General features: G+C 45.5%; 57 protein-coding genes and 1 tRNA gene (2 of these 58 only partly in view). 40 read left to right on the top strand and 18 right to left on the bottom strand.

Annotation, left to right across the window (positions count from 1 at the left end):
• The 6 genes from H595_RS0104975 to H595_RS0104950 all read left to right on the top strand — a co-directional run.
• A protein-coding gene (locus H595_RS0104975) for an alpha/beta hydrolase (RefSeq protein WP_027670209.1) crosses the window boundary here: on the top strand, positions 1-539 show its 3' portion. Its footprint begins 208 nt before the window's first position; only the last 539 of its 747 coding nucleotides appear in the window; its start codon lies off the left edge, out of view; it ends in the stop codon at positions 537-539.
• 102 nt (positions 540-641) lie between these two features.
• Positions 642-1,658: a S41 family peptidase gene (locus H595_RS0104970; protein WP_027670208.1), complete on the top strand. Its 1,017-nt coding sequence runs from the start codon at positions 642-644 to the stop codon at positions 1,656-1,658.
• 180 nt (positions 1,659-1,838) lie between these two features.
• The gene (locus H595_RS0104965; RefSeq protein WP_027670207.1) at positions 1,839-2,108 is read left to right on the top strand and encodes a hypothetical protein; all 270 of its coding nucleotides are present in this window, start codon (positions 1,839-1,841) and stop codon (positions 2,106-2,108) included.
• Between the two features lie 50 nt (positions 2,109-2,158).
• The gene (locus tag H595_RS0104960) at positions 2,159-2,635 is read left to right on the top strand and encodes a GNAT family N-acetyltransferase (protein ID WP_240474827.1); all 477 of its coding nucleotides are present in this window, start codon (positions 2,159-2,161) and stop codon (positions 2,633-2,635) included.
• Between the two features lie 141 nt (positions 2,636-2,776).
• Positions 2,777-3,343, top strand: coding sequence for a sugar O-acetyltransferase (locus H595_RS0104955; RefSeq protein WP_027670205.1), 567 nt, complete (start codon positions 2,777-2,779; stop codon positions 3,341-3,343).
• Between the two features lie 102 nt (positions 3,344-3,445).
• Complete coding sequence (locus tag H595_RS0104950; RefSeq protein WP_027670204.1) at positions 3,446-3,763, top strand: hypothetical protein; 318 nt, start codon at positions 3,446-3,448, stop codon at positions 3,761-3,763.
• 4 nt (positions 3,764-3,767) lie between these two features.
• On the opposite strand, the gene H595_RS0104945 is transcribed toward H595_RS0104950, so the two are convergent.
• The 5 genes from H595_RS0104945 to H595_RS0104925 all read right to left on the bottom strand — a co-directional run bounded on the left by H595_RS0104945 (position 3,768) and on the right by H595_RS0104925 (position 8,968).
• Entirely contained in the window at positions 3,768-4,430 is a 663-nt protein-coding gene (locus tag H595_RS0104945; RefSeq protein WP_027670203.1) for an exonuclease domain-containing protein, read from the bottom strand.
• Positions 4,431-6,257, bottom strand: a complete 1,827-nt coding sequence (locus tag H595_RS0104940) for a DUF294 nucleotidyltransferase-like domain-containing protein (RefSeq protein WP_027670202.1) — start codon at positions 6,255-6,257, stop codon at positions 4,431-4,433. It abuts the gene before it with no gap.
• 42 nt (positions 6,258-6,299) lie between these two features.
• Positions 6,300-6,818, bottom strand: coding sequence for a hypothetical protein (locus H595_RS0104935; RefSeq protein ID WP_027670201.1), 519 nt, complete (start codon positions 6,816-6,818; stop codon positions 6,300-6,302).
• A gap of 94 nt (positions 6,819-6,912) precedes the next feature.
• Positions 6,913-8,697, bottom strand: coding sequence for a sodium:solute symporter family protein (locus H595_RS0104930; RefSeq protein ID WP_027670200.1), 1,785 nt, complete (start codon positions 8,695-8,697; stop codon positions 6,913-6,915).
• Between the two features lie 7 nt (positions 8,698-8,704).
• Positions 8,705-8,968, bottom strand: coding sequence for a DUF4212 domain-containing protein (locus H595_RS0104925; protein ID WP_027670199.1), 264 nt, complete (start codon positions 8,966-8,968; stop codon positions 8,705-8,707).
• 162 nt (positions 8,969-9,130) lie between these two features.
• Between H595_RS0104925 and H595_RS0104920 the strand changes: the two genes are divergently transcribed.
• Complete coding sequence (locus H595_RS0104920; RefSeq protein WP_027670198.1) at positions 9,131-12,682, top strand: PAS domain-containing hybrid sensor histidine kinase/response regulator; 3,552 nt, start codon at positions 9,131-9,133, stop codon at positions 12,680-12,682.
• 46 nt (positions 12,683-12,728) lie between these two features.
• On the opposite strand, the gene H595_RS0104915 is transcribed toward H595_RS0104920, so the two are convergent.
• Together H595_RS0104915 and acs are read right to left on the bottom strand one after the other, a co-directional pair.
• Entirely contained in the window at positions 12,729-13,406 is a 678-nt protein-coding gene (locus tag H595_RS0104915) for a LuxR C-terminal-related transcriptional regulator (protein ID WP_027670197.1), read from the bottom strand.
• A gap of 119 nt (positions 13,407-13,525) precedes the next feature.
• Positions 13,526-15,490 carry an acetate--CoA ligase gene (acs, locus tag H595_RS0104910; RefSeq protein ID WP_027670196.1) on the bottom strand — a complete coding sequence of 655 codons (1,965 nt, stop codon included), beginning with the start codon at positions 15,488-15,490 and terminating at the stop codon, positions 13,526-13,528.
• Positions 15,491-15,744: 254 nt separating this feature from the next.
• Between acs and H595_RS0104905 the strand changes: the two genes are divergently transcribed.
• Positions 15,745-16,902 (top strand): DcaP family trimeric outer membrane transporter, encoded by a 1,158-nt coding sequence (locus H595_RS0104905; protein ID WP_027670195.1) that lies wholly within the window; start codon positions 15,745-15,747, stop codon positions 16,900-16,902.
• 99 nt (positions 16,903-17,001) lie between these two features.
• Here H595_RS0104905 and rne read toward each other — a convergent pair whose 3' ends face one another.
• The gene (gene rne, locus H595_RS0104900) at positions 17,002-20,178 is read right to left on the bottom strand and encodes a ribonuclease E (protein ID WP_027670194.1); all 3,177 of its coding nucleotides are present in this window, start codon (positions 20,176-20,178) and stop codon (positions 17,002-17,004) included.
• A gap of 499 nt (positions 20,179-20,677) precedes the next feature.
• Here rne and rluC point away from each other — a divergent pair, with 499 nt between their 5' ends.
• Entirely contained in the window at positions 20,678-21,631 is a 954-nt protein-coding gene (gene rluC, locus H595_RS0104890) for a 23S rRNA pseudouridine(955/2504/2580) synthase RluC (protein ID WP_027670192.1), read from the top strand.
• A 4-nt stretch (positions 21,632-21,635) separates the two neighbouring features.
• Positions 21,636-22,295 carry an HAD family hydrolase gene (locus H595_RS0104885; RefSeq protein ID WP_027670191.1) on the top strand — a complete coding sequence of 220 codons (660 nt, stop codon included), beginning with the start codon at positions 21,636-21,638 and terminating at the stop codon, positions 22,293-22,295.
• 12 nt (positions 22,296-22,307) lie between these two features.
• Here the strand turns inward: H595_RS0104885 and H595_RS0104880 are convergent, their stop codons facing one another.
• Positions 22,308-22,907, bottom strand: coding sequence for a Maf family protein (locus H595_RS0104880; RefSeq protein ID WP_027670190.1), 600 nt, complete (start codon positions 22,905-22,907; stop codon positions 22,308-22,310).
• Between the two features lie 55 nt (positions 22,908-22,962).
• Here H595_RS0104880 and yceD point away from each other — a divergent pair, with 55 nt between their 5' ends.
• From yceD to prpF, 19 genes are all read left to right on the top strand, one after another.
• Positions 22,963-23,565 carry a 23S rRNA accumulation protein YceD gene (gene yceD, locus H595_RS0104875; protein WP_240474826.1) on the top strand — a complete coding sequence of 201 codons (603 nt, stop codon included), beginning with the start codon at positions 22,963-22,965 and terminating at the stop codon, positions 23,563-23,565.
• A 16-nt stretch (positions 23,566-23,581) separates the two neighbouring features.
• Positions 23,582-23,746, top strand: coding sequence for a 50S ribosomal protein L32 (rpmF, locus tag H595_RS0104870; RefSeq protein WP_008223049.1), 165 nt, complete (start codon positions 23,582-23,584; stop codon positions 23,744-23,746).
• A 6-nt stretch (positions 23,747-23,752) separates the two neighbouring features.
• The gene (gene plsX, locus H595_RS0104865) at positions 23,753-24,793 is read left to right on the top strand and encodes a phosphate acyltransferase PlsX (RefSeq protein ID WP_027670188.1); all 1,041 of its coding nucleotides are present in this window, start codon (positions 23,753-23,755) and stop codon (positions 24,791-24,793) included.
• 6 nt (positions 24,794-24,799) lie between these two features.
• Positions 24,800-25,759 carry a beta-ketoacyl-ACP synthase III gene (locus H595_RS0104860; protein WP_027670187.1) on the top strand — a complete coding sequence of 320 codons (960 nt, stop codon included), beginning with the start codon at positions 24,800-24,802 and terminating at the stop codon, positions 25,757-25,759.
• 57 nt (positions 25,760-25,816) lie between these two features.
• A complete protein-coding gene (fabD, locus tag H595_RS0104855; RefSeq protein WP_027670186.1) occupies positions 25,817-26,749 on the top strand; it encodes an ACP S-malonyltransferase in 933 nt (310 codons plus the stop codon).
• A 9-nt stretch (positions 26,750-26,758) separates the two neighbouring features.
• Entirely contained in the window at positions 26,759-27,505 is a 747-nt protein-coding gene (fabG, locus tag H595_RS0104850) for a 3-oxoacyl-ACP reductase FabG (protein WP_027670185.1), read from the top strand.
• Positions 27,506-27,642: 137 nt separating this feature from the next.
• Entirely contained in the window at positions 27,643-27,879 is a 237-nt protein-coding gene (acpP, locus tag H595_RS0104845; protein ID WP_027670184.1) for an acyl carrier protein, read from the top strand.
• A gap of 94 nt (positions 27,880-27,973) precedes the next feature.
• Positions 27,974-29,212: a beta-ketoacyl-ACP synthase II gene (gene fabF, locus H595_RS0104840; RefSeq protein WP_027670183.1), complete on the top strand. Its 1,239-nt coding sequence runs from the start codon at positions 27,974-27,976 to the stop codon at positions 29,210-29,212.
• 119 nt (positions 29,213-29,331) lie between these two features.
• Positions 29,332-30,087 (top strand): aminodeoxychorismate lyase, encoded by a 756-nt coding sequence (gene pabC, locus H595_RS0104835; protein ID WP_027670182.1) that lies wholly within the window; start codon positions 29,332-29,334, stop codon positions 30,085-30,087.
• Entirely contained in the window at positions 30,081-31,091 is a 1,011-nt protein-coding gene (mltG, locus tag H595_RS0104830) for an endolytic transglycosylase MltG (protein WP_027670181.1), read from the top strand. Before pabC ends, mltG begins: the two co-directional genes overlap by 7 nt.
• Positions 31,088-31,717 (top strand): dTMP kinase, encoded by a 630-nt coding sequence (gene tmk, locus H595_RS0104825; protein WP_027670180.1) that lies wholly within the window; start codon positions 31,088-31,090, stop codon positions 31,715-31,717. Before mltG ends, tmk begins: the two co-directional genes overlap by 4 nt.
• 1 nt (position 31,718) lies before the next feature.
• The gene (holB, locus tag H595_RS0104820) at positions 31,719-32,612 is read left to right on the top strand and encodes a DNA polymerase III subunit delta' (RefSeq protein ID WP_027670179.1); all 894 of its coding nucleotides are present in this window, start codon (positions 31,719-31,721) and stop codon (positions 32,610-32,612) included.
• Between the two features lie 12 nt (positions 32,613-32,624).
• On the top strand, positions 32,625-32,951 hold the full coding sequence (locus H595_RS0104815; RefSeq protein WP_027670178.1) for a PilZ domain-containing protein: 327 nt from the start codon (positions 32,625-32,627) through the stop codon (positions 32,949-32,951).
• A gap of 15 nt (positions 32,952-32,966) precedes the next feature.
• Positions 32,967-33,749 (top strand): TatD family hydrolase, encoded by a 783-nt coding sequence (locus tag H595_RS0104810; RefSeq protein WP_027670177.1) that lies wholly within the window; start codon positions 32,967-32,969, stop codon positions 33,747-33,749.
• Positions 33,750-34,302: 553 nt separating this feature from the next.
• Positions 34,303-34,986, top strand: a complete 684-nt coding sequence (locus H595_RS0104805) for a GntR family transcriptional regulator (RefSeq protein WP_027670176.1) — start codon at positions 34,303-34,305, stop codon at positions 34,984-34,986.
• A gap of 1 nt (position 34,987) precedes the next feature.
• Positions 34,988-35,872, top strand: coding sequence for a methylisocitrate lyase (prpB, locus tag H595_RS0104800; RefSeq protein ID WP_027670175.1), 885 nt, complete (start codon positions 34,988-34,990; stop codon positions 35,870-35,872).
• A 34-nt stretch (positions 35,873-35,906) separates the two neighbouring features.
• Entirely contained in the window at positions 35,907-37,037 is a 1,131-nt protein-coding gene (gene prpC / locus H595_RS0104795; RefSeq protein WP_027670174.1) for a bifunctional 2-methylcitrate synthase/citrate synthase, read from the top strand.
• Positions 37,038-37,429: 392 nt separating this feature from the next.
• Positions 37,430-40,015: a Fe/S-dependent 2-methylisocitrate dehydratase AcnD gene (acnD, locus tag H595_RS0104785; protein ID WP_027670173.1), complete on the top strand. Its 2,586-nt coding sequence runs from the start codon at positions 37,430-37,432 to the stop codon at positions 40,013-40,015.
• 292 nt (positions 40,016-40,307) lie between these two features.
• A complete protein-coding gene (gene prpF / locus H595_RS0104780; RefSeq protein WP_027670172.1) occupies positions 40,308-41,495 on the top strand; it encodes a 2-methylaconitate cis-trans isomerase PrpF in 1,188 nt (395 codons plus the stop codon).
• A gap of 129 nt (positions 41,496-41,624) precedes the next feature.
• Here prpF and H595_RS0104775 read toward each other — a convergent pair whose 3' ends face one another.
• Positions 41,625-42,851 carry a trypsin-like serine protease gene (locus H595_RS0104775; protein ID WP_084153469.1) on the bottom strand — a complete coding sequence of 409 codons (1,227 nt, stop codon included), beginning with the start codon at positions 42,849-42,851 and terminating at the stop codon, positions 41,625-41,627.
• A 710-nt stretch (positions 42,852-43,561) separates the two neighbouring features.
• A tRNA-Pro gene (locus H595_RS0104770) sits at positions 43,562-43,638 on the bottom strand.
• A gap of 201 nt (positions 43,639-43,839) precedes the next feature.
• Between H595_RS0104770 and H595_RS0104765 the strand changes: the two genes are divergently transcribed.
• The 4 genes from H595_RS0104765 (at position 43,840) to H595_RS0104750 (ending at position 47,023) form a co-directional block, all read left to right on the top strand.
• A complete protein-coding gene (locus H595_RS0104765; RefSeq protein WP_338109691.1) occupies positions 43,840-44,721 on the top strand; it encodes an EamA family transporter in 882 nt (293 codons plus the stop codon).
• 76 nt (positions 44,722-44,797) lie between these two features.
• Positions 44,798-45,922 (top strand): 1-acyl-sn-glycerol-3-phosphate acyltransferase, encoded by a 1,125-nt coding sequence (locus H595_RS0104760; RefSeq protein WP_027670169.1) that lies wholly within the window; start codon positions 44,798-44,800, stop codon positions 45,920-45,922.
• Positions 45,919-46,794, top strand: a complete 876-nt coding sequence (locus tag H595_RS0104755; protein WP_027670168.1) for an EamA family transporter — start codon at positions 45,919-45,921, stop codon at positions 46,792-46,794. The genes H595_RS0104760 and H595_RS0104755 overlap by 4 nt, the downstream gene beginning before the upstream one ends.
• Positions 46,778-47,023 carry a DUF2960 domain-containing protein gene (locus H595_RS0104750; protein ID WP_027670167.1) on the top strand — a complete coding sequence of 82 codons (246 nt, stop codon included), beginning with the start codon at positions 46,778-46,780 and terminating at the stop codon, positions 47,021-47,023. Before H595_RS0104755 ends, H595_RS0104750 begins: the two co-directional genes overlap by 17 nt.
• 98 nt (positions 47,024-47,121) lie before the next feature.
• Here H595_RS0104750 and cspE read toward each other — a convergent pair whose 3' ends face one another.
• Positions 47,122-47,331, bottom strand: coding sequence for a transcription antiterminator/RNA stability regulator CspE (cspE, locus tag H595_RS0104745; RefSeq protein WP_027670166.1), 210 nt, complete (start codon positions 47,329-47,331; stop codon positions 47,122-47,124).
• A 310-nt stretch (positions 47,332-47,641) separates the two neighbouring features.
• Entirely contained in the window at positions 47,642-48,760 is a 1,119-nt protein-coding gene (ald, locus tag H595_RS0104740) for an alanine dehydrogenase (RefSeq protein WP_027670165.1), read from the bottom strand.
• A 148-nt stretch (positions 48,761-48,908) separates the two neighbouring features.
• Here ald and lrp point away from each other — a divergent pair, with 148 nt between their 5' ends.
• From lrp to H595_RS24095, 7 genes are all read left to right on the top strand, one after another.
• Positions 48,909-49,397: a leucine-responsive transcriptional regulator Lrp gene (gene lrp / locus H595_RS0104735; RefSeq protein ID WP_027670164.1), complete on the top strand. Its 489-nt coding sequence runs from the start codon at positions 48,909-48,911 to the stop codon at positions 49,395-49,397.
• 119 nt (positions 49,398-49,516) lie between these two features.
• The gene (locus tag H595_RS0104730; protein WP_027670163.1) at positions 49,517-52,000 is read left to right on the top strand and encodes a DNA translocase FtsK; all 2,484 of its coding nucleotides are present in this window, start codon (positions 49,517-49,519) and stop codon (positions 51,998-52,000) included.
• Positions 52,001-52,612: an outer membrane lipoprotein periplasmic chaperone LolA gene (lolA, locus tag H595_RS0104725; RefSeq protein ID WP_027670162.1), complete on the top strand. Its 612-nt coding sequence runs from the start codon at positions 52,001-52,003 to the stop codon at positions 52,610-52,612. It begins immediately after the preceding gene.
• 4 nt (positions 52,613-52,616) lie between these two features.
• The gene (locus H595_RS0104720) at positions 52,617-53,963 is read left to right on the top strand and encodes a replication-associated recombination protein A (RefSeq protein ID WP_027670161.1); all 1,347 of its coding nucleotides are present in this window, start codon (positions 52,617-52,619) and stop codon (positions 53,961-53,963) included.
• Positions 53,957-54,331, top strand: coding sequence for a fluoride efflux transporter CrcB (gene crcB, locus H595_RS0104715; RefSeq protein ID WP_027670160.1), 375 nt, complete (start codon positions 53,957-53,959; stop codon positions 54,329-54,331). Before H595_RS0104720 ends, crcB begins: the two co-directional genes overlap by 7 nt.
• A gap of 5 nt (positions 54,332-54,336) precedes the next feature.
• Positions 54,337-55,626, top strand: coding sequence for a serine--tRNA ligase (gene serS / locus H595_RS0104710; RefSeq protein WP_027670159.1), 1,290 nt, complete (start codon positions 54,337-54,339; stop codon positions 55,624-55,626).
• Positions 55,627-55,700: 74 nt separating this feature from the next.
• Entirely contained in the window at positions 55,701-55,850 is a 150-nt protein-coding gene (locus H595_RS24095) for a hypothetical protein (RefSeq protein ID WP_156885922.1), read from the top strand.
• Between the two features lie 11 nt (positions 55,851-55,861).
• Here H595_RS24095 and H595_RS0104700 read toward each other — a convergent pair whose 3' ends face one another.
• From H595_RS0104700 to H595_RS0104680, 5 genes are all read right to left on the bottom strand, one after another.
• Positions 55,862-56,197: a TusE/DsrC/DsvC family sulfur relay protein gene (locus H595_RS0104700; RefSeq protein WP_084153467.1), complete on the bottom strand. Its 336-nt coding sequence runs from the start codon at positions 56,195-56,197 to the stop codon at positions 55,862-55,864.
• Positions 56,185-56,454, bottom strand: a complete 270-nt coding sequence (locus H595_RS0104695) for a DsrH/TusB family sulfur metabolism protein (protein WP_027670157.1) — start codon at positions 56,452-56,454, stop codon at positions 56,185-56,187. Before H595_RS0104695 ends, H595_RS0104700 begins: the two co-directional genes overlap by 13 nt.
• 1 nt (position 56,455) lies before the next feature.
• On the bottom strand, positions 56,456-56,812 hold the full coding sequence (gene tusC, locus H595_RS0104690; RefSeq protein WP_027670156.1) for a sulfurtransferase complex subunit TusC: 357 nt from the start codon (positions 56,810-56,812) through the stop codon (positions 56,456-56,458).
• Positions 56,812-57,174, bottom strand: a complete 363-nt coding sequence (gene tusD / locus H595_RS0104685) for a sulfurtransferase complex subunit TusD (RefSeq protein WP_027670155.1) — start codon at positions 57,172-57,174, stop codon at positions 56,812-56,814. Before tusD ends, tusC begins: the two co-directional genes overlap by 1 nt.
• 74 nt (positions 57,175-57,248) lie before the next feature.
• Positions 57,249-57,671, bottom strand: partial view of a Bax inhibitor-1/YccA family protein gene (locus H595_RS0104680; protein ID WP_027670154.1) — the 3' portion only. It continues 246 nt past the right edge of the window; 423 of the gene's 669 nt are visible here — the last part of the coding sequence; its start codon lies off the right edge, out of view; the stop codon is at positions 57,249-57,251.

Here is a 57,671-nt window from a genome sequence, read left to right as displayed (position 1 = left end):
TTATTTCAGTTATCTTGAATAAAGCTGGCTATCTCGTTGTTGCTATTCAGCATGAATTGCCAGGCGATCCCGCACTTGCTGTTACAGGTAACCTTTATACTGAACGAAGTGAAAACTGGAAACGGGGCGCTGAAACCGTAAAGTTTGTTCGCAGCAAGTTGCAGTCAGAATTTTCTGACTTTGATTTCAATAGATTAACCTTAGTTGGTCATTCGAATGGCGGTGATATTTCCAGTTGGTTGATTAATGAAGGTGTGGATTTTGTTGAGACACTAATAACCTTGGATCATCGGCGGGTTCCATTACCCAGGGGGGAAGTGCCCAATGTTTTTTCTATTCGCGGTAGTGATTATCCGGCGGATGAAGCGGTGTTGTATACAGATCGAGAAAAAACGATGCTCAATGCGTGTATTGTGCAGATCGCAAATTCCAAACATAACGAGATGACAGATTTTGGCCCTGATTGGCTTAAAACTTCAATAACAAATGCTTTGCTGGGGTTTTTATCTGGTAAATGTAATAGTTCGTATAAAGCTTAACAATTAACTCTATTGAAGGCCGTTGTTTCTGCCTGAGACGATGATGTATACTCGCGAGTTTTAGTAGCGGCCTTGAGCGTTACATGATTCAGGAAATACCTAATGTATAAATTGTTAGTCTGTGTTTTGTTAATATCGAGTGTAACGGTTGCTGAAGACATTGACTTGGTCTCAGAGAGACTAGAGGTTATAAACAAGCTAAAACATGAAATTTCAGAGCAGTATGTTCTTGAGGAACAGATTCCAGCAATATTGAGTTCATTAGAAACCTTATCTTCGGCTGAAACACTGCAGCAGGCTTTTAGTCATCAAGATTTTGCTGATGTTATTGATATAAAATTAAAAAAATTTGATAAGCACTTTAGCTTTTCGTGGCAAGCAAAAAAAGAAGCAGCGACGAAACAACCGTTAGAAAGTTATTGGGACAGGCTTGAACGCAAAAATTCAGGTTTTAATAAGGTTGAAATTTTAACTGGTAACGTGGGTTATATTGATTTTTGGGGCTTTGATAAAGTAAACGATGATTCAACCTCGCGTGTAGCTAAAGTGATGGCGATGGTGTCTGAGGTGAACGCGATAATATTCGATGTTCGCAATAATGGTGGCGGGCATCCCGAGATGTCTCAGTTACTTAGTAGCTACCTATTCAAAAACAGGACGCATTTGAACAGTATTTATTGGCGTTATTCTGACCAAGTTGATGAGTTTTGGACCTTCAGAAAGGTTAAAGGCAAAAAAATTGCCGATATACCTATTTTCATATTAACGAGTAGTAAAACATTTTCAGCTGCGGAAGATTTTGCTTATAGTTTACAAAGTTTAAAGCGAGCGGTAATTGTTGGTGAGGTGACAGCTGGCGGTGCTCATCCAATGCGTTTTATAGACCTTAGCAACGGGTTTATTGCGGGTATTCCCTATGGGAAAGCAATAAATCCGGTAACGAAAACTAATTGGGAATGGGTTGGTGTACAACCTGATTTAGTTACATCAGCACAAAGTGCCTTTGATCTTGCATACTACACGGCGCTTAACACACTAATAAAAACAGAATCGAGCGTTGCCGCAAAGCATGAAATAGAGAAAAAAATTGAAGAGTTGACTATGACGTTGTATCAATAAAGGCCGCTGCTCATAGCCTCCAAATGGCATTAAAATACCATAGCTTGAAACATCGTGCTTTGCTTGGAGCCTGAGATGACAAAATATGTAATACAGCCATTAAATTCGCGCTTTTCGGTCGCGGTGCTTTGTGTCTCACGGCTGTTTATGGCAGATGTTATTTTTCTGCCGGAGTAATAAATGGAATTTCTTGATCACCCTATAGCATTGATCATCGTCGGCATTCTTAGTTTCCCTGTTTACAAAACACTGGCTAAGGTTTTTTTCGGCGAGAATTATGAAGATCTGGCTGAAACCATCAGATTTGTGGCAACAGCAGATTGGTACTCACTGTTTAAAGGCAGGTTTTGGGAAGACTGGGATGCCACAATGAAATTTAATATTTTCATTGCCTTATGCTTTGGTTGGGTAGCCGCAGTAACTGAGATCTTGGCAAGATACATACTGTAATAATAAAGCGTGCCTGTTGGTGCCTGCAGCCGCTAGACTTGGATTAAGTTGTGCATGGAGTTACAGAAAACGGATATGAACAAGAGAGCGTATATGAGGCGATCTTCGTGATTACATTTAGGCCCGTAAAGGATTTGGCTAAAGCTGCACGTTATACTCTGACGAATATGAGACCCTATTACGAGCAATATTCCGTTGAGTGGGATGAAGCACAGATTGAAAAAATGACACAAGCACTGGTCAACCTAGATATTTTGCTTGCAGGTGAGCCTGTAGGGGTTATTAGATTGTCCTTCGACAGTGAAGGGGCTTACCTGCGAGATTTGCAAGTCGATCAAAACTACCAGAATAGAGGTATTGGTGCTTACGCACTTGCAGAGGCAAACCGACTAGCCAAAGTGCAGAGCGTTCAGGTGCTGCTTAGAGTGTTTAAACATAGTCCAGCAGTTAATTTGTATAAACGGCAAGGTTTTAATATAACTCGCGAAGATGAGCGGTTTTATTACATGAGCCGAGCTGTTAGCTAGCAAACAATGTTGCCGGTAACATGGCATTATTCTATATGGTGTTTGTGCTTTGTCTTTCGTATAGCATATTAAAAATCTACCAGCTAAAGTGCCGCATTCTGTTACCCTTAACCCGAAAGTAAACAATAAAAGTACGTCTTTATGCCCTCAGAAAAACACAAGATGCTTAGCGGGCAGTGGTATAACCCGCTTGATAAAGCGCTAAGTGCCGAGCGCCTTGCATCGCGCAAGTTGCAGCATCAGTTTAACCATAGTTCGCCTGAAGATGAAGCAACGCGCAGGGCGGTGGTAAAACAGTGGTTACCTAACACGGGAAAGCATTTTTACGTTGAGCCACCATTTTATTGTGATTATGGCTACAACATTAGAACCGGCAGCAAGGTATTTTTTAATTTTAACTGTGTGGTGCTGGATGTGGCGCCAGTAGTTATTGGCAGCAACGTGTTTTTTGGCCCGGCAGTGCAAATTTATACTGTAAACCATCCCCTGGATGCCTTAAAACGACGCACTTTGCTGGAGCAGGCTTTGCCGGTAACCATTGGCAATGATGTGTGGATTGGCGGTGGTGCCGTGATTTTACCCGGCGTAACCATAGCTGATGGCAGCGTTATAGCTGCAGGTAGTGTGGTCACTAAAGATGTGCCGACGGGGGTACTGGCTGGTGGCAATCCATGTAAAGTAATTAAAGCCATAAATGCGGTTGATTGATATTATCCAAGTAAATTTAATGTAATTATTTGGTGTTAATCTGGTATTCAGCACTAGCCTGTAACTATAATCGGCGCAGAATCGGATTATAGGTACCTAACAATGAAATTCTCTCATAGTGTTATTGCAGTAGTCTTACTCGTGGCATCGCAAGCGAATGCCTGTGGTTTCAGGTTAAGTGATGGCAAGTTACTTAAATGCGGTATGTCACGCATCGAACTGATATCACTGGCCGGTGAGCCGCTATTTAAAGATATAGAAACCCTTGGTGTTGGTAGCGGCAAGCCGGTAAAAGGCGAAACGATAGAAACTTGGTCTTACAGGCTTACCGGTGATATTGGCGGTGATTATTTGCTTAGTATTATGTTAACCGGTGGGAAGGTATCGGCGATACATCGCAAGCAGCAGGGCCGTATTTGATACGTTAACGCGATAGCAGATACAAATCGCCCAGTGTCATTGCGTTTCCACCCAGTTTAAGTTGGCTAAGCAGCAGCAGCGCGCAACTGTACGCATCTTCCAGCGCGTGATGGTTTGCCATTGGCGGCAAACCATGGCGTTGCAGGCAGCTTGGCAGTTTTAACGCATCATGTTTTACCACTTTGCCCTGACGCAGTAAGCGTTGCCATTCTATTTGCATGGTATCAATAAATTTAAACCGCGGCGCCTTACCAAAACAGCGTTGACAGGCAAAGCGCAAAAATTGCTCATCCATTTTGCTATGGTGGGCAACAAACACATAACCGGCATACTGGTTTAACAGCTCTGTAAGAATATCGGCTATGTCGTGCGCTGATTTAAGCTCTCTGTCGTGCAAGCCATGATAAATGGCACTTTGCCCCACACTTACCGGGCTATTAATCAGATAATGTCGTGCTTGCGCTAAGACAATTTCTTGTTGGTGTATTGGTACCCAGCCAATGCTGACAATATGATCTTTACGCGGATTAAGGCCGGTTAACTCTAAATCCAACACTAAAAACGGGCTGTGCTCAACCAAGGTGGTCGCCGCCGGAAACGGCTGACTAATAAAGCGATTAACCACAGCATTGATTGCTGTGTTTTGACGAAACAACCAGTTAAACATTTACATGTCCCGACAAAAGCGGTGTTTCAGGCTGCTTTGTGCATCATTAATTACGGCAAAGCTGTCTTTAAGCTGATGGCGTGCCAGGCCGGAGACGTCCATTGGGTCGAGTAAATTTGTCACATCGTGGCCTTGTTGCAGGTCGTGCTGATGCTTCTCCCAGCGCAGTTGCGCCAGTAAATCAAAGGCATCGTTGATGTTCAGGCTGTCTTTACTGTCTATTACACCTTTTTCGGCCAATTGTTGTAACCGGCGCCGTGTATTCACCTCTGTGATCCCGGCTGACAGTGCATAAACGCGCACCAGATCGGTAAGTAAGCTGATACCGCGTTTTTTTAAATCCAGGCCTTTTTTATGTTTTCCGTCTGCTTCCAGAATAAAGTTTTTAAAAAAGCCAAGTGGTGCAGTGCGCTGCAAAGCAGCTTGTGCCAGATGGTACAAAAACAAGGGAGCTTTTGCCGTACGTTGTAAAATGTCCTGCTGTAAGGCGTTAAACAAGCCTTTGCTGCCATCAATAACACGTAAGTCAAAAAAGATACTGGCTTTGAGCAGTGCTTCTGGTGTGGGCGTGGCTATCCAACGGGCAAAACGCCCCGACCAGCCTTTTAAGCTTAACCGTAGCTCAGGATTGGTTGCCATGATATTACCCGGACATAAAGTCACACCGCATTGCGCTAAGCCCTTACAGACAAATTCAGCCAGCTCAGAAAAATACTCGGCAACGGCGCCTGTGGGTTCTTTCTCCAATAGCAGTGCATTGTCCTGATCTGCGTTTAAACTTTGGTCCATTCTGGCTTGCGAGCCAAAGGCCAGCCAGCTAAATATGCAGGGAGCTTCACCTAATTTTTGTTGAGCCAGGTAAATTAGTCGCTGCGTTAGGGCGTCGGTAATAGTTGTAATTATGTGGCCCGCTTCGTGGGCGGGTACCTGTTGCTTATTTAATGTGATAGCAAGCGTAGCAATTTGCTGGCTGCAGCGTTCTAATCCATCAACGTCAGGCTGTCGATGGATCTCGCCGATAAGATACACCGGATGATCCTGTTGGCTTCGTATGATGTCGGTGGCACTTAGCATACCGCAGCAAATACCTTGCGCCATTACTGGTAAGTGGTGCACATTGTGTTGGCTCATCTGTTGCACGGCTTCATATAAATAAGCATGAAAATCAATACTGTGTGGTTGCCGTGTCATTACATGGTTAACCTGGGTACTGGCCGGTAACCCCAACGCGAGCACACGGTTACGTAAGTCGCGGTCGGTGATAATGCCAACCAGCTTATCTTGCTCTTCAACTAATAACGATGACACCCGATGGTCTGACATCAATTTGGCTGCGTCTTGTACGCTTTGCTCTGGCCGTATCGCGACTTTACGCTGCTGCACAACATCGCTAATTTTAAGCGTAAAACGCGAGCCTTGCTGTTGTTCACGGTATTGATGCAAACGTCGGCTAAACAGACGCTGAAAAAAAATATCAACATTTTTATACTGATAACGACATTGGTGAAATGCTTCAGCATCCAGCCAATAAACCAGGCCGTCTTCTTCACATCTTAAAGTGTCGTTGTCAGTTAAACGGGTTAGGAGTTGCTGATAGCCATAAAAGTCGCCAGCTTGCAGTTTGGTTAACAGTTTCTGTTGATCACTATACAACGCAAAAATTCCGGTGCGAACAATAAGCAACCGGTCACTGTTAACCTGCACCTTATCCCGCGCTTTGCAATACACCACATTAATGTGGCTGGAAAATTGCCCAAGGTTTGCCTCGCTTAGTTGGTTAAACGGGGTAGTCTGTGCAAGAAAATGAATAACGTCAGCAACTTCCATTCTGGCTCCGGTTACACCGAAATTGAATTCTCGTTAAGCCGCTTACCCAGTGCAAACGGCGGTTATTAATGCATCATCTGCGCTGAGCGATTGCCACTGAGCACTCAACGGAGCTGAACCTATTGGAATATCCAGCTGTTCTGTAAAATCTGCGCGTGCCATCTGGCCACAATGCAAAACTACTGGCACCCGTCGTGCCATCGCCCGACGTTCAAAAAAATACAAATCAACTAATTTTACGTCTGGGTTTTGTGTATTGGCTGACGCGTTAGCCACATCTGCAGCAATAAAGCGCAATGTTTGCGGGTATAAGTAACTCCAGGGACGCCAGGCCGCTTTTTGTTCGATGGCTTTAACCACAACCACGCCAGCGGGCAGGCGTGACGCTTGGTATTGATACCAGCTATATTCACCTTGAATTTGAAAGCCAAGCATAGCCGCACCGGCAAACACCGGAATTAACCAACGTGGTGCGCGGTTGCTGCTGAGTTTTCTCAGTAACAGTGCAATACCTGCGGCGCCAAGGCCTGCGAATACCGTTGCAATCAGTTCCCAAAGCATAGTGTTTTCCTGAAAAGGACGGGCTTTCACCGTGAAAGCCCGTCTCATTATTGTGGTCTTGCTTTAGCATGTAAAGCAAGTAGGTGTTTGATGCTTAGTGGTCTGTAGCAGCACCGGCACCTTTGGGGTAACGCACACTTTCAACCAATTCCTGGATGTGTTTTGGTGGCGCTTCAGTGGCAGACGATACCGCAAAAGCAACGGCAAAGTTAATCATTGCACCTATAGCACCAAACGACAGTGGCGATATTCCGTAGCCCATTGAACCAAACAACCAGTTATCCGGAGTATTGGCAAATGTTGCTGTACCTGGGATAAAGAACCAACCTAAGTACAAGAAGATATACAGCACGGTAGATAGTAAACCGGCTAACATCCCCGCTATAGCACCTTTGTTGTTAACGCGTTTGGAGAAGATACCCATCATCAGCGCCGGGAATATTGACGCTGCGGCGATACCAAAGGCGAGAGCTACCGTTTGTGCTGCAAAGCCGGGCGGATTCATCCCTAACCAGGTCGCAATAACAATGGCCACTGCCATTGAGATACGAGCGGCACGCAATTCACCTTTTTCACTGATATTGGGATTAATGGACCCTTTAATTAAGTCATGACTTACCGCTGATGAAATCGCCAGTAATAAACCTGCTGCAGTAGATAGCGCTGCAGCCAAACCACCGGCAGCAATTAAGCCGATTACCCAGCCTGGTAAGTTGGCAATTTCAGGGTTTGCCAGTACCAGAATGTCGTTGTTTACTGTTAACTCATTACCATTCCAACCACGCTCAGTTGCCGTTTGCTTAAATGACTCTGACTTGTCATTGTAAAGCTGAATACGGCCATCGCTGTTCTTATCATCAAATTTAATAAGGCCTGTGGTTTCCCAGTTTTTAATCCAATCTGGACGCTGGGCATACTCGATAGCATCAGCTGTAGTGCCAGCAGGATAGATAGTGGTTAAAAGGTTTAACCGTGCCATTGAAGCTACAGCTGGAGCGGTTAAATACAACAGCGCGATAAATACCAGAGCCCAGCCTGCTGACCAACGTGCATCTGATACCTTAGGAACGGTAAAGAAACGAATAATAACGTGTGGCAGGCCTGCAGTACCAATCATCAGTGATAAGGTAAATAGCACCATGTTCAGCTTATTCGATACATCACCGGTGTAGTCGGTAAAGCCCAGATCACGTACCACCATATCCAGTTTTTGCAGTAGTGGCATACCCGATTCAATATGTTCAGAGAACAAACCCAGCGGAGGTAAAAAGTTACCGGTAAGTTGCAGTGAAATAAACACTGCCGGAATGGTATAAGCAATAATCAGTACCACATACTGCGCAACCTGAGTGTAGGTAATGCCTTTCATACCACCCATAACCGCGTATAAAAACACGATGACCGCAGCAATAATAAGGCCGGTATCGCTTTCAACTTCCAAAAAGCGGGAGAAGGCAACACCTGCGCCTGTCATTTGACCGATAACGTAGGTTACCGAGGCAATGATTAAACAGGCAACGGCGACAAAACGGGCATTTTTACTGTAAAACCGGTCACCAATAAACTCGGGTACAGTAAACTTGCCAAACTTGCGTAGATAAGGCGCCAGTAGCATTGCTAGTAACACGTAACCGCCGGTCCAGCCCATTAAAAAGGTCGAGTTAGCGTAACCACCAGCAGCTATAAGGCCAGCCATTGAAATAAAAGACGCCGCTGACATCCAGTCAGCAGCGGTTGCCATACCATTCATTACCGGATTTACGCCGCCACCGGCAACGTAAAATTCTTTGGTTGAGCCGGCCCGCGCCCATATCGCAATCGCAATATACAACGCAAAAGAGCCGCCCACAAAAATCAAATTAATTGCAAATTGACTCATGACGAACTTACTCCTCGTTCAGGCCAAATTCTTTATCGAGCGTATTCATTCTCCAAGCATAGAAGAAGATTAAAACGATAAAGGTTAAAATGGACCCCTGTTGTGCGAACCAGAAGCCAAGATCGGTACCGCCTACACTGATGCCAGCCAGTAGAGGTCGAAATAAAATCCCCCCGCCGTATGACACCAAAGCCCAGACGATGAGGCAACCTACGATCAGGCGAAGATTCGCTGACCAATATGCTGCAGCATTGCTATCGTGCTCAGTCATAAATACACTCCTTTCCTTTGTTATTTTTATCTTGCAAAGTTAATCTAGCAGTAGTTAACACAAGTTAAAGCCCGACTTTAGTCGAAGCCGGTGCGTGGCTAATTGACTTGTGCCTTGTGTTAGGCCAAAAGTACAGCATAAGAAAAACAACAGGAGAGCGCCGTGGCCGCTTGGGTAGTTGCCGTATTGGCATTGGTATATGTTGGTGGTTTGTTCCTCATTGCCAACTGGGGCGAGCGTCACGCTGACGATAAACTAATACGAAAGTATGGGGGGCTGATTTATAGTTTGGCCCTGGCGGTTTACTGTACCTCCTGGACATATTACGGTGCCGTAGGCACGGCGGTGACGCAGGGGTGGGACTACATACCTATTTATCTTGGGCCGGTACTGCTGTTTGTATTTGCGCAACCCTTTTTGTTTAAGTTGCTTTATGTATCTAAAAAACAAAACGTTACCTCAGTTGCAGACTTTATTTCTTCCCGTTATGGCAAGCGCAAAAACATTGCCCTACGGGCCTCATTAATTTGTTTAGTAGTGGTTGTACCCTATATTTCGCTGCAGCTCAAAGCGGTATCCAGTTCCTACCAGGTTTTACTGGGAGGCGATTTTACTGATGAAGCGTCTAATTGGTGGCAGGATAGTGCGTTTTTAAGCACTGTTGCGATGGCATTTTTTGCCATTTTATTTGGTACTCGTAAGTTACACCTTACTGAACAAAGCCGTGGCGTGATGGTCGCCATAGCGTTTGAGTCGGTTGTTAAACTTTTTGCGTTGTTAACACTTGGGTTAGCCGTTTATGTTTTTGTGCTGGGTGAAAGTAGCGATATTTTTTCGCGTTTTGCCAGTCACGCCATGGCGCAGCAACAAAATAGTGAATTTGATGTACTTGAGTTTATAACCAAAACCGTATTAGCCATGGTAGCGGTATTTTTACTGCCAAGGCAGTTTCATGTGGCCTTTGTTGAAAATGTATCGCATCACCATTTACGGCACGCCAGACGCTGGTTTTCGCTGTATTTGTTTTTGGTCACGATTGTGGTTATTCCTATTGCGATTGGCGGTATGCAGCTTTTTCCGCAAGCACTTAACTCTGCTGACAGTTTTGTCTTGTTGATCCCCGCACAGTCGGGTTGGAACACCTTAAGCGTATTAGTTTTTATTGGTGGGTTTTCTGCTGCCACTTCGATGATTATTATCGCGACACTGGCACTCTCAACTATGATCAGTAATGACGTAATTATGCCTAGTTTATTGCGCAGCAGTAAAAAACAAGGCTTACCACATGACTACAGCCTGCTGATATTGCTGGTGCGCCGTAGCATGATTATTCTGGTAATGGCACTGTCATACTTGTATTACAGGGTGTTTGCCCGTAACTATGAACTGGCCGAAACCGGCCTGTTAGCCTTTGCCTTGGTGATCCAGCTGGCGCCTGCCGTAATAGGCGGTTTGTATTGGCGTCGTGGTAATGCCTGGGGCGTTTATCTGGGCATGTGCATTGGTTTTGTGTTGTGGTTTTATACCTTGATGTTACCGCAGCTGGTCAGCACAGGCGCCATTGACAGTGACATTATGCAAACCGGTTTATTTGGTTGGTCGATACTGGTGCCGACAGCGCTGTTTGGCACTGAACTGGATAGTTTGAGCCATGGTGTGTTGTTTTCGTTAGGGTTTAACCTGCTGTTTTATATTATCGGCTCGTTAGCGACACAAGTGAATTTGCAAGATCGGTTACAGGCGGTGGCTTTTGTAAAACCCAATTTGCCGGTTAACCATCAGGATACGCCCGCCAGAAGAATACGTATTCGTAATACCGATTTAAAAATTTTGCTCGAGCGTTTTGTCGGTGCTAATCGTGCTGCAGAATGTTTACAAGAGTATGGCCGTCGCCAGCAGGTTGGCTTGCAGCTGGATGACTTTCCCAGTGTTGGCTTGGTTGAGCATGTTGAAAGAGAACTGGCGGGGGTAATTGGTGCATCGTCAGCCTCAGCGATGGTGAATGCTGTGCTAGAAGGCCGCCAACTGGCGTTTGAAGACGTTGTTACCTTATTTGATGATACAACACAGGCCATTCAGTTCTCGCGTAAAATTTTGTTTTCAACCTTAGAGCATTTAAGCCAGGGCGTCAGTGTTGTAGACCGTGATCTTAATCTGGTAGCGTGGAATCGCTCTTATCTAGACATGTTTGATTACCCGGAAGCGATGGTACGTGTTGGCCGGCCAATAGCCGACATTGTGCGTTTTAACGCGGAGCGTGGCTTATGCGGGCCGGGTACGGCTGATGAGCATGTCGAAAAACGCATTGGCCATATGCAAAATGGTACTGCGCATGTATTCCAGCGGGTTAGGCCGGATGGTAAGGTGATTGAAATGCGCGGAAACCCGATACCAGGTGGTGGTTTTGTTACCAGTTTTACCGATATATCTGATCACGTTAAAGCGGTACAGGGGCTGGCAGAGGCTAAGCAGCACCTGGAAGAGCGGGTTCACGAGCGCACCCAAACCATATCTGAGATTAATCATGAATTACTATCTGAAGTAAAACGGCGTCGAGAAACCGAACAACAACTTTTACAAGCAAAAGCGGAAGCCGAAGTGGCGAATGCGTCAAAAACACGCTTTCTGGCACTGGCCAGCCATGATATTTTGCAGCCATTGAATGCTGCACGCTTGTTTACAGCAGCCCTGGCGGGCAGTAAAGATGCCCAGCAGCAGCAACATATCGTGGGGCAGTTGGATAACTCCCTAAAAGCCTCAGAAGAACTTATTTCGACCTTACTGCAGATTGCTAAGCTTGATGATGGCAAGCTAACCCCGGATGTGCAAACCGTAGCGTTAAAAGAGCTGTTGTCGCAACTTGCAGATGAGTATAGCTTGCTAGCAAAACAAAAAGGTTTAGAACTTATTGTGCGCAAGGCGGATTATCAGGTGCAGACCGACCCGACATATTTACGGCGGATTTTACAAAATATGTTGTCAAACGCCATAAAATATACCAAACAGGGACGTATTTTAGTGGGCGGGCGTAAACGTGGTGACCAGTTACTGATCCAGGTATGGGATAGCGGGCCTGGCATAGCCGAACCTGATTTACTACGCATATTTGAAGACTTTTATCGCATTGACGCCACAGCCAAAGGCCAGCAAGGGGTAGGGCTGGGGCTCGGAGTGGTTAATCGTATGGCAAAATTGCTGGGACATACACTTAAGGTGGCGTCCTGGCCAGGCAAAGGCAGCATGTTCAGTATTCAGTTACCTTTGGTCGCGACTAAAGCTCGCACAGAGCTGCCACTGCCAAATAGTGCTATACAGCGCCCGGTACAGGGGTTGTCTGTGGTGTGTGTGGACGATGACGAGGCAAACTTGTCGGCGCTGTCAATACTGCTTCAGCAATGGCAAATTGAAAATGTCGCCTGTTTTTATGATGAGGACAGTTTGTTGGAATACGCACGAAGCCATCCGGCACCGGATGCATTGTTAATAGATTATCAATTGGGCCAGCATTTGGACGGCTTGCAGCTTTATGCTCGTATCAAACTAATTTGGGGTAATGTAAACGGTATCTTAGTATCGGCTTCACCCGAGGCGGGCTTAGCGCTAAAAGCAAAGCAGCATGGACTGATGTTTTTGGCTAAACCTATTAAATCCGCGGCGCTCAGAGCCAGTTTAAATCATTTAAAAATGCTCAAGCGCGCGGGTAGTGCCGAATAATATGTTTAAATACCCAGTTCTGGTGTTAATGCAGCAGTATTGATTGCTAGTGCTGCGCCATTGCTTTATTAACAGGTGGTTCCAGTGTTAAACGCTGTGCTTGAATAACCACTTGAGTGCGGTTGGTGACACCCAGTTTCCGAAATATGGCCGTAATATGCGCTTTAACGGTGGCTTCAGAAATATGTAAATCGTAGGCTATTTGTTTATTTAGCCAGCCTTCGGTTAGGTAGTACAAAACTTTATATTGTTGATGCGTCAGCTGTGCCACCTTAGCGGCTAAATCTAAATCATCCTCAGCTTCGGCATTATGGTGATCTAGCACCTGTTTTTTCAGTGCTGCGGGTACCCAGAGTTCGCCATCCATAACGGCATTAAGCGCCGCGCTGATATCCGATGGGTTTGCTGACTTTGGCACATACGCCGACGCGCCAAATGCCATAACACGACGAATAACGTCCAGCTCTTCACTGGCAGATATAACGACTATAGGTAAGCTGGGAAAGTTTTTTCGTAATTGTATTAAGCCTAAAAATCCGCAGTTGCCGGGCATATGCAAGTCTAATAACAGTAAATCCGTATCAGGGTGTTGCTCAAGGGCAGTACAGGTGCTGTCAAAGCTATCTGTTTCAATGGTTGCTTTGGTAGCAAAAGTGCTGCTGATGGCATTTATCAGCGCATTGCGAAACAATGGGTGGTCGTCTGCGACGATCAGTTTTGCCATCTTGTCCTCCGGCGAAGGGAATTGTAATTATTATGTCATTTATAAACAAAAGGCCGCTATATGCGGCCTTTATACTGCGTCTCGTAGAGCGCTGTGTCAAGCGTACACTTTTAGTTTGCTTACTTACGATTCAAACGGTTATTTACCAGTGTTTCTACAACAGAGGGATCGGCCAGAGTAGAAATGTCGCCTAATTGATCATGCTCGTTAGCTGCAATTTTACGTAATATACGTCGCATAATTTTACCTGAACGTGTTTTAGGCAGGCCGGTTGGCGCCCATTGGATCAAATCCGGAGCGGCAATAGGGGATATTTCTTCCCGTACCCAGTCACGTAGGGCTTTGGTCAGCTCTGCGCTGGGTTCAACACCCACTCTTGGCGTAACGTAAACGTAGATCCCCTGGCCTTTAATATCATGTGGATAGCCAACCACCGCTGCTTCTGCCACAGCATCATGTGCTACCAGGCAGCTTTCAATTTCAGCAGTGCCTAAACGGTGACCAGAAATATTCAATACATCATCAACCCGGCCGGTTAACCAGTAATAGCCATCAGCATCACGTTTGGCGCCATCACCGGTAAAGTACATGCCTGGATAAGTACTGAAATAAGTTTGCTCAAAGCGCTCGTGATCACCATATACGGTTCGCATTTGTCCTGGCCAGCTGTCTTTAATCACCAGGTTGCCTTCGCATTCGCCGTTTAATTCGTTACCTTCGTTATCTACAATGGCGGGCTTAACCCCAAAGAAAGGCCGTGTTGCCGAGCCTGGTTTTAATGCGGTACAGCCTGGCAATGGGGTGATGAGAATGCCTCCGGTTTCTGTTTGCCACCAGGTATCGACAATAGGGCAGTTGCCTTTACCAAATTTCTCGTGATACCAGCTCCAGGCCTCAGGATTTATAGGTTCACCCACACTACCCAGAGTTTGCAACGAAGACAAACTGCATCCGTCAACCGGTGCATCGCCGTGCGCCATTAAGGCTCTTATAGCCGTTGGCGCTGTGTAAAGGATATTCACTTTATACTTGTCAACTATCTGTGCCATGCGTTTAACGCTGGGGTAATTAGGCACCCCTTCAAATAAAACACTGGAAGCACCGTTTGCTAGTGGCCCATATACGATATACGTATGACCGGTTACCCAGCCTATATCTGCGGCGCACCAGTAAATGTCACCTTCGTGGTAGTCAAATACATACTGATGTGTCATCGATGCCCACACCATATAGCCACCGGTAGTATGTAACACGCCTTTGGGTTTACCCGTAGAACCGGATGTGTATAAAATAAACAGCGGATCTTCTGCTTTCATAGGCTCTGCAGGACAGTCACTGCTTTGCTTACTCAATAAGTCGTGATACCAGACATCTCTGCCATCCTTACCGGCATTCATATCAACATTTTTGCCAACATGCTTGACTACAATCACATGTTGTACCGGTGAGTTATCCCCCAAATGCGCCAACGCCATGTCTGTGTTGTCTTTCAGGTTTGTTACCCGGCTGCCACGTAAGGACTGATCAGCTGTGATAACCAGCTTGGAGTCACAATCAACAATTCGACTACCTAAAGCATCCGGAGAAAATCCGGCAAAAACTACCGAATGCACGGCACCAATGCGAGCACAGGCGAGTAATGCGACGGTGGCTTCGGGGATCATCGGTAGATAAATGGTTACTTTGTCGCCTTTGGTAACATCCAAGGCTTTCATGCCATTGGCTAACTGACATACTTGTTGATGAAGCTGAGCGTAGGTTAGTGATTTTTGCACATCAGGTGAGTCACCTTCCCAAAAATACGCCACTTGATCTGCCCGTTCGGGCAAATGACGGTCAAGGCAGTTATAACTGGCATTTAATACACCATCGTTAAACCAGTTAATATTTACTTTACCGCTGACGAAACTGGTTTGTTTTACGTTAGTGAATGGGGTAAACCAGTGTAGCCGTTTGCCATGTTCGGCCCAGAAACTATCAGGTGAACTTACCGACTGCTGATACATTTGCATATATTGCTCGTTGGTTAGATGCGAACGCTGTGCTGCGCTGGCCGGAACCGGATAGACTGATTGATGTGACATAACTTCCCCTAAACTAAACTTAAAATTTTAATACTGCCTTTCTATACAAGCCGCAAGGCAATTGGAATTAGACCTTAGTCTAGCGAATAATTCAGTGTGTTGCCCCGCCTTAATAAACATACTTACGCGGGTTGTTATGGATAGCAGCGGTGGCTTATTTGCGACTAAAGGCTAATTGCGCAGATTACAAGCGTGAACCAAAGTTGAAACGCAAAAAAATTACCATTAAAAGAACAAAGATGGAGAGACGGCGAATGAAAAAAATAACAACATTATCTTATCTCGCAGCCTGTATTGTTATGGCAACAGGCAGTGCCCAGGCGACAGGCTTTAACATTGGCGATACTGACGTAACCTTTGGTGGCTATGTCAAGCTGGATGCAATGTACACTGATAGTTCAGATGGTCAAATAGCAACCGGCATTGGCCGTGACTTTTACATTCCCAGCCTGACACCGGTTGGTGGAGCAGACGAAGGTGGTACCTTTGACTTTCACGCACGTCAATCCCGTTTCTTCTTTAAAACCAGTACTAAGCTAGAAAACGGTAAAACCATTGGTGGTCATATTGAGTTAGATTTTATGGCGACAGCAGGTGGTGACGAACGTATTACAAATAGTTATTCACCACGCTTACGTCAGGCTTTCATTACGTATGATGGTTGGTTATTTGGACAGTCATGGTCCACTTTTATGGATCTTAATGCGTTGCCAGATACATTAGATTTTATCGGTAATACTGATGCAATGCCCTTTGCCCGCCAGGCTCAAATTCGCTACACAAGTGGCAATTTTCAAGTGGCCATTGAAAACCCTGAAACAACAGTTACTCCTTTTGGTGGTGGTGCCCGCATTACTACCGACGACAATGCTATGCCTGATTTAGTATTTAAATACGGCCAAAAAGCAGATTGGGGGACCTGGTCTGTGTCAGCATTAGTACGACAGTTAGCATATGAAACAGCTACTATAGATACGACGACATCAGCCTTTGGCGTAAGCGCAACAGCGAAAATTCTACTTGGCAATAATGATGACATTCGTCTGACCGCAACAACCGGCTCTGGTGTGGGGCGTTATATTGGTTTAAATGCGGTTAATGGTGCAGTGCTCGATGCACAGAATGAATTAGAAGCCATTGATTCTACCGCTTTTGCAGTAGCGTATAAGCATAACTGGAACAGCCAATGGCGTAGTAGTTTAGTTTATTCCATGCTGAGTGTTGATAATGATACCGCGCTTACAGGAAGCTCTGTAACAAAAACCACCAGTAGCTGGACGACAAACTTACTTTACCAAGCGGCGAAGAAGTTGATGTTTGGTGTTGAATATAAGTTCGCTAACCGCGAGGTTGAAACCGGCTTAGATGGCGATATGAACCGCATTCAGTTCAGTGCTAAATACGATTTTTAGTCTGAGTTAGATAAACCTTTTACATAAATACGATTATTTCAGTTAGTACATAATAAAAAAGCCAGACACTGTCTGGCTTTTTTAACTTCCTAAAGCAGATTATTCACTGGCTTTAGGTTTAGTCATTGGTGCTGATACTGCTTGACGAGCAAAGGCTGAACCCGCCGGACGCTCAGAACTAGCAACAACCGGACGCTCTGTTGCAGGCATCGCAACCGATGCAGCAGGCGCTGTGTCAGCATTCTCTACCGTTTCGGGTTTAGTCATCGTAGCAACAACCATCTGTGCATAACGACTGCCAGCTGGTTTAGCACTTGCCTGAGCTTTGGCAACAGCTTCAACTTTAACTGCAGGTGCGCTTACTGTAGGGGCACTTGTTTCTTCAGCTGCAACTGGCGCTGGTACTGCTGGTTTTTCAGCAACAACGGGTTCTGCTTCAACTTTAATTACAGCTTCAGTTGGCTTTACTGATTCCGCAGTCGCTACCACAGCTTTATCAGCTGTTTTTACCACTACTTCAGCTGCATCAGCGGCAGTGACGTTAGTTTCTACGCTGACAATGGGTGCAGACTCATCAGCGTCAGTAGCTTCTGTTACGGCTTTATCTACTTTTTTCACAGCAGGCTTACGACGGCTGCGACTTTTCGGCTTGTCTGTAAGCTCTGCTTCTGTGGGCTTAGCATCAATGGTTTCTGAGGCCTCAACTGGCTGAACGTCATTAGATACTGTTTCTTTTGCAACAACTTTTGGTGCAGGAACCTTATCTGCTTGCTGCTCAGTAGCTTCAACCGCAGTTGGCTCAGTGCTGGTGACTGTTACTTTTTCGCTTGTTTCTGCGCTTGCAGTATCAGTGCTCTGTGCCGTTTCATCGGCTTGGTCATGATCTTTTTTACGTTTTTGACCCGCAGCGCGAAGGTGACGTGGTGACCGGCGATTACGGCTACGAGGCTCAGTACCATCCTGCTCGTCTGTTGTCTCTGTTGCTGCACTTGAATTACTATCAGCAATATCCGCCGTATCCGCAACCGCAGTTTCAGTTACAACTTTCTTTGCAACAACGGGTTCCGCAGCAGTTAAAGGCGCAGCTGTAGTCTCTGGTTGTGCTGGTGCTGGTGCTGGCGTGGTAATTTCTGCTATTGGTGCTGCAGGCGCTACGGCTTCAGAAATTACAGGCATTGCCGTTGTTTCAACGGTTGCAGTTACAGGCTTGTCCATACGTACAGATTTGCGCATATTGCGACGCTGACGGCGTTCTGTTACACGTTGTGGCGCAGTATCATCGTCGTGATCTTTTGCCACAGGTGCACGCTCTACAGGCTTCTTCGCTTCATGTGCTGGGCGAGGAGTGCGCGGCTCTTGTGCTGGGCGCGGCTGACGTTCAGGCTTTGTTTGTACTGTTTCATCTTTTTGAACGTTTGCTACCTTATCTTCGTTTTCGTTACGACGACGCGGCTTATTGCGACGACGGCTGTTATCGCGATTTTCGCGATTGCCGTCACGGCTTGTTTCACGACTACCAGAGCGCGTGCCTGAACGCTCACCTTGTTTAATTGAGGGTTTGGCCGTCGCATTTTCTTCTGCCGGAGCAAATAACTTACCAAACCAATTACCAATAGCGGCAAATAAGCCAGGGCTTTGTTCGGTTACCGGTTCCGGTTTGGCGGCGGGACGAGGTGCACTGCTATCTGCAATATTTATGGCAGAAATGGCCGGCTTTTCTTTAACAGCATCCGATGTCGGTTGATATAAACTACGTGTTAGCTCTGGGGCTTTCACCATATTGTAGCTAGCGTCGTCAATTTCTTCGTCTATACGAATGCGGATAACTTCATGATTAGGCGTTTCCAAATGCTCGTTTGGAATAACGAATACACGGATACCTTGACGCTTTTCGATACGACGCACGGCTTCACGTTTTTCGTTCATCAGATAGGTTGCAACCGACACGGGTACCTGAGCATGTATTTGACTGGTATTGTCTTTGATCGATTCTTCTTCAATTAAACGCAGAATTGATAATGCTGAAGACTCTGTACTACGAATCGTGCCACGACCATGACAACGAGGACAAACATGTGTCGCCGAGTCACCTAAAGATGGGCGTAAACGTTGGCGCGACATTTCCAGCAAGCCAAAGCGTGAAATACGGCCAATTTGCACCCGGGCACGGTCATGTTTGACGGCATCTTTTAAACGATTTTCTACTTCGCGTTGATGGCGAACAGGTGTCATGTCGATAAAATCGATGACAATTAAACCGCCTAAGTCACGCAGGCGTAACTGACGGGCGATTTCGTCGGCAGCTTCTAAATTGGTATTAAAGGCGGTTTCTTCAATATCGCCACCTTTGGTAGATTTAGATGAGTTGATATCAATAGCGGTTAAGGCTTCAGTGCTGTCTATAACGATAGAACCGCCTGAGGGTAAACGCACTTCGCGACGAAACGCAGATTCAATTTGAGTTTCAATCTGGAAATGCATAAACAGCGGTACTTCGCCCTGATACAGCTTAACGCGATGTGCAAAATCTGGGCGGAACTGCTGAATATATATCTTGGCTTCTTCGAAAACCCGTGGATTGTCGATTAATATTTCACCAACGTCACGGCGTAGGTAATCTCGGATCGCTCGGAATACAACATTGCTTTCCTGGTGAATTAAGAACGGAGATGAGCGTTTTTGTGCTTCTTCAGTAATGGCTGACCAGTGTTTTAATAATGCCTTTAAATCGTAGTCTAATTCTTCAAACGATTTACCAACACCCGCTGTACGGACAATTAAACCCATACCATCAGGCATTTGTAATTGGCCTAAAGAGTCTTTTAATTCTTGACGTTCGTCGCCTTCGATACGGCGTGAAATACCGCCAGCACGCGGATTATTTGGCATTAAAACCAAATAAGAACCCGCCAGGCTGATAAAAGTGGTTAACGCTGCACCTTTTTGACCGCGTTCTTCTTTATCAATCTGGATAATAACTTCCTGGCCTTCTTTTACCACTTCTTTGATATTAGGTCGACCGTCGAAGCTGTAGCCAGAAGGGAAGTACTCGCGGGAAATTTCTTTTAACGGTAAAAATCCATGACGGTCAGCGCCGTAGTCGACAAAAGCCGCTTCCAGGCTGGGTTCAACCCGAGTGATTTTACCTTTGTAAATGTTGGCTTTTTTTTGTTCGTGGCCAGGGCTTTCAATATCCAGGTCATACAGTTTCTGGCCATCAACCAGTGCTACGCGGATTTCTTCTTCCTGCGTGGCGTTAATTAACATTCTTTTCATTATTAGTGACTCACATTTTGCAGCCACAACGCAACCCAACGGGCATATGCGTGTTCAGACGTAATCAAACACTAATGGGTGCAGTCTCACGACTGGAATGTCTGAATGAAATCAAATTGTCACAATACGGGCTAGCGGCCTCTGTACCATGTATGCTGTTTTCGTTTTTGGATCTGAAACACACCGCTTTGCAGCGCTGCGTTATAGCAATATCTTTTATTGCTCTGGTTGACCGGAATTCATGTTTTGCCGTTGTTGATAATAAATTACGCAACATTATCTCAGGCAAATGGCGATTGGTTTACGTTAGGGGTATAAAAAACGTTGGTTTTCACCACGATTTCGGTATGATCACTCCCCCAAGCGCTGCCGCACAAATTCTCTTACGTCACTTTGAGCGCCCTAATTGCCATTTTTGGCATAATTAGCGGGATGATTATCCCACTAATAAGCAGCCGATAGCAACTGAAATCTAATATTAGCAGAGTATTCAAAACCCATGACTGATGAAATCAAGTTACCTGTGCAAATAATTGAAATAGAACCTGATTTTATTGGTCAGCGGATAGACAATTTTCTGCTGGCGCGGCTCAAAGGTGTACCAAAAAGTGTTATTTATCGGGTTTTGCGAAAGGGAGAGGTGCGAGTAAACAAAAAACGCATCAAACCTGAATATAAGTTACAGCACTCTGACGTTGTGCGTATTCCTCCTTTAACTGTTGCCGCTGCTGGCGAACCTATTTCGGTTAAGCTTTCAATGGTCAAGAATCTGGAACAGCACATACTGTTTGAAGATAACGACTTGATTGTACTTAACAAACCTTCAGGCATGGCAGTGCATGGCGGTAGTGGTTTGCAGTTTGGTGTGATAGAAGCATTAAGAGCGCTCAGGCCTTTGGCTAAGCATTTAGAATTAGTTCATCGATTAGACCGTGACACCTCTGGGTGCTTAATGATTGCGAAAAAACGATCGGTGCTGACACATTTGCACGAGCAGTTGCGTAATAAAACGGTAGAGAAAAAATACTGGGCATTGGTAGCAGGTGACTGGGATAATAAAGTGCGTAAAGTTACTGAACCGCTTAAAAAGAATACTCTACAATCCGGAGAGCGGGTTGTTAGGGTAGACGAAGCAGAAGGCAAGCCGTCAGAAACACGCTTCCGTATATTGCAGCGATATCAGCAAGGCACATTAGTTGAAGCCTTTCCGGTAACTGGCCGTACTCACCAAATCCGCGTTCATACTGCGTGTAAAGGTCATGCTATTGCTTGTGATGACAAATATGGTGACAACACCTTTACCGCCCAGATGCAGCAAATAGGTTTAAACAGGTTGTTCTTGCACGCAAAAACGTTAAGTTTTATGCACCCTAATACGGAAACAACCATGCGGATAGAAGCGCCTTTAGACCCGGTGTTAGAGCAAGCACTTGCCAAATTAACGAGAAAATAGCGCGATGCAGAATGATGTACAAGAACAGGTATCTTTGGTGGTATTTGACTGGGACGGTACGGTAATGGATTCTATTGGCCGTATTGTGTCATCTATGCAAGCTGCGGCTAAACAGACGAATTTAGTTGTGCCCAGTGCGTTTGCGGTAAAGCAGATTATTGGCTTAAGCCTTGACCCGGCATTTGATGTGTTGTTTCCGGGCATTGGGAATACGCAACGTCAGCAATTGTTTGATTATTATCGTGATTATTATGTTATGCATGACACCACACCCACGCCGCTGTTTGCCGGTGTTGAGCAGGTATTGCAGCAACTAAAAGCCCAAAATATCAAATTGGCGGTTGCCACGGGCAAGGCGCGCAGAGGGTTAGTGCGTATGTTTGATGAGACTGGACTGGAGAAATACTTTGATACCAGTCGCTGTGCTGATGAAGCGCAATCTAAGCCGCATCCAGATATGTTGCAACAAATTTTGCTGGAGTTGGATATTAAAGCACAGCATGCAGTGATGGTGGGCGATACCAGCCACGATATGAAAATGGCACAGGCAATAGCTATGCCGCGAGTAGGTGTTACTCATGGAGTGCATGACCGCGACGTATTAAGTCAGTATGCACCTAAGGCCATTATCGATTCTATCCCTCAATTGCTGCAGGTGCTTTAACTCTGCAATACATTATTTGAGTAGCACATTAACATCTTCATTCAGTAACAACTGATTTAGCTTTATAAGCGGCAAACCAACCAGGCTATTGGGGTCATCGCCGCTTAATCTGTTAAATAGACTAATGCCTAAGCCTTCGCTTTTAAAGCTGCCGGCACAATCAAGAGGTTGCTCTTTCTCGATATACGCTTTTATTTCAGCGTCAGATAAGTCTCTGAAACAGACATTAAATGGCTCAACAATAACTTGAGCATTTCCACTTTGTGCATTTACCAGGGCTAAGCCGGTTAAAAAGGTTACGCTTTGACCACTAAAACGCGTTAGCTGTGCTACAGCATTGCCAACGCTGTGTGGTTTGCCGATAATATCGCAATTAAATACGGCGACCTGATCTGAACCAATAACAAGCCCTTCAGACAATCCTTGGGCAACAGCCTGTGCTTTTGCCAGTGCTAAACGTTTTACCAGCTGCTCAGCGTTTTCACCGATTAGCGGGGTTTCGTCGACGTCAGGTTTTAGTGTGTTAAATTCTGGGATGAGTTTGGCTAAAAGTTGTTGGCGATACACCGAGGTCGATGCCAGATATATCGTTGGATAAGAACGCGTGGCCATTGTTAAATCACCTTAAAATTCAAAAGTGTGACGCACTATAAACAGAATGGAAAAAATGCGCGAGAAAAACGACAAAAATCTGCCAGAACCCTTTGACAGCAAGGGGGCGCTTCTATATGATGCGCGCCTTATGCAAAAAGTAAAAATGCCCGTTACTATAGATCCGGTTAAAGCAGCGCAAAAACGCTCTGATTACGAAGGTTTTGTACCACTCGTAACCTTAACCCGGTTAACTGACAGTCTGCTTAACCCGCAGGGTGAAGTCGCGGTACGAGTTGAATGCGGTACTGACCAGCAAGGCCTAACTGTAATACAGGGTAGCGCTTCTTGCGAAGTGAGTGTAACCTGCGAACGTTGTGGCGAAGCCATGACAGTGTCGCTGGACTGCAATTTTGCATACACTCCGGTTAAACCGGATGATGACGCTGCTTTGGAGTTAATTCCTGAGCGTTACGACGTGATCGATAAAAACGAACACGGCGAAATAAATTTACGGCAGTTAGTGGAAGATGAGCTGATTCTGGCTTTACCTTTGTTCCCAATGCACGACGAAGCGGCTTGCGCCGTTAGTTCAGCATCGATGAGCTTTGGTGATATAGGCCCAGAACCGGAAAAACCCAATCCTTTCGCTGTACTGGCAGAATTAAAGAAAAAGTGAGTTTAGGAGAAATACCATGGCTGTTCAGCAAAACAAAAAATCACGTGCACGCCGCGACATGCGTCGTTCACACGATGCATTAACTGGCCCTACGCTGTCAGTTGATTCTACTACTGGTGAAACGCACCGTCGTCACCATATTACTGCCGATGGTTACTACAAAGGCCGTAAAGTAAAATAAGTCTGGATGCACTCTGTGCAGCCGCTAAAGCTAACCTTAGCTTTAGACATGATGGGGGGCGATCACGGCCCCCATTCTAGTATTCCAGCCGCTTTGGCTGCGATCTGCGAATTCCCTGATCTCCATTTAATATTATGCGGTGACGAAGCGCTGCTTACCGAGCAGTTGAAGCTTCATGGCGTATTTCCTCATCCTCAGTTAACTTTGCGTCATAGCTGCCAGGTTGTTTCCATGGCTGAAAAACCTGCGGTAGCACTGCGTTCTAAGCGTGACTCATCTATGCGTGCGGCGTTGGATCTAGTGGATAAAGGTGACGTACAAGCTTGTGTTAGCGCTGGCAATACCGGTGCACTTATCGCTATGGCGCATTTTGTCTTGAAAATGTTAAATGGTGTTGACCGTCCTGCACTGATCAGTGCCTTACCTGCCATTGAAGGCAACCCGGTTTATATGCTGGATTTAGGTGCAACGGTTAATTGTGACGCCGACACCTTATTTCAGTTTGCCGTTATGGGTTCGGTGATGGCCGAAGAGGTTATCGGTATTAGTAAGCCTAAAGTTGCGCTGCTGAATGTCGGTGAAGAAGAAATTAAAGGCTCCGATCAGATAAAGCGTGCGGCGATGCTATTAGCTGATTGCGCAGAAATTAATTACATTGGCTATATCGAAGGGAATGACATTTTTACAGGCAAAGCTGATGTCATCGTTTGTGATGGTTTTGTGGGAAATGTTGCGTTAAAAACCTGTGAAGGTGTAGCAAAACTCATTCTGCGACGTTTTGAATCCAGTATTAAAGAGCGGGCCACTGCGCAATTAATAGGCTGGCTAATCAAACCTTTTATAAAAAACCTTTATCAGGGCGTGAACCCCGACCACTATAACGGCGCAAGTCTGATAGGATTGCGCGGAATTGTAGTGAAAAGTCATGGAAATGCGACTAAAGAGGCATTTCTCAGTGCCATCCGGCAAGCAGTACGCGAAGTTGAACGTCAGGTTCCCGCAAAAATTAAAGACCGGTTGGAACACGTATTAATTGATAAAGCGTAGGTCCTCATGTATTCACGCATTATAGGTACCGGGAGTTATTTCCCGTCGCAAGTTCGCAGTAACGCCGATTTAGAATCTATGGTTGAAACCACCGATGAATGGATTATAGAACGTACAGGAATTAAAGAGCGTCGTATTATCGCTGACAACGAAAGTGTTGCAACGATGGGCGCGCAGGCTGCATTGAAAGCTATAGAAGCCTCAGGTATTGATAAAAATAGCATCGATATGATTATTTGTGCTACAACCAGCGGCTCGCGCTCCTTACCTAGTTCTGCCTGTGAGATACAGCGTGAACTGGAAATTCCAGCCATTCCAGCATTTGACATTGCCGCCGCCTGCGCGGGCTTTTGTTATGGACTCAGTGTTGCCGACCAGTATATTAAAACTGGTATTGCCAAACGAATTTTGGTGATTGGTTCAGATTGTTTATCTCGCTTAGTAAGCCCCGAAGATCGCAGTATGGTGATTTTATTCGGTGATGCTGCTGGTGCTGTACTCATTGAAGCATCAGAACAACCGGGTATTTTATCAACCCATATTCATGCCGACGGCAAATATTCTGAATTACTTTACGTTGATAACCCAATACGCGGTAATGAGCAATCTGTTCATCAGTCATGGGGTTCAATGAAAGGCAATGACGTATTTAAAGTTGCCGTAACTAAACTGTCTGAAGTCGTTGAGCAAACGCTGGCGGCAAACAATATGAATAAATCTGATATTGATTGGCTGGTACCACATCAGGCAAATTTACGAATTATTTCGGCGGTGGCGCGTAAGCTCGATATGTCAATGGAACAAGTGGTCATTAATTTAGACCGCTATGGTAATACTTCTGCAGCCACAGTCCCAACCGCGCTGGACGAAGCTATTCGTGATGGCCGGATAAAACGTGGTCAGACATTACTTCTCGAAGCCTTTGGTGGTGGTTTTGCCTGGGCTTCTGCGCTGGTTCGCTATTAATTACATTACCGTCAGTTCGGATAAATGTTTAGCATAAGTTAATTTTAGGACACAATAATGACGACATTAGCAATAGTATTTCCGGGACAGGGCTCTCAGTCAGTCGGAATGCTGGCTGAGTTACATCAGCAATTTGATATCGTTAAAGATACATTTACAGAAGCGTCTGAGGCGCTTGGCTATGATTTATGGGAGTTAGTTGCTAATGGCCCTGAGGCCAGTTTAAACGAAACTCACCGTACTCAGCCTGCATTGTTAACGGCATCTGTTGCTGTTTGGCGTTTATGGCAACAACGCCATGGTACTGCACCAGCGTATTTTGCCGGTCACTCCTTAGGTGAATACTCGGCGTTAGTCTGTGCTGGGGTGATATCCTTGGCTGATGCCGTAATGCTGGTTGAAAAACGTGGGCATTACATGCAACAAGCTGTTCCTGCAGGTGTTGGTGCCATGTCAGCGATTATTGGTTTGGATGATGCGGCTATTGCGAAAGCCTGTATTGAAGCTGCACTAGGTGAAGTGGTATCGCCGGTGAATTATAACTCGCCAGGTCAGGTCGTTATTGCTGGCCATAAAGCAGCTGTTGAACGCGCAGGTGAACTGTGTAAAGCCGCCGGAGCTAAGCGCGCCTTACCTTTACCTGTTAGTGTGCCATCACACTGCGCCTTAATGCGTCCTGCTGCGGAAAAATTAGCTGCTGATCTGGCGGCACTTCAGTTTAACAATGCTGTCATACCGGTAGTGAATAATGTTGATGTTGCAATTGAGACTGATGCATCGGCAATAAAAGAGGCTCTGATACGGCAGTTACACAGTCCGGTTCGCTGGACAGAAACAATTGAATGGTTAGCTGCACAAGGCGTTACACAAGTACTTGAACTTGGCGCAGGTAAAGTATTAAGTGGACTAATAAAGCGGATCGACAAAAACGTCACCGTTGCTTCAATTGGCGATGTTGCATCACTTCACGCCGCACTGGCTGCAGAATAAGGGTTGAGCATGACGAATTTTATTTCACTGGATGGCAAGGTTGCATTAGTTACTGGTGCAAGTCGCGGTATTGGCCGAGCAATTGCTGAACAACTTGCTGCGCTGGGCGCAAAGGTTGTTGGTACAGCAACCTCAGAAAAAGGTGCTGATGCCATTAGCAGTTATTTAGGTGACAAAGGTTGTGGTCTGGTGTTAAATGTCGGTGACACTGAATCAATTGAGCAGTGTTTAGCCCAGATTAAAAACCAGTTTGGCGATATTGATATTTTGGTTAATAATGCTGGCATTACGCGTGATAATTTATTAATGCGGATGAAAGATGACGAGTGGTTTGACATAATGCAAACCAACCTGACATCGGTGTTTCGCCTTAGTAAAGCCGTAATGCGCAGTATGATGAAAAAACGTTTTGGTCGCATTATTAGTATTGGTTCAGTGGTAGGCTCTATGGGCAATGCGGGGCAAACTAATTATGCTGCAGCAAAAGCCGGCGTTTTGGGTTTTACTAAATCACTGGCAAAAGAAGTGGCATCACGTGGTATTACCGTCAATGCTATAGCGCCAGGTTTTATTGATACTGACATGACAAAAGAGTTGTCAGATGAACAAAAAGAAGCGATTTTCGGCCAAGTGCCAGCTAATCGTTTAGGCCAGCCAGAAGAAATTGCGGCAACGGTAGCGTTTTTGGCGTCTACCCATGCAGCTTACATTACCGGTGAAACGATTCACGTAAACGGCGGTATGTATATGGTGTAAGCTGGGGATAAATAAGCAGGTTTGACCAGCATAAAATGCTGTTTTGATTACTTGCAACCCTGAAAGCTTACGCATAAACTAGCGCAACACAAAATTGCACGAATTGTTGCGATTTATATGAGAAAAAGGAAGAAAAGATGAGCAACATCGAAGATCGCGTTAAGAAAATCATTATTGAGCAACTGGGCGTTAAAGAAGACGAAGTAAAAAATGAAGCGTCTTTTGTTGATGATTTAGGTGCGGATTCACTTGACACTGTTGAGCTGGTAATGGCACTGGAAGAAGAGTTTGATACTGAAATTCCAGACGAAGAAGCTGAAAAAATTACGACTGTTCAGTCTGCTATTGATTACATCAAAGCACACGCAGAGTAAGCACACGCAGAGTAAGCTCACTGCTTGCAGAACGGGTAGCTAGGCTACCCGTTTTCGTTTTACGATAGAAGTATTTTCCATGGCGGAGGGTGTTGTGGCAAAACGTCGTGTTGTAGTTACCGGTTTAGGCATGCTTACGCCGCTGGGTAATGATGTAGCCTCAAGCTGGCAAGGTTTACAGCAGGGTAAAAGTGGTATTTCACTGATCGAACACTTCGATACCAGTGCTTACACTACCAAATTTGCTGGATTGGTCAAAAATTTTGATGTGGAACCATTTTTTTCAGCTAAAGAGGCGAAAAAAATGGATCTGTTTATTCAATATGGCGTCGCTGCCGGTATTCAGGCATTTAGAGATTCAGGCATCGAAGTTACTGAGCAAAATGCACCACGTATAGGAGCTGCTATTGGTTCTGGTATTGGTGGCTTAGGCTTAATTGAAGAAAACCACACCAAGCTGATAAACAGTGGACCTAAGCGGCTATCACCGTTTTTCGTACCATCTACCATCATTAATATGATTGCCGGCCAATTGTCTATTATTCTGGGCCTGCAAGGGCCAAATATAAGTATCGTTACAGCTTGTACCACAGGCGTGCACAATATTGGTCATGCTGCGCGGATGATTAGTTACGGCGATGCAGACGTAATGGTGGCTGGTGGTGCAGAGAAAGCGTCAACCCCGTTGGGTATGGGAGGCTTTGGTGCTGCCCGTGCCTTGTCTACCCGCAATGAATCGCCACAACAAGCCAGTCGGCCATGGGATAAAGACCGCGATGGTTTTGTACTTGGCGATGGTGCTGGTGTCATGGTGTTGGAAGAATATGAACACGCCAAGGCTCGCGGTGCAAAAATTTATGCCGAACTGGTTGGCTTTGGTATGAGTGGTGATGCTTATCACATGACGTCACCGCCAGAAAACGGTGCCGGTGCTGCAGCTTCGATGCGTAATGCGTTAAACGATGCCCAGATTAATGCAGAGCAAGTGGCTTATATTAACGCGCATGGTACTTCTACACCCGCCGGTGATATAGCTGAAACAATGGCGATTAAATCGGTATTTGCCAGCAATGTAGACAAAGTGATGGTGAGTTCGTCTAAATCGATGATTGGCCATTTACTTGGTGCTGCCGGTTCGGTTGAGTCCATTATCACGGTATTGTCATTGCATGATAACGTTGTTACGCCAACCATTAACCTGGACAACCCTGATGTGGGCTGTAATTTAGACTATGTACCGTTTGAATCTCGTCAGGTTAAGATGGATTACGCTCTTTGTAACTCGTTTGGCTTTGGTGGTACTAACGGTTCTATCCTGTTTAAACGGGTATAGCTAACTGTTTTAGTAGATATATTCTGCTGTTCTTTAAACAAAGGCTGCCCAAGTGCAGCCTTTGTTTTATCTGCATTTTAAGGCATACTGCCGCCAACTCTTATTATCCGGAAACAGGTGTGCAAGCGGTTATACATCCACAGGATCGCAGCTTTAATTACGGTGATGGTATCTTCACCACGATACAAGTACGTGATGGAAAACTCATGTTGTGGGAGCTGCATTTGCAGCGTTTACAATTTGGTGCATCCCGCTTGGGTTTTGGCGATATTGACTGGCCACAGCTGCAATTTCAGGCAGAGGCCGCCATCAGTAGTGCTCAGCAGGTTGTTAAAGTACTCATTTCACGTGGTGAGGGAGGGCGGGGCTATGCTTGTCAGGGCATCGACAGTCCCAGGGTTTATATCAGTAGCAGCGCTCTACCAGATTACAGCGGTTTGCAGCGTAACGGTTTGATTCTACGTACTGCTTCATTGCAACTTGCTGTACAGCCCATGTTAGCTGGATTAAAGCATAATAACCGGTTAGAGCAGGTATTGTTAAAGCAGGAATTGGCGCAATCTGATGCAGATGAGCTTTTGGTATTGGATCAGCTTGGGTATGTTACAGAAGCGACGGCGGCAAATATCTTCTTTTACAAAGATAATCAGTGGCATAGCCCAACGCTGTCACGCGCTGGGGTAAACGGTGTTATGCGTCAGCATATTATGCAGCAAATTAATGTCACAGAAGTCGACTGGAAACATAATGTACTGTCGTCAGTTGAAGCCATGTTTATTTGTAACGCGTTAATGGGCATAGTGCCAATACGCCAATTTGAATGTCAAACGTTATCGTTGTTGCCCGTTCAGCAATTGCAGCAGGTTGTATGCTAAAACCATTAAAAATTTTCGTACTATTGGCATTGTTATTGGGGGCGGGTTATTACGCCACAGTACGCTACGTTCAGCAAATTCCTTTGTTGTTGCCTACTCAATTGTATCCTGTCGTTGCGGGGAGTTCAGCTGCTTTGTTATGCAAACAATGGCAACAGCAGCAACTGCTAAGCTCAGAGCAATGTTTGTTGTTGAAAGTGTATCTGAAATTACACCCTGCAGAGGCCTTTGTGCAACAAGGTGTATACCGTATTAGTACCGAGCAGACTTTACTACAGGTACTGGCATTATTTCGAAGTGGTAAAGAGGCGCAGTTTTCACTAACATTTATTGAAGGTGAAACCTTGGCACAAAGTTTAAATCGGTTAAATCAGGCTGAATATTTACAACACGATATTCAAGCCGCGCATCAGGTTCTGCAGTTGTTGCAATGGCCCGCTGAATGGGGGCCTTCACCAACAAATGCTGAAGCACTACTTTACCCCGATACCTACTATTACACCGCGAACAGTAAAGCCAGTGAACTGGTAATCCGTGCACAAAACGCATTACTTACTGAATTAGAACAAGCCTGGCTGCAACGCCAGGGCGATTTACCGCTTTACAATCGGTATCAGTTACTGGTGTTAGCATCTATTATTGAGAAAGAAAGCAGTTATCCCCCAGAGAAAAATGTTGTGGCGTCGGTTTTTATTAACCGGTTACATAAGAATATGCGATTGCAAACCGATCCTACCGTGATATATGGCTTGGAAAACTTCAACGGCAATATTACTCGGGCCGATCTGGCAAATCCACATCTTTATAATACTTATCGCCATCGTGGTTTGCCGCCGGGTCCCATCAGTTTAGTGGGGCGTGCATCTTTGCAGGCTGCAGCGCAACCAGCGCAGACAGATCTATACTATTTTGTCTCCAAGGGAGATGGCACACATCAGTTTTCATCTACGCTAGAGCAACATAACAACGCAGTGAAAAAGTATATTTTAGGATCAAAACAATGAGTGCAAAGTCTAAATTTATTGTGGTTGAAGGCCTGGAAGGAGCCGGAAAAAGCACTGCCATAGCGCATGTTAAACAGTTTTTACTTCAATTGGGCCATGATATTGTTTGCACGCGTGAGCCTGGCGGTACGCCTTTAGCGGAAAGTTTACGTGGCTTAGTAAAGCAGGTGCAAACTGACGAAATTATTGCACCGCAAACCGAGTTGTTGCTGATGTATGCTGCACGCATGCAATTGGTTCTGAACGTGATTAAACCAGCATTAGCCAGTGGAAAATGGGTGCTGGCAGACAGGCATGACATGTCATCAAGAGCCTATCAGGGCGGTGGGCGTCAGCTGGATGAGCATTTTATTAATCAACTTCGCGTTGCAGTTCTGGGCGATTTAAAGCCAAATCTTACTTTGTATCTGGATATTGACCCTGCTATAGGTTTAGAGCGAGCTCGTGTTCGGGGTGAATTAGATCGCATAGAACAAGAGCAACTGACGTTTTTTCAGCGTACCCGCGAGAAATATTTGTATATCGCCCGTTCAGAGCCCAATGTTGTGGTTATAGATGCAAGTCAATCAATCGAGCAAGTTGAAAAAAGTCTTACCCTAGCCCTGCAGCAAGCATTAGGAGCGTAACATGGCACCCTGGTTAGTGCCGTACCAACAACAATTGCGTCAGTTGTTAGCTAATAAGCAGTTGGCACACGGCATTTTGTTTACCGGGCCTAGTGGGATAGGCAAGCAGATGTTGGCTAATTGGTTGACCGATGCGTTATTATGTACAGCCACAGTTGTACCTTGCGGTCAGTGCAAAAGTTGTTTGTTGCGGGGCGCTGGAAGCCACTCAGACCTGCTTATAGTTGATTGTTCCTGCACTAGCATCGGGGTTGACGCTATCCGTCAACTGAGCCAGTTTATGTATGGCCGCGCACAGCACCAGCCTCATAAAGTTGTATTACTGGCTGAAGCCGATAAACTTACCGAAGCGGCGGCAAACGCACTGCTAAAAACATTGGAAGAACCGCCGCAAGATAGCTTCTTACTTTTATGTAGCGCCAATGCCAAAAGTTTACCTGCCACATTGCTAAGTCGTTGTCAGCAATGGGCTTTGCCGGCAGACTTCAGTGACGACGCTAAACACTGGTTGTCGCAACAAACAAACCGGCCGGTGCCCGATTTTTTACTTACATACACCGCAGGTGGGCCGTTAAAAGCATTACAACTATTAGAGTCTGGTGAAGCCGACCAACTACAGGTTACTATTATTAGTCTGTCGCAGTTTTTCAGTCATCAGCTGTCATTAAACGATTGTGTCAAACAGTTGGATAGTATTAGCGGGCTTACTCAAATTTTTGGTTGGTATTTACGCCAACAGTTGTTACCCGCTTTAATAGCGCAGCAATCACAGCGAATACTGGCAATTCATCAGTTATATAGCCGCTGGTGCCGTGACGACGCTCAAATTTTAGGGCAAAATAAGCAGCTGGCACTTAGTGCATTTTTAACAGAGTTAAAACGGCTGCAAGGTTAAAAGGGATCCGTGATGGAAGAGCTAACCATAGGCTTTAATGATTTAAAAGATTTATATCGCAGTTATATGCCATTTTTAAAAAGTGGGGGCTTATTTGTAAGGACTCCCAGGCAATACAAAATGGGCCAGTCATTAGCGTTGAGTGTTACCTTACCTGATGCACTTGAAGCACAGGTTGTAACGGGGAAAGTGGCTTGGGTCACTCCCCATGGCTCACAAAGCTCAAGTCCAGCGGGAGTTGGCATCAGCTTTATTGATGATAAATCACAACTTGGCGCGCAAATAGAAAAGCTCCTAGGCGGCATGCTTAATGGTGCCGATCCGACACATACCATTTAAATTGAGAGTATTACGTTGTTTGTAGATTCGCATTGTCATCTGGACCGGTTAGAACTCGATAAATTAGGCTTAACGTTGCCACAAGTCATTGCACAAGCAAAGGCTAATCAGGTACAACACATGCTGTGTGTTTGTGTTAGCTTAGCCGAGTTTGAGCAAATGGCGCAGAGTGTTGCTTCGTTTTCTAACGTGTCTATATCATGCGGTGAGCATCCGTTACATCAGCAAGATAATGTTGATGTTGCGCTGTTGTTAGAGAAATGCAGTTTGCAGCAGGTCGTCGCAGTAGGTGAAACCGGGTTAGACTATTTTTACGCGCCAGAGGCTAAATTAAACCAGCAAGCGGCTTTTGTTAGCCACATACAGGTTGCTAATCAGGTTAAAAAACCACTTATTATTCATACCCGTGACGCGCGCTCTGACACTTTGGCATTAATGCGCAGTCATCAGGCTGAAAACTGCGGTGGGGTATTGCATTGTTTTACCGAAAGTATAGAAATGGCTAAAGCCGCACTAGACTTAGGCTTTTACATCTCTATTTCTGGCATTATGACATTTCGTAATGCGGCTGAGTTGCGAGACGTTGTTAAAAAGCTTCCACTTGATCGGCTATTAATAGAAACCGATTCTCCTTATTTGGCACCAGTGCCTTTTAGAGGTAAAACTAATCAGCCTGCTTATGTGACTGCCGTCGCTGATGCGATAGCTGAAGTAAAAGGAATCAGTGTTGATAAGCTGGCAGAAGTCACCACGGCTAATTTTTACAACTTGTTTAGCCATATTAAAAAAACTAATTAATTTCATAACCTTAGGTAAAAGTAGCCCGGAACCAATCCGCATTGTTCCGGGCCTAGGGGAATGGCTCATAGGGAATGAGCCGTGCGCTACTGTTTCAACTGCTGGGAGAGAATTCAACTAACTTACAATATGAGTTAAGGTAAGATTCAGTTTAGTTAACATGTAGATTTTTGCCCGTTATTATCAAGTGCCAGATGTTGATGATCTAAGAAACAAATTCTGTTTTTGCACCCAGCTTATCCTCAACTTATCCCCAGTTTTCCTCATCAAACAGGCAACATTACTGCGTTGCTCCTTTTTTAGGTGCACTATAGTCGCGAGCTTTATTTAATACACCAAGCTATTAGTAGAGCCTGTTTAATAATTAAAAAGTCTAAAAAAAGTTTACTGAAATCCAATCCGTTGTGACGAAGGGCACAAGTAATCCCACTATTACTGTAAAGATGATTACACACACTTTAGTCTAATTGTCGACAATGTTGACAGTATATCACTTGACTAAGTTAATAAAACGCTTTAAAACTGACTAATATTATTTTTATGTCGACAATCTATGCTAATTCAACATCCATCGCTTCGATTGCCAATTACTGCTGCTGATAGAGTACTTCTGGAAATTCAGCGTGCCATAGTCGCAGGTGAAATTACTGCAGGCAGTAAAATAAGTGAACCTGAGCTAGCAAAGCAATTTGATTTAAGTCGGGCGCCATTGCGCGAGGCCTTAGCCCGGTTGGAGCGCTGTCACCTCATTGAACGTATTCCTAATGCGGGTGCCCGGGTCGTGAAATTGTCGACAAAAGGGTTGTTATCGCTTTATCAATTAAGGGAAACGCTTGAAGGCTTAGCCTGCCGTTTGGCGGCTGAACATATGGCCGATAGTGAAATCGCCGAGTTACGTCAACTATTAGATCAACATTTATCAACGCAGCGCGTGCGTGAAGGGGAAAGCTATTATCAGGAAGCCGGTGATTTGGATTTTCATTACCGTGTCATTTTGGGTAGTAAAAATGATTATCTGATTAATATTTTATGTGACGAGTTGTATTACCTGGTTCGAATGTACCGGGTACAGTTGGGGATGAACGGACCGCGCGTTTCGCGGGCATTTGACGAACATAAAGCTATTCTTAATGCCATTGCTAACCGCGATGGTGAACTTGCCGATTTACTGATGCGCCGACATATCGCGGCATCACGGCGCAATATTGAAAAACAACTTGAACAAACGGGGAGCTAACATGAGCACACTAACCGCCGGACAAAAGTTTCGCGCTGCGATTACCGCGAATCAACCGCTGCAAATCGTCGGCACTATAAATGCTTACACCGCTATGATGGCTGAGCGTACTGGACATCAGGCGCTATATTTATCCGGTGCTGGTGTGGCCAATGCCTCTTTTGGCTTACCCGATCTTGGAATGACATCGTTAAACGATGTATGTGAAGACATTCGCCGCATTACTGCAGCTTCTAGTGTACCGCTTTTGGTTGATGCCGACACAGGCTGGGGTGGGGCGTTTAATATTTCCCGCACAGTAAAAGAAATGACCCGCGCAGGTGCGGCTGGTTTTCATATTGAAGATCAGGTAGCGCAAAAGCGTTGTGGCCATCGGCCAAATAAAGAAATTGTTAGCTTAGAAGAAATGGTCGACCGGGTAAAAGCCAGTGTGGATGCTCGCACCGATGAAAGTTTCTTTATTATGGCGCGTACTGATGCGCTAGCGCAGCAGGGTGTAGAGGCTGCTATTGAACGTGCTATTGCTTGTCAGGATGCCGGTGCCGATGCCATTTTTGCTGAAGCGGTGCATACCTTGGATCAATACAAAGCTTTTACTAACGTATTAAAGGTACCTGTACTGGCCAATATTACAGAGTTTGGCCAAACGCCACTGTTTAACAAAGCCGAATTAGCTGCTGTTGGTGTTGCGATGGTGTTGTATCCGTTAAGCGCGTTTCGTGCAATGAACAAGGCCGCGCTAAATGTATATCAGTCAATCTTGGCTAATGGCGATCAGAAAGCTGTAGTTGACAGCATGCAAACACGGGCTGAACTTTACGACTTTTTAAATTATCACAGCTTCGAAGAAAAATTGGATCAGCTGTTTAGCAGCAAGACGAAATAAGCATTCAACAGATTAAAGAAATGGGGACGAAACAATGGCAAACGCAAAACAGTTAACGGGCGCCGGCTTACGCGGCCAGGTAGCAGGTAAAACCGCACTCTCAACCGTAGGTAAAACAGGCTCAGGTTTAACCTACCGTGGTTATGACGTAAAAGATTTAGCGGCCAAGTGCGATTTTGAAGAAGTAGCGCACCTGATACTAAAAGGGGAGCTGCCAACAGCTACCGAGTTATCCGCTTATAAAACAAAGCTTAAAAGCTTGCGCAGCCTGCCTCAGGCGTTAAAAGATGTGCTTGAGCGCATTCCGGCCAGCGCACACCCTATGGATGTAATGCGCACCGGCTGTTCTATGCTGGGGAATTTGGAAACAGAGCAAAGCTTTGCCGAGCAACAAGACGCTACAGATCGCATGCTGGCGATTTTTCCGGGCTTAGTAAACTATTGGTATAACTACAGCCATCATGGCAAGCGTATAGATGTAGAAACCGCTGCAGACTCTATCGCTGAGCAATTTTTGTGGACCTTGCACGGTGAAAAGCCGCAGGCATTACATACAGAAGTGATGCAGGCGTCGCTAATATTGTATGCAGAGCATGAGTTTAATGCTTCTACTTTTACCGCTCGCGTATGTGCTTCAACACTCAGTGATATGCACTCGTGTATTACCGGCGCAATTGGTTCATTGCGTGGCCCGTTGCACGGTGGTGCCAACGAAGCGGCGATGGAATTAATTGAAAAGATGGATAACGCCGACGATGCCGAGCAAAAACTGCTGGGCATGTTGGCGCGTAAAGAAAAAATTATGGGCTTTGGTCATGCTGTTTATGCTGAGTCTGATCCACGCAATGCCGTTATTAAAGAGTGGTCTGAAAAGCTAGCCAACGCTAACGGTGATACTAAACTGTATGATGTATCTGTGCGCTGTGAGGCGGTGATGTGGCGCGAGAAAAAATTGTTTTGTAATGCCGATTTCTTCCATGCGTCTGCCTATAACTATATGGGTATTCCAACGAAGCTGTTTACACCGATTTTTGTTTGTAGCCGCTTAAGTGGTTGGGCAGCGCATGTTATGGAGCAGCGTGCAGATAACCGTATTATCCGGCCAAGTGCTGACTACGTTGGCGTAGAGCCACGTAACGTGAAGCCGATAGCCGCTCGCGGTTAAAAGAACAGCAACGTTGAGGGGAATTGCAACTGATCGGTTGCAACACCCGCCATGCTCGCCACAGCAATTACGCAGGACTTTCCTGTCCTGCGCCATAGGCCAGCCGAAGGCTGTTCAAATTCGTTCCAGACGAATTTGTCGCCCATGCCTACGGCAGGACTCAGACACTCTGTGGCTGCGCTAGCGGGGTTCCAACCTCACATTGCTGCAGACAAATAGACAGTTCAGCTTCAGGTGATAAAGCCAAATCGGCTTGATCTAAGCCAACCGTTGAAGCCCCGGACGGGCTGAGACGAGCCCCCAGGGATGGGTTTACGGCGTGTTGGCGTGGTCAAGCGGGTTTGAGCGTTAAGCCTTAGTCTGGTTATAACCAAGACAAACAGGTAATTACAATGAACAGCCAATACCGTAAAAAACTGCCCGGCACTAACCTGGATTACTTCGACACCCAGGCCGCGGTAGATGCAATAGAACCCGGCGCATACGCTAAACTGCCTTATACCTCGCGTGTGCATGCCGAAAACTTAGTGCGCCGCTGCGATCCTGCTATGCTAACCGAGGCACTAAAACAGTTTATTTATCGCAAGCGTGAATTAGACTTTCCGTGGTTTCCGGCCCGCGTGGTGTGTCACGACATTTTAGGCCAAACCGCACTGGTAGACTTAGCGGGTTTGCGCGACGCCATTGCCGAAAAAGGTGGCGATCCGGCCAAAGTTAACCCGGTGGTGCCTACCCAGTTAATTGTTGATCACTCATTAGCGGTAGAGCACGCTGGCTTTGAAGCTAACGCGTTTGATAAAAACCGCGCAATTGAAGACCGACGCAACGACGATCGCTTCCACTTTATTAACTGGACCAAAAAAGCCTTCAAAAACGTTGATGTCATACCGCCGGGTAACGGCATTATGCACCAGATTAATTTAGAGCGGATGTCGCCGGTTATTCACGCCAAAGATGGTGTCGCCTTTCCGGATACCTTAGTGGGCACGGACAGCCATACGCCGCATGTTGATGCGTTAGGCGTTATTGCCATAGGTGTGGGCGGTTTAGAAGCCGAAAGCGTAATGCTGGGCCGTGCCAGCTGGATGCGGTTACCAGATATTATTGGCGTACAGCTAACCGGTAAAGCGCAGCCTGGTATTATGGCTACCGACATTGTATTGGCGTTAACCGAGTTTTTGCGCAAACAAAAAGTAGTCTCCAGTTATTTAGAATTTTATGGCGAAGGTGCCGACAGTTTAAGTTTGGGTGACCGGGCAACTATTTCTAACATGACGCCAGAATATGGTGCCACAGCAGCCATGTTTAGTATTGATCAGCAAACGCTGGATTATTTAACCCTAACCGGTCGCGAGCCTGAACAAGTTAAATTGGTAGAAACCTATGCCAAAACTGCTGGCCTTTGGAGCGACAGTTTAAAAACGGCCGAGTACGAGCGGGTGTTAACGTTTGATTTGTCTAGCGTTGGCCGCACTATGGCCGGGCCGTCTAACCCGCACGCGCGTTTGTCTACCAGCGATTTAACCGCTAAAGGCATCGCCGCTAAGTATGACGTTGAAGAAGGCAAAATGCCGGATGGCGCGGTCATTATTGCCGCTATTACCAGCTGTACCAATACCTCTAATCCACGTAATGTTATTGCAGCTGGCTTGTTAGCACGAAATGCTAATAAACTGGGGTTAACGCGTAAGCCTTGGGTGAAAACCTCATTGGCACCTGGCTCTAAAGCCGTGCAACTGTATTTAGAAGAAGGTCATTTACTAAATGAGCTGGAGCAGTTGGGTTTTGGTATTGTCGGTTTTGCCTGTACCACCTGTAATGGCATGAGTGGCGCACTGGATCCGAAAATTCAGCAAGAAGTGATAGAGCGTGATTTATACGCTACGGCCGTATTATCGGGTAACCGAAACTTTGATGGTCGTATTCACCCTTATGCTAAACAGGCGTTTTTAGCGTCACCCGCGTTAGTGGTAGCGTACGCCATTGCTGGTAGCATTAGGTTTGATATTGAAAAAGACGTGCTGGGTTACTTTGATGGCAAAGCCATTACGTTAAAAGACATTTGGCCAAGCGATGCTGAAATTGATGCGGTAGTAAAAGCCAGTGTTAAACCAGAGCAGTTCCGTAAAGTTTACGAGCCTATGTTTGCCGTTGAAGTGGACTACGGTGACAAGGTTACACCGTTGTATGACTGGCGGCCACAAAGTACGTATATTCGTCGCCCACCTTATTGGGAAGGGGCACTAGCAGGTGAGCGGCCATTAAAAGGTATGCGCCCGCTGGCACTGTTGCCAGACAACATTACTACCGACCATTTATCTCCGTCAAACGCGATTATGTTAGACAGCGCAGCGGGTGAATACTTGCACAAAATGGGCTTGCCAGAAGAAGATTTTAACTCGTACGCCACGCACCGGGGGGATCACCTTACCGCGCAGCGCGCAACCTTTGCTAACCCTAAGTTGATTAACGAAATGGCCATTGTTGATGGCAAGGTTAAGCAGGGCTCGTTAGCACGGATAGAACCAGAGGGTAAGGTTACCCGCATGTGGGAAGCCATTGAAACCTATATGCAGCGTAAGCAGCCGCTGATTATTGTCGCTGGTGCCGATTACGGCCAAGGCTCGTCACGCGATTGGGCCGCCAAAGGCGTGCGATTAGCCGGTGTTGAAGCTATTGCTGCAGAAGGTTTTGAGCGTATTCACCGTACCAACTTAATTGGTATGGGCGTGCTGCCGCTGGAGTTTCAGCCGGGCACTACCCGTATTACGCTGGGCCTGGATGGCACTGAAACCTACGATGTTGTAGGGGAGCGCACACCGCGCGCGACCTTAACGTTGGTAATACACCGCAGTAACGGCGAAAGCTTGAACGTGCCGGTAACCTGCCGGTTAGATACCGCCGAAGAGGTGTCTATTTACGAAGCCGGTGGTGTGTTGCAGCGTTTTGCGCAGGACTTTTTGCAGGGTACTGTTTAACTGTTGTATCAAAAGTATGCAGTAATTGCTGTGATTACAACGCTCTGAACTGCTTGTCACAGCAACTCGCCCTTATGCCTTCGGCAGGGCTCAGACACTCTGTGACAACATTTCAGAGGTTCTAATCTTCGCAAGTAGAGCGTTTGGTTCAAGCAAGAAGAGTCGATACCCTGTTTTGTCGGCGCAGAGTGTCTGAGCGAGCGTGCAAACGCGAGCGAGTTGCTGCGACGAGCCAAACAGGGTTGTCGACTCGTACTCCACACAAATATATAGACTTCATTGGGTAACCACTATGAGCTCACCACAAATAAAAATCCCGGCCACCTACATGCGTGGCGGCACCAGTAAGGGCGTGTTTTTTAACCTGGACGACTTACCCGAAGCAGCACAAACACCGGGTAAAGCCCGTGACATGCTGCTGCTACGGGTTATTGGTAGCCCTGACCCTTACGGTAAACACACCGACGGCATGGGCGGGGCTACGTCTAGCACCAGTAAAACGGTGATTTTAAGCAAAAGCAGTAAAGCAGAACACGACGTTGACTACCTGTTTGGTCAGGTTGCTATTGATAAACCTTTTATCGACTGGAGCGGCAACTGCGGCAATTTAACCGCAGCGGTTGGATCTTTCGCTATCAGCAATGGTTTAGTGGCACCAGATCGCATCCCGCAAAACGGTATTTGTACTGTGCGCATCTGGCAGGCCAATATCATCAAAACCATTATTGCCCATGTACCCATGACTAACGGCAAAGTGCAGGAAACCGGCGAGTTTGAGTTGGATGGCGTTACTTTCCCAGCCGCTGAAGTGCAAATTGAGTTTTTAGACCCCGCCGCTGATGAAGGCGAGGGCGGTGGTGCCATATTTCCTACCGGTAACCTGGTAGACTCGCTTGAAGTGCCAGGCATAGGCACCTTTAAAGCCACGCTGATTAATGCGGGTATCCCAACCATTTTTGTTAATGCTGCAGATATTGGCTACAGCGGTACCGAACTGCAAGACGCGATTAATGGCGATGCCGCTGCACTTAGCCGGTTTGAAACCATTCGTGCCTATGGTGCAGTAAAAATGGGGTTAATCACCGACATTAGTGAAGCAGCCGAACGCGCGCATACGCCTAAAATTGCGTTTGTTGCACCGCCGCAAAGCTATGTATCGTCAAGTGGTAAGCAGGTAAATACCAAGGATATAGACTTACTGGTACGGGCGCTGTCGATGGGTAAATTGCATCACGCCATGATGGGTACAGCAGCGGTGGCCATTGGCACTGCAGCCGCCATACCCGGCACCTTAGTACATTTGGCCGCGGGTGGTGTTGATCGTGAAGCCGTAAGCTTTGGTCATCCATCCGGCACTTTGCGGGTAGGCGCAGCCGCAACAAAGGTAAACGGGCAGTGGACAGTAACCAAAGCTATTATGAGCCGCAGTGCGCGTGTACTGATGGAAGGTGTTGTTCGGGTACCAGGTGATTGTTTCTAGTTTTTGCAATTGGGTTCAAACACCGTATTGCTCCTAAGTAAGGGCAAAATGCCCTTACTTAGCTTAATTCGAGATAACAATACTCAGATATTTACCATGGAGCAGATAATATTCTACCGCTGTTTCAGTTTAGTTCTTACCACCATTGATAGACCGCTGTGTGGACGAACCTGTTTTGCGACGGCGCGCAGAGGCACCAATCGAAAACAAGCCTAAGCTCATCAAGGCAAGCATGCTTGGTTCTGACACTGCTACCACGGGCACATTTACCATAGCGGCACGGATAAAATCAGCATGAATGAAAGTAGGAACATACCCACTGAATTCTCCAAAACTAGAATTCAGGCCGCCGCCGATATCGCCAAAGTTAGTACCAAAACTTAATCCGTAACTGTTAATACCTGATATTAAACCATTAATAAAATTAGGGCCGCCTGAGTCTCCACCAGCTACGCCTACTTCACGATCACCTAAGCCTACATCGTCAAATATGCCACCTAAGCCAAGGGCACTGGCGATTCTGCCCGCTGTATCATTAATTGCTAAACCGTTATCGAAATCTGACAAATATGAAAATTCAACATCAGCAAACCCAAAAAAGTTTTGCCCAGCAAATTCACCATCAGTATCTCGATTTGTAAAAAAACCATTAAATAGTTCATTGCCCCACGCGAAGTCATACATGTTGTCACCTTCACGTAAATAGCCAGTTCTATTTAAGCTATTTAAGCCGTTGCCGTCGCCTCTTAAGCCATAGCCTGCCACGTTAAAATCTAGTCCTGTAAGATCACCCTCGGTATATATGTCATGCGAGATAGCCCACGCCGGAGCTTCTTCAGCTAAGCGAAGAACGGCAACGTCGTTTTGATCAATAACTTCACCGGAGTAATTTTCATTAACGAAGTAGTCGGTAACCTCAATTCTTACCACATCTGGCTGAGTTGCATATATGCGTTCATCAGGTGAAAGGCCACCGTCAGGCTGGAACGAGATAGTTGTCGACAAGGGGTTCGCTGTGCCGGCACCACCAGAGACGCAATGAGCAGCGGTTAAAATTGACCTGCGATCATTCATTAAGGTGCCCGAACAAACAAAACGTCCACCATCGCCATAATCCATCAACATGCCTACAACGCCACTATATGCGGGATATGAGGGATGATAAATCGAGTTTCCCAAAAGATTTGACGGTGAGCCGGTACCACCCTCTGCCGCACCAGTCAATAAACTGCGTGCGGTCCAACTGAAAGCATCACTACCACCGCTTACAATTAAGCTTGCATGTGAAGAAAACACGGCACTCATACTAATTACAAGTGTTACTGCTGCTGAAGCAAATATTTTTCTTGTAGACATGATTATGATCTCTTCTAATGGTTGTTATTGGACGTTTAAATTCTCTACGTTCTAATTCTCAGTGCGTTGGGCTTCTAAGACAACTTAAGCTAAAGTTACACAGCAAGTGCCATACCAGAATAAAATATACTTTTTAATCATATGCTTGGTGGGTTTCAATGAATAACTACCTAAAATTGTGTAAATAAACATGACACATTAAATCAATTCGGCAGATGTAGACTGTGTATGAGAAAAGTGATCAATGCCACAGGCAAGGCACAAAGATTTTCCGAAAAGTAATTAAACGAAGCGTTATTGGCCGTGGCAATGAATGATCGAAACTAACTCTTGAATTTCAAGCACATTAGCCTGTGAAAGTGGGCAAATTAAAGCCAGACCAACGAGTAGTATGGTGAAGTTACTGTGGCAGAAAAAACCGATATTAACCATTGATAACGTAGCACCTTTTTAATGCCAACTTTTATGTTACTCCCACTGATTTGCTAATGATTAATTAGAAAGTGAGAGGTTAGCGCTAGGCTTTATGTCGCTAGGTTAACGTGTCACTGTTGTAATTACAAATGTGACACAAAGTCGCGTTGCAACCTTACTTAGACGTGTATAGATGTTGGTAGCTAGGGCTGGAAATTTTACCGTTACCAGATGAGTTTACGTTATTAAAACGTAAAAATGAAAAAACTCGCAGCCGCGAGCTTTTTTGAAACTATTGGTCGGTACGAGAGGATTCGAACCTCCGACCCCTTCACCCCCAGCGAAGTGCGCTACCAAGCTGCGCTACGTACCGACTTAGGGCGTATCATAATGATTCCCCGTCAGAAAGCAATGCTCTATTCGCTGACTGCGGTAATTTTCACCAGTTGCATTTGTGCTGATTGACAAAGCTGTTACGTTTCAAAGTACCCACTATAGATATCTTATTGCTACCATCGGCTGGCTATCTATACGTCTTTACCTTTGTTAATATGGAATTCTTATATTTCCGTGAGTGTTTGACGTGCTGTGGATCCCCTTTACCTTGCTAGCAGCCTTTATGCAGGCTTGGCGAAATGCGTTTCAAAAACAACTTAGCAAAGATGTCAGTGTGACGGGTGTCACGCTGGCCCGTTTTATTTGGGCGTCGCCTTTAGCTGCATTGTATTTATGGCAATTGTATCATTGGCAACCTGTTGAACTGCCAACGTTTAACCTGACTTTTGTTTGTTTTATTGTCGCGGCAGCCTTGGCGCAAATACTGGCAACGGCCCTAATGGTTAGGCTATTTAAGTTAAAAAACTATGCCATCGGAGCCGGCTTGGTGAAAAGTGAGGCGATATTAGCCGCAATACTAGGTGTATTGTTATTTAGCGAAACACTAAGTTTACTTGGTTGGTGTGGTGTCGCGCTTGGCGCAGTGGCTGTGTTCTTACTTAGTGGGGCCAGCATAAAAACCTTTTCTTGGCCGGTGTTATTATTGGGGTTGGCAAGTGGTTTGGCGTTTGCGTTAACCTCACTGTGGGTGCGTCAAGCGAGTTTGGTACTTGGCTTGCCTTTTCCGCATGGGGCGGCCTGGGTGCTCATACTGGTTATTATGCTGCAAACCGTTTTGCTAGTGCTGTGGTTAAGTATAAAAGACCGTGCAACACTGGTTGCTCTTTGGCAGCGACCAAAGTTAACTCTGTTGGTTAGCGTTTGCAGTTGTGTAGGCTCGATTGGCTGGTTTACGGCAATGAGCCTGGAGTCGGTAGCCTTGGTAAAAACTTTAGGCCAGGTTGAAGTGTTGTTCATGTTACTGATTTCGGCCTTTATTTTTAAAGAAAAATTACAAAAAACAGATCATTGGGGTTTGTTGTTGATTGTGTTGGCAGCAATAGCGGTAATGTGGGCTTAATTACATACAGAGCTGGAGAATTTTCGCTAACTCAGTAAAATGACCGCTCTTTGCCTTTACCCATACAGTGAAACTTGTGTCTGATATAGATATATACGCCGACATTCGGCCTTATAACGATAATGAAGTGGCTCCGGCAATTGCACGCTTAATTGCCGACGATGAGTTCATCAAGGCGATTTTGCATTATCGCTTTCCGCATTTATCCGGCCGTTTTGGCTGGCTGTTATCGCCATTTATTAAGTTTGCCCTTACAAGGCGCTGGTCAAAGATTAAAACTGTTCAGGCGGTACAACGACAAGTTGCTGGTTTTATGGACCGGATGATCGATAAAACCACCAATAAAGTGACGGTATCGGGTCTTGAGCATTTAACACCGGGTAAAGCCTATTTATTTATATCTAACCATCGAGACATTGCCATGGACCCAGCATTGGTTAACTGGTGCTTGCACCACAATGGCTTTGATACTGTACGTATTGCTATCGGCGATAACTTGCTGCGAAAAGCTTGCGCGACTGAGCTGATGAAACTGAATAAAAGTTTTATTGTAAAGCGGGGCGCGAAAGGCCCGCGTGAAATGCTTAAAAATTTTTCACAATTGTCGGGGTATATTAAACATTCGCTGGAGCAGTGTCAGTCTATTTGGATTGCACAAAAAGAAGGACGGGCGAAAGATGGCAATGATGTAACTGACCCGGCAATTCTGAAAATGTTTTACATGGAAGGTAAAAAACGTGGTGAAGATTTTGCCAGTTTTATGCAAAGCCTGAATATTGTGCCGGTGTGCCTATCTTACGAATACGACCCCTGTGATGTAAGTAAAATAACAGAGCTGTGGCAAAAACGCGTGGCAGGGAACTACCAAAAAGCTGAATTTGAAGATATCGACAGTATTATAAAAGGCATTGTTGGCTATAAGGGCCGTGTTCATGTTGCCTTTTCGCAACCTCTGCAACAGGCTCCATCAGAACCAGAGCAATTGGCACAGGCTATTGATAAACAAATTTGGCAACAATATCGCTTGTTTCCGGTAAATTATTTAGCAGCGGGGCAACAACACAATAGCATTGATGAAAAAGTGGCTGAGCAATGGCAGCAGCGGTTGCAAGGGGTGCCCAAAGACGCGATATCCATGATGAGTGATTTGTATGCTGCGCCTTTAGTTAAACAGCTCCAGCTAGAGAAAGCATCGCATTGAGGTATTTGGTCGGCGTAACGTTGTTGTGGGCGTTCTCGTTTAGTTTGATTGGAGTCTATCTGGCCGGTCAGGTTGATGCCTATTTAGCGGTGTTAATCCGCGTTGTGCTGGCATGTTGCGTGTTTTTGCCGTTCTTAAGGGCACAGCCTTGGCCCTTAGTAATCAAATTGCTGACGTTAGGTGCTGTGCAGTTAGGGCTGATGTATTTATTTTATTATCAGGCTTTTTTGTTGTTGAGCGTGCCAGAAGTGCTTATTTTCACCATATTTACGCCAGTTTATATCACCCTATTGTATGACCTGATGCAGCGCCGCTTCCAATATCAATTTTTGTTGGCAGCAATAGTTGCCGTGCTGGCCGCTGCAATTATGCGTTATCACAGATTAACTGAGGACTATTGGCTTGGCTTCGCACTAGTTCAGGGCGCCAATCTGTGTTTTGCTGTCGGTCAGGTGGGCTATAAATTATTAATGTCAAAACACACCAAAGCAGTAAGGCAACATCAATTATTTGCTTGGTTTTACCTTGGTGCGTTAATTGTGGCTTTACCGGCCTGGGTTTGGCTTGGAGGGCCGAAGTATCCGGCAACTGCTGAGCAATGGGGCGTGCTATTGTGGTTAGGTCTGGTGGCATCAGGCGGTGGTTATTTTTGGTGGAATAAAGGGGCGACGCAAGTAAGCAGCGGCGTGTTGGCCGTAATGAACAATATGCTGATCCCTGCGGGTTTAGTAGTTAATATTGTTGTGTGGAATCGCAGTGAAAACTTACTGAGCATTGCACTGGGTTCATTATTATTAGTCATATCTTGCTGGTTATGCCAACCGCCGCGGCAAGTTGACGATTCTGGAGAAAAAGATGGCAAGACAAGTTAGTTATACTTTTAAAAAACAGCGTAAGGTCATCAATTTTAGCTATGACAAGCATCATGATATGTACGAGGCGGTCGCCGCGGCAGAAGGCATAGATTTAGCTGCTTTTCTTGCCATGGAGCAACAAGTGGCAATGACAGCTAAACGCGGTGCAGCGGTGAAGAATTATCGTCAACAAGAATTTGCCCGCATGGGCTTTGCCGATATCGCCTTTGTGCGGGAAGAAAAGTAAACGCAGAGCAGGAGCGTTACCTCTGGCTAATTTGCTGTATTAAATCGCAGGCAATAAAAAAGGACACTTAAGTGTCCTTTTTTTAGCAAGTGCTTAAATTACAGAACTGTAACGTTAGCAGCTTGTGGGCCTTTTTGGCCTTGTTCGATTTCGAACGCTACACGTTGACCTTCGTTTAAGGTTTTGTAGCCTTCAGTCTGGATCGCACGGAAGTGAACGAATGCGTCAGCGCCGCCGTTATCTTGAGTAATGAAACCGAAACCTTTATCAGCGTTGAACCACTTAACTACACCAGTTACTTTAGCCATGAATGACTCCTAAAAATTTAAATAAAACTAATTGACGCTTAATTGCGCTTTTAGCCTGACTGTTACCTTACTTATGCGGCCAAACGTGCGTGAATCTTCAGGACATGACTTACAATGAAGCTGTGTAGCGAAGTTTTCATAAACATTTTGTTACATAGGTCTGCTTTACAGGCCGAGACGCACTATAACAGGTCTGGACGGAATGTATATAGCAAAACACAAATAAACCGTTGTTAGGCAATAAAAAAGCGTAAAAAATAAAAAAGGCCGGAGATCCGGCCTTTTTGACTTGTTGCTTAATTATTGAGCATTAAGCATTTAATGCGGTTTGCGGCGCAATAAAGGCGAAACCTAAAGCTTCAGCCACACTTTCATTTGTTACCATGCCGTTTATAACGTTCAGGCCATTCATCAGATGAACATCATCTAACAATGCTTGCTTGTAACCTTTATTAGCCAAACGAATAATAAATGGCAGGGTAGCGTTGTTTAATGCAAAGGTAGAAGTACGTGGCACCGCGCCTGGCATGTTAGCTACGCAGTAATGCACTACTTCGTCGACAATATAAGTTGGGTCAGCATGGGTAGTCGGTTTTGATGTTTCAACACATCCACCCTGGTCGATAGCAACGTCGACAATAGCTGAACCCGGCTTCATGCGTTTAATATGGTCTTTAGTCACCAGTTTAGGCGCAGCTGCACCCGGCACTAATACACCACCGATAACTAAGTCAGCTGCCAGTACTTCTTGCTCTAACGCATCCGCAGTAGAGTAAATGGCTTTAACCGCGCCGTTAAATTGGGCGTTGATGCGGCGCAATACGTCTACACTACGATCCAGAACCGTAACATCAGCTCCTAAACCCAGTGCCATTTGCGCGGCGTTAGTACCCACCATGCCACCACCGATAACTACAACTTTTGCTGGTGCTACACCCGGTACGCCACCTAATAACATGCCGCGGCCGGCACAAGATTTCTCTAGTGCCCTTGCGCCTGCTTGAATTGACATACGGCCGGCAACTTCAGACATTGGCGCAAGTAGTGGTAAACCACCGCGATTGTCGGTAACGGTTTCATACGCTATACAAATGGCTTTTGATTTAATCAAATCTTCTGTTTGCGGTAAATCAGGTGCCAGGTGTAAATACGTGAACAGCACCTGACCTTCCCGCAACATGGCACGCTCAACAGCTTGAGGCTCTTTTACTTTAACGATCATGTCTGCCTGAGCAAATACGTCTGCTGCGGTTGCTAAAACTGTAGCACCGGCAGAAGTATAGTCTTCATCAGTAAAACCAATACCCATACCCGCATTGGTTTCTACCAGTACGCTATGTTTATGATTTATCAGCTCACGAACGCTAGCTGGAGTCATGCCAACACGGTATTCGTGGTTTTTAATTTCTTTTGGTACGCCAATGATCATCGTTTTATGCCCTATATTGAGGTAATTGTTGGCTGAGGTAACATTTATGCGCAGTATACTGCTAATTATATAGAATTAATGCTTGTTTTATAGATATCTTGTAGTGTTTAATTCTGTTTAAATTTAAAAAGCAAATTTTTAAACTGCTATGTATTCTTTAAGTAAAAGTATCAAGAAGTTAGACCGTATTGACCGCAAAATATTGTTAGAATTACAACGTGACGGTCGATTAGCTAATGTTGAACTTGCCCGCAGGGTCGGGCTCAGTCCTACGCCATGTCTTGAACGCGTGCGTAAACTGGAAGCTGAAGGGGTGATATTAGGCTACACCGCACAGGTTGATCCGCAAAAAGTTGGGGCGGCGCTTTTGGTGTTTGTAGAGATTACGCTAAGTAAAACCTCCCCTGAAGATTTTGATGAATTTAGCAAAGCAGTAGAAAAGCTGGAGCAAATTCAGGAGTGCCATCTGGTATCGGGTAGTTTTGATTTTTTACTTAAAACCAGGGTAGCCAATATGGCAGCGTATCGTGAGTTGCTTGGTGAAACCTTACTTCGGTTACCCAGCGTCCGGGAAAGCCGTACTTATGTGGTTATGGAAGAAGTCAAGCAAACTACCTTTGTTGCAATCAGTAGTTAAATACGGGTTCAGCCACGCTTCACGGATGCACTTTTATAGTGTCTCTGGTATCTTAGCCTGCAGTACTAAACCTTGGTGCGCTTGAATAAAAAATAAAGACAATAGGTAGGGCCTTGCATTTGCAAAACAGAGTGTATTTTCCGTTAAACGGTGTGCAGCGGTTGCTGGAAGTTGGATTGATTGTGTTTTCCAGCCTTAGTGTATTTTTGTTGCTGGCATTGTTGTCATTTGACCCGGCAGATCCAAGCTGGTCACAAACGGGTTATCAAACCAGTACCCATAATTATGCGGGGCCTATTGGTGCCTGGTTGGCTGATTTACTGTTGTTTTGTTTTGGTTGGATTGCCTATTTAGTGCCTTTGTTAGTAGCCATTACCGGTTATCTTTTATTTAAACGCTTTCATGATTTACTTAGTCTTGATTATCTTATTTTAGGGTTACGCGTTATAGGTTTGGTGTTGACGCTTATCACTTCAACAGCCATTAGTAGTTTGAATTTTAACGATATATTTTATTTTTCGTCGGGTGGCGTTATTGGTGATGTAGTGAGTGGTGCCATGCTGCCGTATTTTAACTTTATAGGCACTATTTTATTACTGTTATCCGGTTTTGCTACCGGACTAACATTTTTGACAGGTATATCCTGGTTTACTGTGGCAGATGCGATAGGAGCGGCTTGTTTTACCGCAATGCAGTTTGTGATGTCTTTGCCGCAACGTCTACGCGAGCGCGCCAAAGATGATTACGACCCCTTTGCCGAAGAAAATACCGCAGGGCATATTGATGATCAGCAGGAAGAAGCTAATTTTACTGCTGAGCCAACACCTGCGCTGACAAGCAACAAAAAAACACCTCAATTGTCAAAACCTGCTGTTGAGCCCCTGCCTATTACGCCTTTGGATGTTAAACGCGATGCTAAAGCGTTTTATAGTGTCGATACACTGGCAGACGAGAACTTGTCATTTAGCGCTATTGACGAAACCGAAACAGCGTATTTTGGTGAGACATTACAGCAACTGGATTTACCGGCAGATGTTGCTTACGAGCCTATGATCTCTGAAATTACTGACGAAGAAGACGACGGCGAAGAAGTGTCGCATCAATTAGAAGAACTGCCGTCTTTAGCGCTGCTAGATCGCCCGGATAAAGCCGAAAACCCGATTGACCCAGCAGACTTAGAACGGGTGTCTCGTTTAGTAGAAGCAAAACTATTAGATTTTAACGTTGAAGCAAACGTGGTAGGGGTTCATCCCGGCCCGGTAGTCACGCGGTTTGAGTTAGATTTAGCGCCGGGCGTTAAGGTAAGTAAAATTACCGGTTTATCGAAAGATTTAGCGCGTTCTTTGTCGGCAATAAGCGTGCGTGTGGTTGAGGTGATTCCGGGGAAATCTTTTATCGGTTTGGAATTACCGAACCAGCATCGTGAGATTGTTCGGTTGTCAGAGGTTATTGGCGACGAAATTTTTGAACAATCCAAATCGCCACTTACAATGGTATTGGGCAAAGACATTGCCGGTAAATCTGTGGTGGCTGATTTGGCTAAAATGCCGCATTTATTGGTCGCGGGTACCACAGGTTCGGGTAAGTCGGTTGGGGTTAACGTAATGATTTGTAGTTTGTTATATAAATCAACTCCTGATGATGTTCGCTTTTTAATGATCGACCCTAAAATGCTTGAGTTGTCAATTTATGAGGGGATCCCACACTTACTCACCGAAGTTGTAACTGACATGAAAGATGCCGCGAATGGTCTGCGTTGGTGTGTTGGTGAGATGGAACGGCGTTATAAATTAATGTCGGCGCTTGGGGTGCGCAATCTTAAAGGCTACAACGTTAAAGTAAAAGAAGCGATTGCTGAGGGCATGCCGTTAAAAGATCCGTTATGGCGGCCATCAGATGATATGCGTACCGAACAACCCCTGTTAGAGAAATTGCCTTCAATTGTCGTGGTGATTGATGAGTTTGCTGACATGATGATGATTGTTGGTAAAAAAGTAGAAGAGCTGATTGCCCGAATTGCACAAAAGGCAAGGGCCGCAGGAATTCACTTAATCCTGGCGACACAAAGGCCGTCGGTCGATGTCATCACTGGCTTAATTAAAGCCAATATTCCTACCCGTATTGCGTTTCAGGTATCGTCAAAAATTGATTCTCGTACCATTTTGGATCAGCAAGGCGCGGAAAGTCTGTTGGGGCAGGGTGATATGCTTTATTTACCGCCGGGTTCAGGCGTTCCAAACCGCGTACACGGTGCTTTTGTTGACGATCATGAAGTGCATGCGGTGGTGGCAGATTGGAAAAAGCGCGGCCGGCCTAATTATATACCTGAGATATTAACCGGGGAAACCACGGAAGAGAATCTACTACCTGGCGAAACTTTGGAAGGTGATGATGGAGAAGCTGATCCGTTATACGATCAAGCCGTTGCCTTTGTAACAGAAACGCGTCGTGCATCAGTATCGGGTGTACAGCGTAAATTCCGTATTGGCTATAACCGTGCCGCGCGTTTAGTTGAACAAATGGAGCACAGCGGCATTGTTACTGGGCCAGGCCATAATGGTAACCGAGAAGTGATGGCGGCAGCGCCACCAAAAGGATATTAAATGCTACGTCGGTATTTTACAGTAGGGCTAATGTTTTTATCAGGTCTGGCGTCGGCACAAACAGCCGAACAGACATTGCAGCGTAAATTGGCAACAATTAATACTTTTTCTGCCAGTTTTGAGCAGCAGGTGTTTGATGCTCAGCGGCAATTGTTACAACAGGGCAAAGGTCAGTTGGTGCTTAAGCAGCCGGCAAAATTCCGTTTTGAAACAACTGAGCCTGAACCTAACGTCTTTATTGGTGATGGCGAAACATTGTGGTTTTATAATGAATTGTTAGAACAGCTGACGATTTTTGATGCCGCAACCGAGGTTAATCGTACGCCTTTTGTGCTGTTAACATCAACGGATCCACAATTGTGGCAGCAATATGTTGTTTCTGAACAGGGCGAACAGTTTGTTATTGCATCAAAAGATAATACCAGCGCAGTGCAGCAACTTACCTTGAGTTTTTCGGCCGGTGCCTTATCTCGCATGCAGGTGCTGGACATAAACCAACAGCTTAGTGAGTTCAATTTTACCCTGGTACAATTAAATAATGAAATAGATGACAGTCTGTTTAAGTTTGTGCCGCCAGAGTTCACCGATATCGATGACCAGCGACAGAGATAACAGAGTGAATTCTTTACCGTTAGATTTTGCTGATGACTTTCGCCCGTTGGCAGCACGAATGCGACCCAGAACGTTGGCTGAGTATGCAGGCCAGCAACATTTAGTTGGTGATGGCACGGCGCTTAGAAAAGCCATTACTGACGGACGGGTATTTTCACTAATTCTTTGGGGACCCCCGGGTACCGGTAAAACGACACTAGCAGAGGTGATTGCTAAACAAGCTGATGCATCAATCATTAAGCTATCTGCTGTCACCTGTGGCATAAAAGAAATCCGTGACGCCATAACACAAGCACAGCAGCGACAGCAGCAATATCAGCAGCGCACCTTGTTATTTGTTGATGAAGTACATCGCTTTAATAAAAGCCAACAGGATGCGTTTTTACCCTTCATTGAAGATGGCACTATTATTTTTATTGGTGCAACCACCGAAAACCCGTCTTTTGCGCTAAATAATGCAATTTTGTCACGGGCCAGGGTGTGTGTACTTAAACCGCTTGCTGATGAAGATTTACAGCTAGTACTGACGCAAGCTATAACTGATAAAGAGCGTGGGCTGGGTAATGTCGATCTTACTATTGTGCCCGATGCACAGCAGTTACTGTTGCAGTTGGCAGCAGGTGACGCGCGTAAATTGCTTAATTTGCTTGAGCAGGCCGTTGAGCTTGCCGGTATTGTCGATAATGTTAAACAGATTGATTTTGCGATTTTAAAGCATCTGGTACCTAAACAGCTACCCGGGTTTGATAACCAGGGGGATATGTTTTACGACCTTATTTCTGCATTTCATAAGTCGGTGCGAGGTTCTGATCCCGATGCGGCGTTATATTGGTACTGTCGAATTTTAGCCGGTGGCGGCGATCCGCTATATGTAGCCAGGCGCTTACTCGCTATTGCTAGTGAGGATATAGGTAATGCTGACCCTCGCGCGTTGACGTTAGCGCTTAATGCCTGGGACACGTTTGAACGTGTTGGCCCAGCTGAGGGCGAGCGAGCCATAGCGCAAGCGGCAGTGTATCTGGCATTGGCACCGAAAAGTAATGCGGTATACAGTGCGTTTAATCATATAAAAAAAATAGTAGCAGAACACCCGGCATACGAAGTGCCGCTGCATTTACGTAATGCACCAACGTCATTAATGAAGCAGCTAGGCTTTGGCGAGGGATATCGTTATGCGCACGATGAACCCGGCGCTTATGCTGCAGGAGAACGTTATTTACCCGCTGAGCTGGCTGACCAACAGTTTTACCAACCGGTAGAGCGAGGTATGGAGAAGCAGCTTGCTGAGAAATTGCGCTATTTAAAACAGTTAGATCAGGATAGTGTGCAGCAAAGAGATAAAAAATGTTGACCTATGTTGCTGTTGCCATTGGTGGTGCAGTAGGGGCGTGTTTACGCTATGCCACTAATGAGTTGGCATTGAATGTTTTTGGTAAAGCATTCCCTTTTGGAACGTTGGTGGTTAATATTCTCGGCTCATTTGTTCTGGGGTTGTTGTATGCGCTGCTAAGTAATGGTGTACTAGCCGTATCTCCCTGGCGAGCGTTGGTTACTATTGGTTTAATCGGCGCTTTCACCACGTTTTCAACTTTTTCGCTGGATACTGTCTTGCTGTTACAGCAAGGCGACTGGCTTAAAGCAATCGCCAACGTATTATTAAATGTGTTGTTATGTTTAACGCTTGCCTGGTTAGGGCTTAAACTGGGTTCAATGAAGTAAATACTATGTTAGATCCGAAATTTTTGCGTAATGAATTAACTGAAACTGCCGCGCGTTTGGCACAGCGTGGTTTTACTTTGGATGTTTCACGCTTAACGGCGTTGGAAGAGCAGCGCCGTCAGTTGCAAGTTGCAACGCAGGAGTTGCAAAATCAGCGTAAAACTAAGTCCAAAGCAATAGGCCAGGCTAAAGGACGCGGGGAAGATATTACTCCGTTACTGGCTGAGGTTGATGGCTTGGGGGCACAATTAGATGCAGCGAAACATCAGCTGGACGCCGTTCTAGCCGAGGTTGAACAAATTGCATTGACTGTGCCTAACCTGGCAGACAGCTCAGTGCCTTTGGGTAAAGATGAAAATGAAAATGTTGAAGTTCGCCGTTTTGGTGAGCCTCGCCAGTTTGAATTTGAGGTTAAAGATCACGTCGCATTGGGTGAGGCGTTAGATAAAGGCCTGGATTTCGAGAGTGCAGTAAAAATTGCAGGTTCACGTTTTGTCGTGATGCGCGGCAAAATCGCTAGGTTACATCGTGCTTTAACACAGTTTATGCTGGATTTACATAGCACTGAACATGGTTACACTGAGTTGTATGTACCTTATCTTGTAAATCATACCAGTCTTTACGGCACAGGCCAGTTACCCAAATTTGGCGCAGACTTGTTCCATACACAACCGGCGACGGAAGAAGGACAGGGCATGGCCCTGATCCCCACAGCAGAAGTCCCCGTAACTAATTTGGCGCGGGATACCATATTTGATGCGTCTGAGCTTCCAGTGAAATATACCGCCCACACGCCATGTTTTCGCAGTGAAGCAGGTTCTTATGGTCGCGATACCCGGGGACTCATTCGCCAGCATCAGTTTGACAAGGTAGAGTTGGTACAGCTGGTGCAGCCTGAGCATTCTATGCAAGCGCTGGAAAAGCTTACCGGTCACGCAGAGAAAGTGCTGCAGTTATTAGGCTTACCTTATCGGGTCATGCTGTTATGTACTGGAGATATGGGCTTTGGTTCGAGCAAAACCTTCGATCTTGAAGTGTGGTTGCCAGCTCAGAATACATATCGTGAAATTTCTTCTTGCAGTAACATGGGCGATTTCCAAGCTCGACGTATGCAGGCGAGATACCGCAGCACTGATATGAAAAAGCCGGAGTTGATCCATACCTTAAACGGTTCTGCTTTAGCGGTGGGGCGTACGTTGGTTGCAATATTAGAGAACTACCAACAAGCAGATGGCAGTATTGAAGTACCTCAGGTGCTACGTAGCTATATGGGTGGCGTTGCTCGTATAGGTTAAGTGGTGTAAATATCTACTCTATCTCAGGCTATAGCTTTGCTTATACTGAGGTAGAGTATATGCGGAGTGAGCATATGGCACCAAAGCGTAAAAGAAGCATAAAGCAAACCAATCCACCGTTAATGCGCAGTATTTATTGGGCCATCGTTATCGGCATTATTGCTGTTTTTGTTATTGTTACGCTGGAGGGTATAGTCGGTATTATGCGCAGCAGCACAACGTAGCACTTTTTCCGTTATAAGCACTTTGCTGGCTTAGGTAAGCCGGCAATTCGTGTAGCTTGCTTTGCTGGGCCTTGTGGAAATAGTTGAAACAAATATTTACTGTTGCCTTTTTCCGCCCCCAACTTTTGTGCCATAGCTTTTACCAAAATACGCATTGCCGGTGATGTATTAAATTCGAGATAAAAATCACGAACAAAATGCACGACTTCCCAATGAGCGTCGGTTAGGTTAATTTGCTCTAATAACGCAAAGTGCTCGGCAACTTGTATGTTCCAGTCTGTTAAATTAGCAAGATAACCATGTTTATCCAGCACTAGATTTGCATTATCAATCATTAATTCTGCCATAACAGGTTTTGCTTAGCATTGATGGTTAATTCGAGCCACTGCTTTGCCGTTACTACGACAATATCTTCTGGTACTAAAACATGTCTAACGTATATATCGCTGTCTAATGCATAGCGTTGGGTTGTTGGCCAGCTGATGTCGTTGCGTAGACACAAATATACCGCATCTTGTCGAAGTAAGATTGCGTCAGTGACTGCACAAACTTGAGCAAGGTTGGCCAGATTAATTGTTGGTGAAATTATGCTAATGAGTTTCATTTTAGCTGCTAATTACCTGATGTTGTTCCGCCATTAACACAGTGATGTCATTTGCAGACACTGGCCTTGCGGCTGTGACTAGTTGATTTTGTTTAATGCCTCGCTCACGCAATGATTGCTCGCAGACATACACCTGGTCAATATCGTATAGTTCAAACAATTTAAAACTGCGCGGGTACGCTTTTAACGCAAAATCAGGCTGGTCCTTGGTTGGTAGTAGCTGGAATACGGCATCGCCGCTAAATAGCACACTGACGTTATGATCGACCGCAGCGAGTGCTAATATAAGATCAAGTGCTTCACGTCCTTGGGCATTGTTAAAAGGGCTGTAACGCAGCAATACCAGTAAATTACACATTAAAATTGTACCAATTTATCTATATTTGTCTGTCGCATTGCAAACTCTGCCAAGCCTGCTGCGATATAGCCTTTACGGGCCGGCAAAGTATCACTTACAACACCACGTTTTTCAGCAGCTGTAATACAAAACAGCAATGGAATGCAGTGCTGATGACAGAAACTGGCTAACGTGGCGCTAATATCTGGCTCATCGGCGGGCAAATCAATATTTGCCGCAGCAGAGTAAACTGCTTCTTGGTATAAAAAGATATGGTCAATCTGGTGGCCATGCTCAACAGCTGTTTTGGCAAATAACAATGCACTTGCCAGACTTTGGCTGGCAAAGCTATTGGAAGTGATTAATAAACCAAAACGTGTCATATGCCGCCCAAATAAAAAATGCCCCGCAGTGGGGGCATTTTAACTAATAAGCATCACTAGGCAAAGTAGCGTTATTAATCATCACCACCAAAAACGCCTAGTAGTTGCAGCAGATTTACAAAAATGTTGAAGACATTTAAATAAAGGCTCACTGTAGCGCGGATGTAATTAGTTTCGCCACCGTTGATAATACGGCTGGTATCAAACAGGATTAGTGCTGACATAATAAGAATAATGGCAGCGCTGATAGTCAGGCTAAGGGCCGGAATGTTAAGGAAGATATTCGCCAGTGCAGCAACTAAAACTACAATAAGGCCTACTGTTAAAAAACCACCCATGAAAGAGAAATCTTTACGTGTAGTTAGCGCATAAGCCGACAGACTGAAGAAGATTAGTGCTGTACCGCCTAATGCTTGCATTATTAAAGAAGGTCCGTTTGCCAAACCTGCATAATAATTTAGCATCGGGCCTAACGAGGCGCCTAATGCGCCAGTAAA

It is taken from the genome of Rheinheimera baltica DSM 14885, assembly GCF_000425345.1.
Classification (GTDB): Bacteria; Pseudomonadota; Gammaproteobacteria; order Enterobacterales; family Alteromonadaceae; genus Alishewanella; species Alishewanella baltica.
The sequence above is the reverse complement of the archived record's forward strand: the minus strand, read 5'-3'. Positions and strand labels throughout refer to the sequence as shown.

Bases quoted from the DNA above. Each gene is read 5' to 3' on its own strand.
- tusC (WP_027670156.1), bottom strand. From the start codon at position 56,812: ATGTGTAATTTACTGGTATTGCTGCGTTACAGCCCTTTTAACAATGCC.
- H595_RS0104935 (WP_027670201.1), bottom strand. From the start codon at position 6,818: ATGCTTTGGGAACTGATTGCAACGGTATTCGCAGGCCTTGGCGCCGCA.
- mltG (WP_027670181.1), top strand. From the start codon at position 30,081: ATGCTAAAACCATTAAAAATTTTCGTACTATTGGCATTGTTATTGGGG.
- rluC (WP_027670192.1), top strand. From the start codon at position 20,678: ATGACTGATGAAATCAAGTTACCTGTGCAAATAATTGAAATAGAACCT.
- H595_RS0104905 (WP_027670195.1), top strand. From the start codon at position 15,745: ATGAAAAAAATAACAACATTATCTTATCTCGCAGCCTGTATTGTTATG.
- serS (WP_027670159.1), top strand. From the start codon at position 54,337: ATGTTAGATCCGAAATTTTTGCGTAATGAATTAACTGAAACTGCCGCG.
- tmk (WP_027670180.1), top strand. From the start codon at position 31,088: ATGAGTGCAAAGTCTAAATTTATTGTGGTTGAAGGCCTGGAAGGAGCC.
- tusD (WP_027670155.1), bottom strand. From the start codon at position 57,174: ATGACACGTTTTGGTTTATTAATCACTTCCAATAGCTTTGCCAGCCAA.
- H595_RS0104885 (WP_027670191.1), top strand. From the start codon at position 21,636: ATGCAGAATGATGTACAAGAACAGGTATCTTTGGTGGTATTTGACTGG.
- H595_RS0104925 (WP_027670199.1), bottom strand. From the start codon at position 8,968: ATGACTGAGCACGATAGCAATGCTGCAGCATATTGGTCAGCGAATCTT.
- rpmF (WP_008223049.1), top strand. From the start codon at position 23,582: ATGGCTGTTCAGCAAAACAAAAAATCACGTGCACGCCGCGACATGCGT.
- lrp (WP_027670164.1), top strand. From the start codon at position 48,909: ATGTATTCTTTAAGTAAAAGTATCAAGAAGTTAGACCGTATTGACCGC.
- H595_RS0104750 (WP_027670167.1), top strand. From the start codon at position 46,778: ATGGCAAGACAAGTTAGTTATACTTTTAAAAAACAGCGTAAGGTCATC.
- H595_RS0104965 (WP_027670207.1), top strand. From the start codon at position 1,839: ATGGAATTTCTTGATCACCCTATAGCATTGATCATCGTCGGCATTCTT.
- H595_RS0104805 (WP_027670176.1), top strand. From the start codon at position 34,303: ATGCTAATTCAACATCCATCGCTTCGATTGCCAATTACTGCTGCTGAT.
- rne (WP_027670194.1), bottom strand. From the start codon at position 20,178: ATGAAAAGAATGTTAATTAACGCCACGCAGGAAGAAGAAATCCGCGTA.
- H595_RS0104815 (WP_027670178.1), top strand. From the start codon at position 32,625: ATGGAAGAGCTAACCATAGGCTTTAATGATTTAAAAGATTTATATCGC.
- acs (WP_027670196.1), bottom strand. From the start codon at position 15,490: ATGTCACATCAATCAGTCTATCCGGTTCCGGCCAGCGCAGCACAGCGT.
- fabD (WP_027670186.1), top strand. From the start codon at position 25,817: ATGACGACATTAGCAATAGTATTTCCGGGACAGGGCTCTCAGTCAGTC.
- lolA (WP_027670162.1), top strand. From the start codon at position 52,001: ATGCTACGTCGGTATTTTACAGTAGGGCTAATGTTTTTATCAGGTCTG.
- plsX (WP_027670188.1), top strand. From the start codon at position 23,753: ATGCACTCTGTGCAGCCGCTAAAGCTAACCTTAGCTTTAGACATGATG.
- acnD (WP_027670173.1), top strand. From the start codon at position 37,430: ATGAACAGCCAATACCGTAAAAAACTGCCCGGCACTAACCTGGATTAC.
- ald (WP_027670165.1), bottom strand. From the start codon at position 48,760: ATGATCATTGGCGTACCAAAAGAAATTAAAAACCACGAATACCGTGTT.
- prpC (WP_027670174.1), top strand. From the start codon at position 35,907: ATGGCAAACGCAAAACAGTTAACGGGCGCCGGCTTACGCGGCCAGGTA.
- H595_RS0104930 (WP_027670200.1), bottom strand. From the start codon at position 8,697: ATGAGTCAATTTGCAATTAATTTGATTTTTGTGGGCGGCTCTTTTGCG.
- H595_RS0104775 (WP_084153469.1), bottom strand. From the start codon at position 42,851: ATGTCTACAAGAAAAATATTTGCTTCAGCAGCAGTAACACTTGTAATT.
- H595_RS0104860 (WP_027670187.1), top strand. From the start codon at position 24,800: ATGTATTCACGCATTATAGGTACCGGGAGTTATTTCCCGTCGCAAGTT.
- H595_RS0104950 (WP_027670204.1), top strand. From the start codon at position 3,446: ATGAAATTCTCTCATAGTGTTATTGCAGTAGTCTTACTCGTGGCATCG.
- holB (WP_027670179.1), top strand. From the start codon at position 31,719: ATGGCACCCTGGTTAGTGCCGTACCAACAACAATTGCGTCAGTTGTTA.
- H595_RS0104945 (WP_027670203.1), bottom strand. From the start codon at position 4,430: ATGTTTAACTGGTTGTTTCGTCAAAACACAGCAATCAATGCTGTGGTT.
- prpB (WP_027670175.1), top strand. From the start codon at position 34,988: ATGAGCACACTAACCGCCGGACAAAAGTTTCGCGCTGCGATTACCGCG.
- H595_RS0104700 (WP_084153467.1), bottom strand. From the start codon at position 56,197: ATGGCAGAATTAATGATTGATAATGCAAATCTAGTGCTGGATAAACAT.
- prpF (WP_027670172.1), top strand. From the start codon at position 40,308: ATGAGCTCACCACAAATAAAAATCCCGGCCACCTACATGCGTGGCGGC.
- H595_RS0104955 (WP_027670205.1), top strand. From the start codon at position 2,777: ATGCCCTCAGAAAAACACAAGATGCTTAGCGGGCAGTGGTATAACCCG.
- H595_RS0104970 (WP_027670208.1), top strand. From the start codon at position 642: ATGTATAAATTGTTAGTCTGTGTTTTGTTAATATCGAGTGTAACGGTT.
- H595_RS0104880 (WP_027670190.1), bottom strand. From the start codon at position 22,907: ATGGCCACGCGTTCTTATCCAACGATATATCTGGCATCGACCTCGGTG.
- fabG (WP_027670185.1), top strand. From the start codon at position 26,759: ATGACGAATTTTATTTCACTGGATGGCAAGGTTGCATTAGTTACTGGT.
- H595_RS24095 (WP_156885922.1), top strand. From the start codon at position 55,701: ATGGCACCAAAGCGTAAAAGAAGCATAAAGCAAACCAATCCACCGTTA.
- yceD (WP_240474826.1), top strand. From the start codon at position 22,963: ATGCGCGAGAAAAACGACAAAAATCTGCCAGAACCCTTTGACAGCAAG.
- H595_RS0104695 (WP_027670157.1), bottom strand. From the start codon at position 56,454: ATGAAACTCATTAGCATAATTTCACCAACAATTAATCTGGCCAACCTT.
- H595_RS0104915 (WP_027670197.1), bottom strand. From the start codon at position 13,406: ATGGCAAAACTGATCGTCGCAGACGACCACCCATTGTTTCGCAATGCG.
- H595_RS0104940 (WP_027670202.1), bottom strand. From the start codon at position 6,257: ATGGAAGTTGCTGACGTTATTCATTTTCTTGCACAGACTACCCCGTTT.
- cspE (WP_027670166.1), bottom strand. From the start codon at position 47,331: ATGGCTAAAGTAACTGGTGTAGTTAAGTGGTTCAACGCTGATAAAGGT.
- crcB (WP_027670160.1), top strand. From the start codon at position 53,957: ATGTTGACCTATGTTGCTGTTGCCATTGGTGGTGCAGTAGGGGCGTGT.
- acpP (WP_027670184.1), top strand. From the start codon at position 27,643: ATGAGCAACATCGAAGATCGCGTTAAGAAAATCATTATTGAGCAACTG.